Here is a 41,577-nt window from a genome sequence, read left to right on the forward strand (position 1 = left end):
CGGCGGCGTGGTCGGAGGCGCGTCAGGCCGCCTTCGTGGCCCGTCGGCCCTGCGCGAAGTCCGTCAGGGCCGCATCCTCGCCCTCCGGCAGGACGATCGCCGTGGTGGCGAACAGGTCGCCGCGGGTGCCGTCCTTCTTCGGCAGGCCCTTGCCGCGCAGGCGGAAGGTGCGGCCGGAACTCGTCATCGCCGGGATCTTCATCTCGACGGCGCCGGTGAGGGTCGGCACGCGGATCGTGCCGCCGAGCACGGCATCCTCGAGGGGAACGTCGACGGTGGTGCGCAGATCGGCACCCTCGACGGTGAAGCGCGGATGCGGCCGGATCCGGATCGTGAGGAGGGCATCGCCCGGCTCACCCCGCATGCCGCCGCTCTGGCCGAGGCCGCGCAACCGGATGGTCTGGCCGTCGATCACGCCGCGGGGAATCACCACGTCGACCTCCCGGCCGGTGGGCAAAGCGAGGCGCAGCTTCTCCTCGCTGGCGACCTGCTCCAGGGTCACCGCCAGTTCCGCGGCGACGTCGTCGCCCTTGGCCGCCTGGCGCTGGCCGCCCGGGCCGGCCCCGCCAGCGCGGAAGGCCTCGCCGAAGATGTGCGAGAAGATGTCCTCGCCCATACCTCCGCCCATACCGCCGCCCATGCTGCCGCCGCGTTGGGCGCGGGCCATGTTCTCGAAGTCGAAATTGCCACCGCGTCCGCCGCCGAAGCCGCCGAACCCTTCGAAACCGGTCGCGCGCGGCTTGCCCTCGGCGTCGATCTCGCCGCGGTCGAACTGCTTGCGCTTCTCGGCGTCGCCCAGGATTTCGTAGGCCGAATTCGCCTCGGCGAAACGGTCCTTGGCCTTCACGTCGTTCTTGTTGCGGTCGGGGTGGAAGTCCTTGGCGAGCTTGCGATAGGCCTTCTTGATCTCGGCCTCGCTCGCCCCCTTGGCCACGCCCAGCACGTCGTAGGGATTGCGCATGGATCTCTTGGCTGTGCGGTTGGCTCTGCGATGTCGCGTCGCCACCGGGATGTGGGATGGATGTTGCATCCCTGCAACGGTCCTGGCGGCGAAAGTCTGCGGGTTCGCGCCGAACGTCAAGCCGCCACCCTCGCCGCGGATGCAGGCGGGCCCTATCGTCGGACGCGGCGCGCAATGGCGCCTCCGGTGCGCTCGGGCCCGGGGCCGAGTTCACTGGAATCACCCGAGGCCGGAGAGCCGATGCACTACGCCTGCGACCACCTCCACCTGCGCAGCCGCGACGCCGTCTCGGCTGCATCCTTCTACGTCGAGACCTTCGGAGCGCGGGAGGTGAAGCGCGTCGGCGCGGATCCGGTTCAGCGTGTCGTGCTCGACCTCGGCGGTCTCGCCGTCTTCATCGAGCAGGCCCCGGCGGAGACCGCGCCCGCATCCGCCACGCCCTGCCTCGGGATCGAACATGTCGGGCTGCGCGTCGCCGATATCGAGGCCGCGATGCACGATCTCACCGCCCGGGGCGTGACGGTGCGGACCGGCATCACCGAGCGCGGTCCCGGCCTGCGAATCGCCTTCGTGGAGGGCCCCGACGGCGCGCTGATCGAGATCCTGGAGCGGAAGTCGGTCTGATGCCGCCGAGGGCCGGCCGCCGCGCCTCCCCGGCTGCGGCGCAGATACTGCGGCTGGTCGCCTCCGACGAGGCGGCAGCGCGTCCGGTCACGGATGCGGCCGGCGGCACGGCCGCGCTTTCCGGCCGGGTCGAGCGGGTGCTCGCGGCGATGCGGACCGCCTAGCCCGACCTGACCGCCGATCCAGGCAGCCCGGGGCCCACCTCCGCGTCGCCGGCCGACAGGATGCAGGCGCAGACCGGCATCCCGTACATCCTGCTCGACAGGAGCTCCGCGAAGGCGCCGGAGGCCGACCGGCAATGCGGCGCCGCGCCGGGCCGTCAGGCCGAGGCGGATGTCCCGACAGCCTCGACCGGCTGGATCCGGGCATGCCGATGGGCGCCGTAGACCGCGCCAAGCACCGCCTCGCAATGGAGCTGGACGCGGGCATGGCACTCGCAGGCGGCGGCCGAGACGGCGCGGCGGTCGAGGATGGTGATGCGCCCCCGGCCCACCCGGATGAGCCCCTGCTCCTGCAGCACCCGCAGGATCCGGGTGAGGTAGGTACGCTGGACGCCGAGCATCGAGGCCAGGACCTCGTGGGTGATCGGAAGGGTATCGACGCCCGTCCGATCCTGCAGCGACAACAGCCAGCGGAGGCAGCGCTGCTCGATCGGATGCAGGGCGTTGCAGGCCCCGATCTGGATCAGCTGGGCCAGGAAACAATCGGCGTAGCGCGCGAAGAGGTCGCGCAGGGTGTCCGACTGGCCTTCGGCCTGCCGCAGGCGCTCGGCTTCGAGGCGCAGGACCGGTCCGCCGACCTGCACGAGCCCGCTGACCGCCGGCGGCAACCGACCCTGGCCGATAAAGCCGCCGACCGCCCCGTCATGGCCGACGCTCGCGGTCTCAGCCATCCGGCCGTCCCGTGTGGCGACCACCAGCGCCACGACGGCCTGCTCGCGGGGGAAGAGCACGTAGCTCGCCGCGGAGCCCGCAACGAGCACCGTGTCTCCCTTGACGAAGGTCAGCGGCTCCAGATGGGGCGCGATCAGCGCATGATCCGAATCCGACAGCGCGTCGAGGAGCAGATTGCCGGTGGAGGCGGCAGTTTCGATCGGCATTGGGGGCGGAGAGGTGCGGGAGGAGAGTTTCCCGTCAGGATCCTCTCGAGGCTCACCCGCCGAAGAGCGGGCCCCTCTGCCATACCGCGCGCTCTGCGCCCCTGAACTAACCTAGGTTTCGCTGAACCCGTTCATCTACTTGTCCGTGCAGAGACCCTGTTCCGAAAGCCGCTTGTGTTCGCGCGGATCGCAGTCGGTCGTCAGGAACGAGGCCCAGTCCGACGGGGTCCCGTAGAAGGCGTTGCGGTCGACGTCACCGCGCACGCCCGGAACCCGGCCCGTGGAGGTGAACTGCCACAGCATCCACTTGCGGTTGACGAAGCGCTGCTCCGGCTCGGCCGCGGTGGAGCGCAGCCAGTGCGGGTAATCGGGGAGTTCGCCCTCCAGCACGTCCTTGTGGAAGGTGATGTCGGTGTAGATGATCGGGCGCTTGCCGGTGTAGCGCTCCATCTCCTCCAGCATCTCGGTGACCATCGCCAGGGCCTGGGCCTTGGGCAGCTTCTTCGGGCAGGTCTGCGAGTGGCCGTTCCACTCGACGTCGAGGACCGGCGGGAGGGCGCTGGGATCGTTCGGGACGTTCTTCTTGAACCAGTCCATCTGCTCCCGGGCGGAGCGGCACCAGAACACGAAATGGTAGGCCCCGCGCGGAACGCCGGCCCGCGCCGCGCCGTCCCAGTTGGTCCGGAAGCGCTCGTCGACGTGGTCGCCGCCCTCGGTGGCCTTGATGAAGGCGAACTGGGTGCCGGCGGCCCGGACCGAGGCCCAGTCGACATTGCCCTGCCACTTCGAGATGTCGATGCCCTGGATCGGGTGGAGCTTGGCCTTGGCCACCCCCGGATGCGGCTTGGCGTCGCCCTTCGTGGGATAGAAGTCGTTGTTCGACGCGCAGGCCGCGAGTCCGGCCAGGATCGCGGCGGCGGCGAACCGCCCGGCGAGGCGCCGGGCCGGCTTCAGGCGACTGGTCAGGCCCCGAACGAGGTCTTCGATCGGCGAACGCGAAAGCGTGTAGATCCGCGACATCAGTGTTTAGCCCGCCACCGAAGATGCGCCACAGACAGGCGTATTCGATGGCCCCGGCGCGGTTAACGGAGCTTTGCGATCATTGCGGCGGAATTCCGGGACGCGTTGCATCCCCGCGACATACGGCGCCCATCCCCGGCTGGTTCACAGGCCGGCATCCGGCTAAGTCGCGGTCCCGCAACGCGAGTCCGGACGGGCCACCGTGAGTAAGCAACTCTTTACCATAGGCTACGAAGGCCTCGATTCGGAGCGCCTGGTCGGTGTCCTGCGCGCGGCCGGGGTCGCGGTGCTGGCCGATGTCCGGGCGGTGGCGAATTCGCGCAAGCGCGGCTTCTCGAAGGGCGCGCTCGGAACGTCCCTGCGCGAGGCCGGCCTCGGCTACGCGCATCTGCGCAGCCTCGGGACGCCGAAATCCGGCCGGCAGGCGGCCCGGGCCGGGGACGCGGCGCTGATGCGGCGGATCTACTGCGAGGAGGTGCTGGACACCGCCGCCGGGATCGCGGCGCTCGACGACCTCGCGGCGCTGGCCGGGTCGGCGCCGATCTGCCTGCTCTGCTTCGAGCGGGATCCCGCCGGCTGCCACCGGCGCGTGCTGGCCGAACGCCTCGCGCCGCGGGGCTTCGTGGTCAGCGATCTCTACGGTTGAACGGGCTTCAGCGGCCCGACAGGGACGGCGCGCGCATGCCGAGCGCGCCCGCGAGGCGCCGGACCGGGCCGAACGCGGCGGTCAGCCCCAGCGGGGCGGTCTTGCGCGGCGCGCGCGGCCGGCGGCGATCGGCATCCGGGACCGGCTCGACGGGCAGGTACAGCGCGTCGAAGAAGGACATCTCCAGGAGCGTGGCGCCGTCATCGTCGGTGATCACCATGGCCGCCTCCATGAGCCGCGGATCGCCGCCGTGCTGGCGCATCAGGCCCTGCACGATCGTGCGCGCTGTGGCGCGGGCGGCCTCGACGTCCTCGACCCACTGGGCCGCCGAGGCCGGGAGCGAGGCGTTGCCGAGGCGGATGGTGAAATGGGCGCGGACCATGGAGCGCTCCTGGGAGGGAACCGGCGGGGCGCCGCCGGAGACGGGTGTCAGGCGGCCTGGGCGTCGTCGACGGGTTCGTCGCGGGATTCGGCGCCGGGCTCGGACCTCTCGGCCGCGGATTTCGGATCGAAGGCGTCCGCGAGCAGGCCGAGGCGCCGCGCCATGTCGCGCACCTCGTTGAGCGCGATCGACTTCTGGCCTTCCTTCACCGCCCGGGTGATGTCGCTGACCTGCGTGGTGGCGATCCGCTTCAGTTCGTCGGCGAGCTGCTGGCTGGTCATCATCGCATCCGGACCCGGATTGTCGGTCTGAGCCGGGACCGTGGGGCGCCGGCGCTTACCAAGGCGTTTCGCCCGGCCGCGGCGCCTGTGGACAAGATGGGGATCTTCGGCCCGGCTCAGTCCTGCAGATGCCGCGCCGCGATGATCGAGGCGGCGGTGCGGTTCTCCACGCCGAGCTTGGCGTAGATGCCCTCGAGGTGCTTGGTCACGGTCCGGTGGCTGAGCCCCAGGATCTCGCCGATGTCGCGGCTCGACTTGCCCCGGGACAGCCAGAGGAGCACCTCCGCCTCGCGTCCGGTGACCGGCAGGCGCGCCCGCAGCCGCTCGACGCCCGCCGCAAGCGCGTCGCGCGACAGGCGCAGGAGGATCTCGTCCGGGGTGCGGCCGATGAAGCTCAGGGCAAAGGCGGCGCCGTCGCGGTCGGTCAGGGTCAGCGGCTGTGCGGCGCCGGACAGGCAGCCACGGAGCCAGTCGCGGGCCCGGGCGGGCAGTTCGCGCGCGCCGGACGCATCATCGCCGAGCCCGGCCAGCAGCCGCCCGGCCTGGGGCGTCGACCACAGCACGGAGCCGTCCTCCGCGACGGCGAACAGGGTGCGCCCGGCCGTGTCGAGGGCCGCCCGGGCGCTCTGCGCGGCGCGGGCGCTGGCCAGGTGGACGCGAATCCGGGCCAGGATCTCGTCGGGGGCGATGGGCTTGGTGACGTAGTCGATGCCGCCGGCCGACAGGCCCTTCACGATGTGTTCGGTCTCGCTGAGCCCGGTCATGAAGATCACCGGCACGCCGGCGAGCTGCGGCTTGGCCTTGAGCCGCCGGCAGGTCTCGAATCCGTCGAGGCCGGGCATCACCGCGTCGAGCAGGATCACGTCGGGGGTGATCTCGTCCACCAGGGCGAGGGCGAGGTCGCCGCCGACCGCGACCAGCACGGTGGCGCCGGAGCGCTCGATCGCCTCGGTGAGGAAGCTCAGCGTGTCGGGTGAATCGTCGACCACCAGGACGATGTCCCGGTGCGGCTGGACAATCGGCGCCTCAGCCATGGCGGGCGAGCCCCTGCAGGACCGCGAGATAGCGGCGCAGATCGTATCCTTCGACGAGCCCCCGCATCCGGGCGACGAAAGCGGGCGGCACGGACGCGTCCTCCTCCATCTGGGTCAGCTTGGCCTCGATGGCCCGGATATGCCCGATCCGGCCGAGGCGCAGGAGTTCGCCGATGTGCTCGGGCCCGGGCCCCGGCGGGTCGGCGGTCGCCCGGACCGGCTCGGCCCGAGCCGGCGGCGGGCTCTCGGTCCATTCGAGGTGCAGCAGCTTGCCGATCCGCTCCATCACGTCGCGCAGATCGAAGGGCTTGGCGAAGATCGCGTCGTGGGGGGCGTCGTCGCCGCGGATCGGGCTGATCTCGTGGACATTGGCCGACATCATGGCGATCGGACCGGTATGTCCGGCCTGCCGCAGCGCCGCGGCCGCCGCCCAGCCGCTCATCCCTGGCATCGCGATGTCGAGCAGGATCAGGTCGACGCCACCCTGCGCGACCATCGCGAGGCACTCAGGCCCCGAGCCGGCCTCCAGGACGGAGATGCCCTGCGGCTCGAGGATCGCCCGCATCAGGGCCCGGTGGGCGCTGTCGTCGTCGGCCACCAGAACGGCGCGGCGCGCGCCCGCATAGGCGCGGTCCGGCGCCGCCGGCGGCGCGGGCAGGACGATCGGCGCGGGCTGCGCCACGGAGGCCAGCATCAGCCGCAGCCGCGCCTGCGTCCCCCCGCCGGGAGCGGCCGCGACGGTGATCTCGCCGCCGAGGAGCTGCGCCAGCAGGTTGGCGATGGTGAGCCCCAGCCCCGTCCCCGGCGTGCTGCGGGCGGCCGGGGTCGAGCCGCGCTCGAAGGGCTCGAAGATCCGCGCGAGATCCGCCTCCGGGATGCCGGGACCGGTGTCGCGGATCGTGAAGACCGCGATCTGGCTCCGGTAGCTCAGGTCCAGCGAGACGGTGCCGGCTTCCGTGAACTTGATGGCGTTCGACAGCAGGTTGAGCAGCACCTGGCGCAGGCGCTTCTCGTCGGTGGCGACCACCGCGGGCAGGATCTCGGGGCGTGAGAACCGGAATTCCAGTCCGGCCTCCCGGGCCTGGAGCCGCACCATGTCCACCAGCTGGTCGAGGAAGTCGGTCAGCCGCACCTCGTCGCGGTGGATCTGGAGGCGCCCCGCCTCCATGCGCGAGATGTCGAGGAGCCCGTCGATCAGGCCGGACAGGTGCTGGGCGCTGCGCCGGATCACCCGGATCGCGTTGAGGCGGTGCGCGGGGATCGCGGGATCGGCTTCGAGGAGCTGCGCATAGCCCAAAACGGTGGAGAGCGGCGTGCGCAATTCGTGGCTGATGCCCACCACGTAGCGGCTCTTGGCCTGGTTGGCGGCCTCGGCCCGCTCCTTGGCCTCCTGCAGCTTGGCGTCCGTGATCTTATGGGCCGCGATCTCGGCCTCGTAGAGCGCCGTCTGGCGCATCGTCTCGGCCTGGGCCACGCGGCGGCTCTCCTGGGCGAGGACGAACAGCCACGCCACCACGCCGAGGATCACCACCAGCGTGAAGAACACGCTGGTCAGCGCGGTGCGTAAAAAGTCGCGGTGCTCCGGATGCCCGATCGTCGCGCCGGCATGCACGATCCCGAGAATCAGGCCGATCACCGCGCAGAGCGTCAGCATCACCGCGAGGTAGCGGCCGAGCGGCGCACCGATCCAGGCGGCGGTACGGCCCGGCAGGAGCCGGGCGACGGCGGCCTGCGCCTGCACCTCAAGCCGGCCGTGGGGCTTGCACAGATCGCCGCACCGGGCGTCCAGCGAGCAGCAGAGCGAGCAGATCGGGGCGTCATAGGCCGGACAATGGGCCATGTCCTCGCCCTCGAAAGGCAACTCGCAGACCCGGCAGACCACCTCGGCCGCGCCCCAATCCTGCTTCGGAACCCGGGCGAGGTACCAGCGCCCGGCCGTGGCCCAGGCGATTGCCGGGGCCGCGCAGAACGCGATGGCGAGGGTGAGCAGCGGCGCGAAGGGCTGCACGATCGGTCCGAGCCAGCCGAGATAGGCCGCGCCCCCGGCCGCGAGGGCCAGCGCCATCGCGCCGGTCCCGACCGGGTTCACGGCGTAGAGATGGGCGCGCTTGAACTCGATGCCCGGCGGCGAGAGGCCGAGCGGCTTGTTGACCGCGAGGTCTGCGGCGAGGGCCCCGACCCAGGCCGAGACCACCGCGGCGTAGAGCGGCAGGGTGCTCTCGATGGTCTTGTCGATCCCGAGCTCCATCAGGAGCACCGCGATGGCGACGTTGAACACCAGCCAGACCACCCGCCCCGGATGGCTGTGGGTCAGCCGCGAGAAGAAGTTCGACCACGCGATCGAGCCGGCATAGGCGTTGGTGAGGTTGATCTTCAGCTGCGACACGAGGACGAACAGCCCTGTGAGCAGCAAAGCCGCCCGGCTCCCCTCCCCCGTCAGATAGCCGAAGGCGACCGCATACATGCGGGTCGGCTCGGCGGCGTGATCGGGCGGGACGCCGTGGCCCAGCGCCAGGACCGCGAGGGCGGCGCCGAGCAGGATCTTCAGCATCCCGGGCAGGATCCAGCCGGCGCCCCCCGACAGGACCGCCAGCCACCAGCGGCGATCCCGCGGCCCTGACGGCTCCGGCACGAACCGCAGGAAGTCGACCTGCTCGCCGACCTGGGCCAGCAGCGCCAGCAGGACGCCGGTGGCCAGCCCGAACCGGGCGAGGTCGAAGCCGGCACCGCCGCCGTCGAGACCCGGAAAGCGCGCCAGCGCGCGCAGCGGCCCCGCACCCTGCGCCGCCACGAACAACAGCGGCAGCAGGCTCAAGGCGATCCAGAGCGGCTGCGTCCAGATCTGGAACCGGCTGATCAGCCGAATCCCGTAGACCACCAGGGGAATCACCGCACCGGCGCAGAGCAGGTAACCGATGCCGAGCGGCAGCCCGAAGCAGAGTTGCAGCGCCAGCGCCATGATCGCCGCCTCGATGGCGAAGAACAGGAACGTGAAGCTCGCGTAGATGAGGGACGTGACGGTCGAGCCGAGATAGCCGAAGCCGGCGCCGCGGGTCAGGAGGTCCATGTCGACCCCGTACCGGGCGGCATAGACCGTGATCGGGGCCGCGGTGGCGAAGATGATCAGGCCGACGACCAGGACGGCCGCCACGGTGTTGGGGAAGCCCGCCGTCAGCGTCAGGGTCCCGCCGATCGCCTCCAGGGCGAGGAACGAGATCGACCCGAGGGCGGTTTGCGCCACCTCGAGGCTGGACCAGCGGCGCGCCTTCTTGGCCGTGAAGCGGAGGGCGTAATCCTCCAGCGTCTCGTCGGCGACGAAGCGGTTGTAGTCCCGCCGGATGGGGATGATGCGCTGCGGGCCGCTCATCGGGCCCCGATCCGGGCAACCGGCTCGCGCGTCGCGGGCACACGCGCGCGCGAAACACCAAGCACCCGGGCGGTGCTCACCATGTTCGCGCTGCCGGTCACCAGAACCTCAAAGTATTCCGCCGCGATGGTGCACCGCATGCAAGAGCACGGCCATACGCAAAATCGCGTATAGGCCGCAGCGCAACCCAGGACCTAGCCTGCACGCGTCGATCCGGGCCGCCTCTCAAGGCCCGGACGCGAACAGGGTCAGGCACATGGCAGACGACACCGACACTGGCGCCGATCGCGGCTTGCGCTCCCCGCTGCGGCGCAGGCTGCTCATGGGATTGGCCGGCGCCCCGGCGCTGGCGCTGATGCCGCGGGCAGCCTGGGCCGCACCGGCGACCTCGGCCGTGAACACGACGGGCCTCGCGGTGACCGACAGCGAGGTGACGGTCGGCATCCTGCACTCGATCACCGGCACGATGGCGATCTCCGAGACGGGCGCCCAGGAAGCCGAGAAGCTCGCGATCCAGCAGATCAACGACGCCGGCGGCGTGCTCGGCCGCAAGATCAAGATCATCCAGGAGGACGGCGCCTCCGACTGGCCGACCTTTGCCGAGAAGGCCAAGAAGCTCCTCGTGAACGACCATTGCGCCGCCGTGATGGGCTGCTGGACCTCGGCGTCCCGCAAGGCGGTGCTGCCGGTGTTCGAGCAGTATAACGGCCTCCTGTACTACCCGACCTTCTACGAGGGCCTGGAGCAGTCGAAGAACGTCTTCTACACCGGCCAGGAGGCCACGCAGCAGATCCTCGCCGGCCTCGACTGGGTCCACAAGGAGAAGGGCGGCGACAGCTTCTACTTCATCGGCTCCGACTACATCTGGCCGCGCACCTCCAACAAGATCGCCCGCAAGCACGTGGAAAACGTGCTCAAGGGCAAGGTCGTCGGCGAGGAGTATTTCCCGCTCGGACACACCCAGTTCAACTCGGTCATCAACAAGATCAAGCTGACCAAGCCGAAGGTGATCTTCGCCGACGTGGTCGGCGGCTCGAACGTGGCGTTCTACAAGCAGCTCAAGGCGGCCGGCATCGACCTGTCGAAGCAGGTTCTGATGACGATCTCGGTCACCGAGGACGAGATCGACGGCATCGGCGGCGAGAACATCGCCGGGGCCTATGCCTGCATGAAGTACTTCCAGTCGATCGACAACGAGAACAACAAGGCCTTCGTCGCGGCCTTCAAGAAGATGTGGGGTGAGAAGACCGTCATCGGCGACGTGACGCAGGCGGCCTATCTCGGCCCGTTCCTGTGGAAGATGGCCTGCGAGAAGGCCGGCTCGTTCGACGTCGACAAGGTGGTGGCGGCCTCGCCGGGCCTGGAATTCAAGGGCGCGCCGGAAGGCTACGTGAAGATCGACGAGAACCATCACCTCTGGTCGAAGACCCGGGTCGGCAAGGCCAAGACCGACGGCCAGTTCGAGATCGTCTACACCAGCCCCGAGCTGATCAAGCCCGATCCGTTCCCGAAGGGATATCAGTAGTCACCTCGTTCGGAGGGGCAAATTCGCCCCTCCCCAGCGTCATCGCGAGCGCAGCGAAGCGACCCAGGGCAGCGGGACTTTCCGGGACGTAGTGCGACCCTGGATTGCTTCGCTCCGCTCGCAAAGACGGTTCCGCCTGTCCCAGGGGCCGTGACGATCCTGCACGAACCACATTCGCTTTGCGGAAGACCGAAACCATGCTCGGCGACTATTCCCTCGGCGACCTCGGCGCGATCTTCGCCATGCAGGGCTTTGCCGGCCTGATCCTGTTCTCCGTCTACCTGCTGATGGCGCTGGGCCTCGCGATCATCTTCGGCCAGATGGGCGTGATCAACATGGCCCACGGGGAGTTCATGATCCTCGGCGCCTACGTCACCTATCTCTGCTCGACCTTCTTCCAGACCTACCTGCCGGCGCTCTTCCCGATCTACTTCTTCATCGCGATGGGCCTGGCGTTCCTCGCCTCCGGGGCCTTGGGGATGCTGGTGGAATGGGGCCTGATCCGGTTCCTCTACAAGCGCCCGCTCGACACCCTGCTCGCCACCTGGGGCCTGTCGCTGATCCTCCAGCAGGCCTACCGGTCGATCTTCGGTGCCCGCGAGGTCGGCGTCGAGCTGCCGTCCTGGCTGATCGGCTCGGTGCAGGTCACCGACACGATCGAAATCCCGATCAACGGCCTGTTCGTCATGGCCGTCACGATCCTGATCACGGTCTGCGTCGCGCTGCTGATCTTCCGCTCGCGCTTCGGCCAGCAGGTCCGCGCCGTGATGTCGAACCGCGCCATGGCAGGTGCGGTGGGCATCGATACCGAGAAGGTCGACCGCTACACGTTCGGCCTCGGCTGCGGCATCGCCGGGGTCGCCGGTTCGGCCTTCACGATGATCGGCTCGACCGGGCCGACCTCGGGCCAGCTCTACATCGTCGACACGTTCCTGATCGTCGTGTTCGGCGGCGCCGCGAGCCTCTTGGGCACCATCGCGTCGGCCTTCTCGATCTCCCAGACCCAGTCGACCCTGGAATTCTTCCTCTCCGGCTCGATGGCCAAGGTGATCACCCTGCTCGCGGTGGTCGGCATCCTGATGCTGAGGCCCCAGGGCCTCTTCACCCTCAAGGTCCGGCGCTGAGGATTTTCTCCCGATGACGAACCCGGTCCAGACCCTCACCAAATCCGTCACCGTCAACGACAACCCGTTCATGAAGCCGGTGGAGTGGCTGAGCTTGGCTCTCCTCGCCGGGGTGATCCTGGTCGTCCTGCCGCTGATGCTCGACGGATTCCGCCTCAACCTCGTCGGCAAGTACCTCACCTACGCGTTCGTCGCCCTCGGGCTGGTGATCTGCTGGGGCTATGCGGGCATCCTGTCCCTCGGACAGGGCGTTTTTTTCGGATTGGGCGGCTACTGCATGGCGATGTACTTGAAGCTGGAGGCTTCAAGCATCGAGAATACGAAGATCCAGTCGACGCCCGGCATTCCGGACTTCATGGACTGGAACCAGATCACCGCCCTCCCCTGGTTCTGGCAGCCGTTCAAGAGCCTGCCGCTGACGCTGATCCTGGCGGTCGCCATCCCGGTCCTGTTCGCGATGCTGATCTCCTTCGCGATGTTCAAGCGCCGGGTCGGCGGCACCTACTTCGCGATCATCACCCAGGCGATCGCCGCGATCCTGACCATCCTGATCGTCGGCCAGCAGGGCTATACCGGCGGCATCAACGGCATCACCGACCTGCGCACCCTCCACGGCTGGGACATCCGCACCGACCACGCGAAGGTGATCCTGTACTTCGTCAACGGCGGCCTGCTGATCGCCTGCATCCTGGCGGCGCAGTACGTGAAGAAGTCGAAGCTCGGCCGCATCCTCGTCGCCATGCGCGACAAGGAGGACCGGGTCCGCTTCTCCGGCTACTCGGTGGCGGGGTTCAAGGTCTTCGCCTTCTGCTTCGCCGCCGGTTTGGCCGCGATCGGCGGCGCGATGTTCACGCTCCAGGTCGGGTTCATGTCGCCCTCCTTCGTGGGCATCGTCCCGTCGATCGAGATGGTGATCTATGCCGCGGTCGGCGGGCGCCTGTCCCTGTTCGGCGCCGTCTGGGGCACGCTGCTCGTCAACTGGGCCAAGACCAGCTTCTCCGAGAGCTTCCCGGACCTCTGGCTGTTCGGCCTCGGCGCCCTGTTCATCGCGGTGGTGCTGGCCTTCCCGAACGGCCTCGCGGGGATCTGGCGGGAGCACATCGAACCGCGCCTCACCCGCCGGGTGAAGGGGCTGCGCGCCCCGCCGCCTGCGATCGTCCCGCCCCACGGCACCCCGGCCGAGTGAGCAAGCCATGAACGCCGCGATCCTCTCCTCCCCCGTGGTCGGCGCCGAGGCGGCCCCGCCCGACTACCTCCTCGCCGTCGAGGCGCTCACGGTCTCGTTCGACGGGTTCAAGGCGGTGAACGACGTGTCGTTCTACGTCGATCCGGACGAGATCCGGGTGATCATCGGTCCGAACGGCGCCGGCAAGACCACGGTCCTCGACCTGATCTGCGGCCGCACCCGGGCCAGCGCCGGCTCGATCAAGTACAAGGGCCAGGAGCTGACCCGGCTCTCCGAGAGCGCGATCGTGCAGGCCGGCGTCGGCCGCAAGTTCCAGACGCCGTCGATCTACGACGACCTGACGGTGTTCGAGAACCTGGAGATCTCGTTCCCCCGCGGCCGCTCGGTCTTCGGCGCGCTGACATTCAAGCGGGACGCCGAGGTCCGCGACCGCATCCACGCCATCGCCGAGACGATCTTCCTGAAGGACCAGCTCAAGGAGCGGGCCGAGTTCCTGAGCCACGGCCAGAAGCAGTGGCTGGAGATCGGCATGCTGCTGATCCAGGATCCGGAGCTGCTGATGCTCGACGAGCCGGTGGCCGGGATGAGCGTCGGCGAGCGGATCAAGACCGCCGAGCTGCTCAACCAGATCATCAAGGGCCGCTCGGTGCTGGTGATCGAGCACGACATGAAGTTCGTCGAGGACATCGCCCACCGGGTGACGGTCCTGCACCAGGGCAAGGTGCTGTCTGAGGGTTCGATGGAGCGGGTCAAGAACGACCCGAAGGTCATCGAAGTTTATTTGGGACATTGACGATGGTCTCGCTCCAGACCGCGCACGCGGCCACCGTCCAGGCCCCCCCGCTCGCCGCGATCCCGTCCGCGACGCCGGCGCTCGCCGTCGAGGACCTGCACGCCGCCTACGGCCAGAGCGAGGTCCTGCACGGGCTGACCTTCTCGGTGGCGCCCGGCGAAATCGTCGCCGTGATGGGCCGCAACGGCATGGGCAAGACCACGCTGATGAAGACCCTGATGGGGCTCGTTCCCGTCAAGGCCGGCTCGATCCAGGTCGAGGGCGCGGACATCGCCGGGCTCAAGAGCCACGCCCGGGTCGCCAGGGGCCTCGCCTACGTGCCGCAGGGCCGGATGATCTTCTCGACCATGACGGTGCAGGAGAACATCGAGACTGGCCTGACGGTCACGGGTGCCCGCAAGGTGCCGCAGGACCTCTACGACATGTTCCCGGTCCTGCTGGAGATGAAGGGACGACGCGGCGGCAACCTCTCGGGCGGGCAGCAGCAGCAGCTCGCCATCGCCCGGGCGCTGGCGAGCCGGCCGAAGGTCCTGCTCCTCGACGAGCCGACCGAGGGCATCCAGCCCTCGATCATCCGCGAGATGGGCCGGACGCTGAAGAAGATCCGCGACCAGCGCGGCCTCTCGATCGTGGTGTCCGAGCAGGTCCTGAGCTTCGCCCTCGACGTCGCCGACCGGGTGATCGTGCTGGAGAACGGCGCCATCGTCCACGAGGCCCCGCGCGACGGCATCGACGAGGCGGCCGTCGCCCGGTTCCTCTCGGTCTAGGGGCGCAGCATGGCCGATCACGAGATCTTCGAACTCGGCGACTTCGTGCTCCAGTGCGGCAAGACGCTGCGCGCGGCCAAGCTCGCCTTCAAGACCTTCGGAACGCTGAGCCCCGCCAAGGACAACGCCATCGTCTACCCGACCTGGTACTCGGGCCAGCACACCGAGAACGAGTGGCTGATCGGCCCCGGCAAGGCGCTCGACCCGGACAAGTACTTCATCATCATCCCGAACATGTTCGGCAACGGGCTCTCGTCCTCGCCGAGCAACACGCCGGCGCCCTGGAACGGGCCGCGCTTCCCCAACGTCACCGCCTACGACAACGTCCGCGCCCAGCACCGCCTCGTCACCGAGCATTTCGGCATCGAGAAACTGGTCCTCGTCACCGGCTGGTCGATGGGCGCGCTCCAGACCTACCACTGGGCGTCGATGTACCCCGACATGGTGCCGAGGATCCTGCCGTTTCAGGGCTCGGCCAAGTGCTCCCGGCACAATTACGTCTTCCTGGAGGGCGCCAAGGCGGCGCTGCAGGCCGACGCCGCCTGGGCGGAGGGCTGGTACACGAGCCCGCCGACGCGGGGCCTGCGCGCCTTCGGCCGGGTCTACGCGGGCTGGGGCCTGTCGCAGACCTTCTACCGGCTCGAGGCCGACATCACCCACATGGGCTACGCCTCGCTGGAGGACTTCCTGATCGGGTTCTGGGAAGGCCTGTTCTACGAACGCGACGCCAACAACCTGCTTGCCATGCTGTGGACCTGGCAGCACGGCGACATCAGCGCGAACGACACCTTCAAGGGCGACTTCAAGGCCGCGCTCGGCGCCATCCGGGCGAAGGCGATCCTGATGCCCGCCTCGACCGACCTGTATTTTCCGCCCGAGGACAACGCCATCGAGGCGGCCGCCATGCCGAACGCGGAACTGCGCGTGATCGACACGTGGTGGGGCCACTTCGCGGGCGGGCCGGGCACAAGCCCGGACGACATCAAGGTCCTCGACGACGCGCTGAAAGAGCTGCTCGCGAGCGGGTGAGAGACGCGCAGCGGCGCGCGGACGGGGCCTGTGCCCCGGTTGAGTCAGGGAGCTGGAGACACGAGATGCCCGAGACGCTGATCAAGGTCGATCTCACGCAATCGGCCTACGACAACGACATGGTGCACAATCGCTGGCACCCCGACATCCCGATGGTGGCCTATGTGAAGCCGGGTGCGGACTTCATCGTCGAGACCTACGACTGGACCGGCGGCTTCATCAAGAACAACGATTCCGCCGACGACGTGCGCGACATCGACCTGTCGATCGTGCACTTCCTCTCGGGTCCGATCGGCGTCGAGGGCGCCGAGCCCGGCGACCTGCTCGTGGTCGACCTCCTCGACATCGGCGCCAAGCCCGAGAGCCAGTGGGGCTTCAACGGCTTCTTCTCCAAGAAGAACGGCGGCGGCTTCCTGACCGAGCATTTCCCGCAGGCCCAGAAGTCGATCTGGGACTTCGAGGGGATGTTCACCAAGTCCCGCCACGTCCCGGGCGTGCGCTTCCCCGGCCTGATCCATCCCGGCCTGATCGGCTGCCTGCCCGATCCGAAGATGCTGGAGACCTGGAACACCCGCGAGAAGGCGCTCTACGACACCGATCCGGAGCGCGTGCCGGCGCTCGCCACCCTCCCCTTCGGGCCGACCGCCCATATGGGCCGCCTGAAGGGCGACGCGAAGGATGCGGCCGCCGCCACGGGCGCCCGCACGGTCCCGCCCCGTGAGCACGGCGGCAATTGCGACATCAAGGATCTGTCGCGCGGCTCGAAGATCTACTTCCCGGTCTACGTGCCCGGCGCCGGCCTCTCCATGGGCGACCTGCATTTCAGCCAGGGCGACGGCGAGATCACCTTCTGCGGCGCCATCGAGATGGCCGGCTGGGTGCATCTCAAGGTCGAGCTGATCAAGGACGGCATGGCCAAGTACGGGATCAAGAACCCGATCTTCAAGCCGTCGCCGATCACGCCGCAATACGACGACCACCTGATCTTCGAGGGCATCTCGGTCGACGAGAGCGGCGGCCAGCACTACCTCGACGTCCATATCGCCTACCGGCAGGCCTGCCTGAACGCGATCGAGTACCTGAAGAAGTTCGGCTACTCGGGCGCGCAGGCCTACTCGATCCTCGGCACGGCGCCCGTCCAGGGCCACATCTCGGGCGTCGTCGACATCCCGAATGCCTGCGCGACGCTCTGGATCCCGACCAAGATCTTCGAGTTCGACATCAACCCCGGCGCCGACGGACCGACCAAGTTCCTCGACGGCTCGATCCAGATGCCGCTCTCGCCGGATCTCTAACCCTCCGGTCGTCCGGTGGGCACTTCGATCCCGCCGGACGCGACCTGCCCCCTCTCCCGTGCGGGAGAGGGTTGGGGTGAGGGACCCGGTCTTTCCGGACAGGTCGCATCCCTCACCCTGTCCCTCTCCCGCACGAGAGAGGGGACCCGCGCAACACCTGACAACACCGCAATTCGGCCCCTCTTCTGGGAGCACCCCATGCCCGTCTACGACTACGCCTGCGAGGCCTGCGGGCCCTTCACGGTGATGCGGCCGATGGCGGAGTTCCGCGAGCCGCATGCCTGCCCGGATTGCGGGGGCACGAGCCAGCGCGCCTTCCTCACCGCGCCGCGCATCGCCGGCATGGATGCGGGCCTCAGGACCGCTCACGCCACCAACGAGCGCAGCCGCCACGCTCCCAAGCGCTCGGGCAGTCACGGGGCGGGCTGCGGCTGCTGCTCACCCAAGAAGACGGGTGCGGCCCCGGCCGCCGCCAAGAGCTTCCCGAAGGCGCGGCCCTGGATGATCAGCCACTGAGGCGGCTTCCCGGGCTTCGCACGCTCTTCCCCTCCCCCTTGTGGGGAGGGGCCAGGGGTGGGGGTGGTTCAGGATCGAGCGTCCCGGTGCCTTCTGCGCCACCCCCACCTCCAACTCCTCCCCACAAGGGGGAGGAGAGCACGTCAGCGCTGAAGACTCACAGGTCGGAGGACATCACGCCATGATGCACGGAGACATCTCGTCCAGCCAGGACAGCGTCGGCGTCGCCGTCGTGAACTACAAGATGCCGCGCCTGCACACCCGCGCGGAGGTGCTGGAGAACGCCAAGGCGATCGGCAAGATGATCGTCGGGATGAAGACCGGCCTGCCCGGCCTCGACCTCGTGATCTTCCCCGAATACTCGACCCACGGCATCATGTACGACGCCGCCGAGATGTACGAGACCGCTTCGACGGTCCCGGGGGCCGAGACGGAGGTCTTCGCCGCCGCCTGCCGGGAGGCCAAGGTCTGGGGCGTGTTCTCCCTCACCGGCGAGCGCCACGAGGAGCACCCGCACAAGGCGCCCTACAACACCCTGATTCTGATGAACGACCAGGGCGAGATCGTCCAGAAGTACCGCAAGATCATGCCCTGGACGCCGATCGAGGGCTGGTATCCGGGCGACCGCACCTACGTGTCGGACGGGCCGAAGGGGCTGAAGATCAGCCTGATCATCTGCGACGACGGCAATTATCCCGAGATCTGGCGCGACTGCGCCATGCGGGGCGCCGAGCTGATCATCCGCTGCCAGGGCTACATGTACCCGGCGAAAGAACAGCAGGTCGTCATCTCGAAGGCGATGGCCTTCGCCAACAATGTCTACGTGGCAGTGTCGAACGCGGCGGGCTTCGACGGCGTCTACACCTATTTCGGCCACTCGGCGATCATCGGCTTCGACGGAAGGACGCTCGGCGAGTGCGGCGAGGAGGAGATGGGCATCCAGTACGCCGCCCTGTCGAAGTTCCTGATCCGGGATTTCCGCGCCCACGGCCAGTCGGAGAACCACCTCTTCAAGCTCCTGCACCGCGGCTACACGGGCATGATCAACTCGAAGGAGAACCGGCACGGGATGTCGGAATGCCCCTACGACTTCTACCGCCGCTGGATCGAGGATCCCGACGGAACCCGCGACGCCGTCCGGGCCATTACCCGTCAGAGCGTCGGCACGGAGGAATGCCCGATCGAGGGCATCCCCTTCGTGGGCAAGGGCGAGGGTGCCCCCGACCCGGCGCGCTGATCGCCGGCCAGGCGCCGTGGGGGGCGGCCCTTGGCCTGACATTGGACCAGGAGAACCATGGACACGACTCCCCTCGACCCCACCGCGTTCCGGGCCCCCGCCGTGCTGCTCTCGGGCCCGGTCGATTACGACATGTACAAGGACTTCCGACGCCAGCTCGGCGCGGCGGGCGACCGCGAGATCGTGGTGATTGAGCTGACGACGCTCGGCGGCGATCCGGAGGTCGCCCGGATGATGGGCGAGGATATCCGCTTCAACAGCGCGATGGACCCGAACCGGCGGTTCGTCTTCCTCGGCAAGGCCGCGATCTATTCGGCCGGCACGACCTTCATGAGCTTCTTCGCCCGGCCGAACCGCTTTCTCACCTGCGGCACGCGGCTGATGATCCACGAGCGCAAGATGAACAAGCAGCTCCAGGTCGAAGGCCCGCTCACCACCTGCATCGCCTCCGTGAATGCGACGCTCAACGAGATCCTGTGCTCGATCGAGATCCAGAACGAGGGCTTCGCCAACCTGATCCAGGGCTCGGACGTGACCCTCGACGAGGTGCTCGAGAAGGCGCCGTCGAACTGGTACCTCGAGGCCGAGGAGGCGAAGCGGCGCGGCCTGATCGAGGCTGTCATCTGAACCGCGTCCTCGCGAGCGGAGCGAAGCAAGGACGGCGGGGCGTCGAGCCTCACGGCTCCGGGTAATCGGCACCCAGGCTGGTCTCGCGCCACACCTCGATCTCGGCGAGGCGCTGCTTCAGACGGGTCGTGACCGCCTCGTAGCCCCAGGCACCGAGGACGAGATGGCGGGGCGGGCTCTCCATCTCGGTCACCCGGATCATCGCCTCGCCGGCCCGGACCGGATCGCCGGCTTGCGTGCCGCTCTTCTCCGCCGTGGCCTTCAGGCGTGCGCCGGCGGTCTCGGCGTAGTCGGCAATCGCGTTCGGCGTCTGGATCAGGGAGCGCCCGGCCCAGTCGGTGCGGAACGGGCCCGGTGCGATGCAGGTCACGCGGATCCCGAGCGGCCCGGCTTCCGCGGCGAGGGAGTCCGAGAACCCTTCGACGGCGTGCTTGGTCGCCGCGTAGTAGCCCGAAGCCGGGAAGCCGACGAAGCCCGCCACCGAGGTGACGTTGAGGATGTGGCCGGCGCGCTGCGCCCGCATGACCGGCAGCACCGCCCGGGTCAGAGCGAACAGGCCGAAGACGTTGGCGTCGAACTGGGCGCGGATCTTGTCCGCCTCGCCCTCTTCGATGGAGGATTGGTAGCCGTAGCCGGCATTGTTCACCAGCACGTCGATCCGGCCGAATCTGTCCTGCGCGGCGCGTACGGACTCGGCGATCTGATCGGCCTCGGTGACGTCGAGGGACAGGGCCAGAACCCGGTCATCGGCGCCCTGCGCAAGGTCGGCGACCTTGGCGCGGTCGCGGGCCGTCACGACCGCCCGCCAGCCGCGCCCGATGACGAGCTTGGCGAGTTCCCGGCCGAAGCCCGTGGAGCAGCCGGTGATGAACCAGACCGGATTGCTGTTCTGCGTCATGATCGATCCTGAACGCGCGTGGTGGGGTCAGGGCGTCTCGGACGGCTCCGTCGGGCGATCGACCGAGAGCAGGTAGGCGATCAGCACCGTCTGCTCCTCGCGCGAGACACCCGAGCCGGCATCCGCCCAGAAGGCGTGCCCCTTGCCGGTAACGCGGGGCGGTGCGCGCCGTATCCGGGGCCGCGTTGGCGGCGACCACCATCGCCCGCAGGTCGCGGTCCACCAGGGCGCGCAGGCTGTTGGCCGAATCGGGCGCAATGCCCCGGTCGAGCGTGGCGAAGGTCGCGGGCGGCGACAGGCGCGCCTCCATCTTGGCGCCCGCCCGCGCCCGGGTCGGCTCGGTGCCGATCTCGGCCTCCGGGATGCGGGGATCGAGGGCCGGGCCTTGAACGGCCGGATACGGCCAGGGTTCATCCCGGCAGCCGGGACGGGTGTCGCGTCCCGGCCGGCGCGGGCCCTCAGATCTGAATCTGCCCGCCATCGGCGAACAGCTCGACGCCGTTGACGAAGCTCGCCGCGTCGGAAGCGAGGAACAGCACCGCCTGGGCGATCTCCTCGGGCCGGCCGACGCGGCCGGCCGGGATCCGGCCGGCGAGGACATCCTTGGTCGCCGGCCTCACCGACATCGTCGGCGCGCACACCCGCGGACTCCTCGCCCGCTACCCGAAGGTGAGGCTGCAGCTGGTGGTGACCGATCGTCCCGTCGACCTGATCGAGGAGCGGATCGACGTGGCGCTGCGGGTCCGGCGGGCCCCGACCAGCGACGCGTCGCTGACCATGCGCACGCTCGGATCCTCGCGCCGGATCCTGGTCGCCGCGCCGCAGGTCGCGCGCAGCCTCACTCCCGACATCGCCGCGCTCGGCGCGGTCCCGGGATGACGCGGCGAAGCGGCGGCGGCGGGCGCCCTAATACCCCCGCGCCGCGTCGACCCCGTCCGGCACCTGGCCGGTGCGCCGGAAGGCCCGCAGGTTCTCCGCCACCGTGGCGGCCGCCGAATCCATGTCGGTCGGCCCCGAGATGTGCGGCAGAACCGTCACGCCGGGATGGGACCACAGCGGGGAATCCCCCGGCAGGGGCTCGACCTCGAAGACGTCGAGCACCGCGTGCGTGAGGTGTCCGGAATCGAGGGCGGCGATCAGGTCCGCGGTCACGACGATCGGCCCGCGTGCGAAATTGATCAGCGCAGCGCCCGGCTTCAGGGCCGCGAGCGTTTCGGCATTCACCAGCCCCCGCGTCTCCGGCGTCAGCGGCACGAGGCAGACGAGGATGTCGCACCGGCCGAGCATCGCCGGCAGCGTGTCCGCTCCGGAGACCGCGTCGATTCCGGGCAGGACCTTCGGGCTGCGGCTCCAGCCGACGACGCGGAAACCCGCCCCGGTGAGCCGGTCGGCCGCCGCGGCCCCGAGGGCGCCGAGTCCGAGCAGGCCCACAATCATGTCGGACGGCTTGCGATAGGCCTGGGGACGCCAGACCCGATCCCGCTGCTGGCGGGCATAGGCCGGCATGTCGCGCTGGAGATAATAGGTCCAGGCCAGCACGGCCTCGGCCATGGTGCGGGCCATCTCACGGTCGACCAGGCGGACGATCGGCAGCGGCCGGTCGAAGGCGCCGACGAGCTTCTCGACCCCGGCCCAGAGGCTCTGCACCCAGACGAGCCCCGGCAGCGCCGCGACCTCGGCCGGGTCGGGATTGGCCACGACGGCGACGCGCGCCGCCGCCCGGGCCGCATCGTCCATCACCCGGAACGGGATCACCTGTTCCTCGGGCATGGCCGCCGACAGGATCCGCAGATACTCCGCCTCCTGATCCGGCCCCTTGCACCCGACCAGGGCGATTGCCTCCGCCATCCGCGTCCTCCGCACCGTCCCGATGAACTCGTCCACACACGGACGAAGCAGGCGCTGTGCCCGATGGGATCCGGATCGTCGAGATGGGTCGGGCTCAGACGGGTCAGCGTGCCTCGATCAAGGCCGGGTAGACCAGACGGACGTTGCGGCGCTCCTCGGGGATCGCGGTCTCGGGCCGCTGGCGGATGCTGCCGGTCATCGTCACCACTGCGGGCTCCGTCGGCCGCAGGCGCCAGCGCTCGGCCGCCTGGAGCGCGATGCGGGGCTTGGGACGCTCCAGATGCCGGTCCGCCCCCTCGGTCGGGACGGTGGCGAGCCCGACCAGCGTCATGGCGGCCAGCAGAGCGAACCGGGGCCAGGACCGGCGGGAACGGGCGGGACAGGAGGGCATGGGAAGGGCACCGCGTGGACCTCCCCGTTCTGCGCTGCGCGCGTGAAGACGAAATCGAACCGAATCGATTTCCAACCAGTTCCCAACACCTGCCTACAGTCGCGGTAAATGTGCGCTGTCCAGGCACGGTAAACGCTTGAATCGGGAGGACATGCGGGCATGGCGAGCAAGGTCGAGGGGGGATCCGGGACGCCGGAACGCGCGGAGATCGGCCGCGTGATCGACACCGACATCGCCGCGCGTCTGGACCGGCTGCCGTGGGGCCGCTTCCATGTCCTCGTGATCGTGGCGCTCGGCATCACCTGGGTGCTCGACGGGCTCGAGGTCACGCTCGCCGGCTCGCTGGTGGGGGCGCTGCGCCAGCCGCCGATGTCCTTCTCCGAGCTCGATGTGGGGCTGGCGGCCTCCTGCTACCTCGTGGGCGCCGTCACCGGCGCCGTCGGCTTCGGCTGGCTCACGGACCGGATCGGCCGCAAGAAGCTGTTCTTCATCACGCTCGCCCTCTACCTCGTCGCCACCGCGGCCACCGGCCTGTCGTGGAACATCTGGAGCTTCTGCGTCTGCCGCTTCCTGACGGGCGCGGGGATCGGCGGCGAGTACACGGCGATCAACTCGACCATCCAGGAGCTGGTCCCGGCCCGGGTCCGCGGCTGGACCAACCTCATCATCAACGGCTCGTTCTGGATCGGCGCGGCCCTCGGCTCGTTCATGTCGATCGTGCTGCTGAAGCCCGAGGTGATCGATCCGGCCTGGGGCTGGCGCGTCGCCTTCTTCACCGGCGGCGCGATCGGCCTCGTGATCCTGCTGCTGCGCACCTGGATCCCCGAGAGCCCGCGCTGGCTCGCGACCCACGGCTACGCGGCGGAAGCCGACCGGGTCGTCACCGGCATCGAGAAGCGCTTCACCGACGAGGGCGTGACCCTGCCGCCGGTGGACGAGAGCAAGCGCATGAAGGTCCGCACCCGCGACCACACCCCGCTCTCCGAAGTGTTCAAGGCGCTGTTCGTGACGAGCCGCAAGGAGACGATGGTCGGCCTCGCGCTGATGATCGCGCAGGCCTTCTTCTACAACGCCCTGTTCTTCACTTACGCGCTGGTGCTGGAGCGCTTCTACGACGTGCCCGGCAACCATGTCGGCTGGTACCTGCTGCCCTTCGCGCTCGGCTCGTTCCTCGGCCCGCTGCTGCTCGGGCGGCTGTTCGACACGATCGGCCGGCGCAAGATGATCGCCTTCACCTACGGCATCTCGGCACTGCTGCTGGCCGGCGTGGGCCTGCTGTTCCGCCTCGACGTGCTCGGGCCGGTCGGCCAGACCGGGGCCTGGATGGTGGTGTTCTTCTTCGCCTCGGCGGCGGCGAGTTCGGCCTATCTCACGGTCTCGGAGACCTTCCCGCTGGAGATCCGGGCGCTGGCCATCGCGGCCTTCTACGCGGTCGGCACCGGCATCGGCGGCGTCTCGGGCCCGCTCCTGTTCGGCAGCCTGGTCGAGACCGGCTCCCGCGACTGGGTGCTGTTCGGCTACGGCCTCGGCGCGGCGCTGATGCTCATCGCGGCGATCGCCGGCGGGATCTGGGGCACGGCCGCGGAGGGCAAGTCCCTGGAAGAGGTGTCGAAGCCCCTGGCGGCGGCCTGAACGCCGTCGTCCATGCGGGCGGAGCGGGCGATGCAGCCTCGCTCCGCCCGCCGATGCCGCGCGGCCCTGGATTGCTTCGCTGCGCGCGAGGACGGCTCAGGCCGTCACCCTGCTTTCCGCCACACCTGCCCGTGGTAGACGAACTTCGCGCCCTCGTTCGCCAGCGCCGCCAGCCCCCGGAAGGCGGGATCGTGGACGGTGATCACGCTGGTCGGGATCTTGCGCATCATGGCGGCGAAGGGCGCCTTCTTCTCGAAAGCGGCCCGGAAGCCGCTTTCCTCGAGCACCTTGAGGATCCGGGGCGCGATGCCGCCGCCGATATAGACGCCGCTCGTCGCCAGGAAGGTCAGCGCGAGATCGCCGCAGACTCGGCCGAGCACCCGGCCGAACAGCTCGAGCGTCTCGGCCGCGTGCGGATCAGTGGCCCTGAGCCCCGCCTCGGTGACCGCGGCCGGCTCGATCTTCTCGTGCGGCTGCCCGGTCCGGACATGCGCCACGGCCGCGTGCAGCCGCGACAGGCCCGGTCCCGACAGCACCGTCTCCACGGTGATGCGGTCCTCGACCCGCTCCAGGGCGTGCCAGATCTTCTCCTCGAAGGCGTCGGCCGGACCGATATCGGTGTGGCCCACCTCGGTGGACACGATGGCGAGGTGCGCCGCGTAGGGCACCAGCGCCGCCGCGCCGAAGCCGGTCCCGGGGCCCAGCACCACCCGGGCGCCGCCGGGCACGGGCGGACAGGGTCCGACCGGCGTGAGGTCGTGCGGCTCGATATCGGCGGCGCCGGCCGCCACCGGCACGTAATCGTTGACGACCACCGCGGAAGAGAGACCGAAATCCTCGGCGATGCGCTGTCCCGCGATCTTCCAATGCGCGTTCGTCAGCTGGATCTCCGGCCCGTCGACCCGGCCGGCAATCGCCAGGATGGCCGAGCGCGGCGCCGGGCCGCCCCCCTTCGCGAGCGACGCCTTGATGGCGCTCGACGGATCGGGATGGTCGGCGGTGGTCTCGTGCGCGAGCAGGCGGGGCTGATCGCCAGTCTTCTCGATGAGGCCGAACCGGGCGTTCGTGCCGCCGATGTCGCCGACCAGAACCGGAAACTCGAACATCGCAACACGCCTCTGCTGTCTGGCCCGCCGCCGTCGGGATAGCCACCCGCCGCGGCTCCGGCGATACATCGGCCGCGCGCCCCGGCGCGAGCAAGTCCTATTCGGTACCGACCGCCTCTCAATGCGGTGCGATCGTCCCGTCACCCGCCCGGCCGATCACACCCAGATGCGTGTCGCCGAAACCGCTCGCATATTTGAGCCCGTAGCCGAGCGCGCGATCAAGGCCGATATGGGCGAGCCAGATCAGCGCCAATCCCGCGAGGTCGGGACGGTCGAATCCGGCCGCCAGCGACAGGCCGATCAGCGGCAGGGCCAGCGTATGCATCAGGTTGTAGAGCACGGCGCCGGCCACCGGACCGGCCGCATAGCCCAGCAAGCTCAGGTCGGGGGCGAACAGCAGCGCCGCGAAGAGCCACCACGATTGCCCGAGCCAGCCATAGGCCCATAGGGCCGCAGCCAGGATGCAGGCGCCCTCCAGACGCAGCAGCATGCGCGGCCAGCCCTCGACGGAACGACCCGACATCGCAGTCTCCCTTGATCTGCGCGCGCGGCCGGATGGCGCCCGGCCGAACGGAGAGGCCGCTCAGGCCGGCGGCAGCGCGTCGGGGTCGATCGCGCCCCCAGCGGCCCAGTCGCGCAGCAGATCGCGGACGGCCGCCGGATCGGAGAGGCGGCGACGGGCGACGGTCTCGCCGCCGCCGACACGCACCGCGACGCCGCCATCCTCGTTGACCGACGCGAAGGCGATCTCGTCGGTCCGGTCGTCGCCGAAGAAGACGGGTGTCCGTCCGGCATAGGGCGCCTGCGCCATGAAGGCCCGGATCGCGTGGGCCTTGGTGGCCTGCGCCGGAACGATTTCGCCGACCGCCTTTCCGAGCTGCAGGCGGTAACCGGCGCCGAGCGCCTCCGCCGCGCCCTTCACCAGCGCCTCCGCCCGGGCGGCATCGTCCGGGCTCGCGAGGCGCCAATGCACCGCCACCGAGGCGCCCTTGTCCTCGATCAGAACCTGCGCCAGCGCGGCGGTCTCGGCCTGGAGGCGCGCCACCTGCCCGCGCAGATCCGGATGGTCCTCCGCACGGCCGCCCGTGATCGCGCCGCCGACCCGGCACTCGACGCCGTGCAGACCGGCGGCGTCGAGGCGGGACGGCGCCAGGAAGTCGTCGATGACCGTGACCGGCCGCCCCGTCACGATCGCGAGGGCCCCGTCGAGGCGGTCCCGGAGCCGCTCCAGGGTTTCCACCAGCCCGGGCTCGACCTGCACGGCGTCCGGCCGCGGCGCGATCTCGGCGAGCGTGCCGTCGAAGTCGAGGAAAAGGGCGATGTCCATCGCGGGCGATCCCGGGCTCGAGTGTCGGGGACGGGCTAGCACGGGCGCGCCGGACGACAAACGCCGGCCGAGCCGCCCTATCTGGATTCGCGCAGCCACGGCGCGAGGTTTGTCCATGAGAGGATCACCGTTCTGGCCCGTTCCGGATCCGGTCGGGCCCGGCGAGGAGAGCGTCTGGGATTATCCACGACCGCCGCGGCTGGAGCCGGTGACCGAGCGATTGCGGGTGCATCTCGGGGGCGTCGCGATCGCGACGACCGGGGCGGGGTACCGCGTGCTCGAGACCTCGCACCCGCCGACCTACTACCTGCCGCCGGATGCCATCGCGGACGGGGCGCTCGTGAACCCGCGGCGCGGCGGGATCTGCGAGTGGAAGGGACAGGCGCTCCTGTTCGACGTGCGTGGCGGCGATCGTCTCGCGCCCGGCGCCGCCTGGGCCTATCCGGACCCGACCCCGGATTTCCGCGCGATCGCCGGCTACGTCGCGTTCTACGCCGGCCCGATGGATGCCTGCTTCGTCGGCGCGGCCCAGGTGACGCCGCAGCCCGGGAATTTCTACGGCGGCTGGATCACGCCCGGCATCGTCGGGCCGTTCAAGGGCGGGCCCGGGACGATGGGCTGGTGATTTTCTCCCCCGCCCCTTCTACGTTCCGGGACCCAGGCGACCAGGAGACCGCATGAGCGCGCTGACCGAGACCGATCCGACCGGCGCCGGGTTCAGCCCGGAGGGTCTCGCACGGATCGCGCCGTGGATGGACCGCCTCGTCGCCGAGGGCCGGCTGGCCGGCCTGTCGGTCACAGTGGCGCGGCGCGGCCGCATCGCGTTCGCGCGCGCCTGCGGGCAGGCCGACCTCGCCCGGGGGACGCCCTTCACCCTCGATACGGTGACGCGGATCTACTCGATGACGAAGCCGCTCACCTCGGTGGCGGTGATGCAGCTCTACGAGCAGGGCCTGTTCCAGCTCGACGATCCGGTCTCCCGGGTCCTGCCCGAGTTCGCCGAGATGCGGGTGGCGGTGGGCGGCAACCGGGCGAAGCTCGAGACCGAGCCGGCGCGCCGGGCGATCACCGTTCGGGATCTGCTGACCCACACGGCCGGGCTGACCTACGGCTTCATGGAGGCGACCCTTGTCGATGCGCAGTACCGCGAGCAGGGCATCGACTTCCTGGCGCGCGAGGGCACGCTCGCCGACATGACCGCCCGGGTGGCGAAGCTGCCGCTCCTCGCCCAGCCCGGCAGCGCCTGGAACTACAGCGTCGCCACCGACGTGCTCGGCCAGTACGTGGCCGCCTTGAGCGGCCGCCCGTTCGCCGACCACCTCCGCGAGGCGGTGATCGGGCCCCTCGGCATGGTCGATACCGACTTCTCGGTGCGCCCGGAGCTGATGCCGCGCTTCTGCGCGGCCTATGCGTATGATCGCGCGCGGCAGCTGCGCCTGTTCGACGATTCCGTGGACACGGCTTTCGCGCAGCCGCCCGCCATCGCGTCCGGCGGCGGCGGACTCGTCTCCACGGCCGCCGATTACCAGCGCTTCTGCCGGATGATCCTCAACCGGGGCACCCTCGACGGCAGGCGCCTTCTGAGCCGCAAGACGGTCGACTTGATGCTGGCGAACCACCTGCCGGGCGATCTCGCGGCGATGGGCACGCCGCGCTTCGCCGAGACCTCCTACACGGGCATCGGCTTCGGCCTGGGCTTCTCGGTGATGCTCGATCCGGCCCGCGCCCAGATCCTCGGGACCGCCGGCGAGGTCGCCTGGGGCGGCCTCGCCTCGACGGCGTTCTGGATCGATCCCGCCGAGGATCTCTCGGTGGTGCTCATGACGCAGCTCGTGCCGTCCTCGGCTCTGCCGATCCGGCGCGAACTGCGCGTTCTGACCTACGCGGCCCTGGCCGATTGAGGATCGGCGCCGCTCACTCCTTGGCGGGGGCGTCGGCTGCGGCCGGCTTCTGCGCCGGCTTGGCGCCGGCCTTGGCGGTCGGCTTGGGGGCGGCACCCGCATATTCGGGATCGCTGCGGGGACCGTTCGGACCGTTGGTCGGGCCGGGAAGCTGCCCGGGGGCGACATCGGTGACCTTGTTCCAGGTCTGCGACTTGCACAGGAACGCGATCAGGCAGCCGCGCACCGTGAGTTCACCGGGCGTATCCGTCCAGATGGTGACGTCGTAGGACTTGCCGTCCTCGGAATTGTAGATCTTGCCCTCGTAATGGGCATCGGCGTTCGGCTTCAGGCCCAGAATGAGCTGGTGGCCGAGCGACGGCCGGGTCTGCTTCTTGGGATCGGGGTTCTTGAAGTCGATCCGCGGCTCGCCCTTGTCGTTCAGCGGGACCTTCAGCCACACCACGTAGCCGCACAGCCGGTCACCGGCCGTCCCGCACTTCTCGAGGCGCACGCGGGCGCGGCCGTCCTCGGTCAGATAGGTACCGCTGGGATCGGTCGGCGTCGCGGCCTGCGCCACGCCCGTCAGTGCCGAGAGCGCCAGGATCGCGAGCGGCGCAACCCGGCGACCGATCGATGAAAACCGCATACCGAACTCCCATCCTCGCGAGTCGTGATGGAGCCTTGAACGGCCGCCCTCGCGTAAACCGCTTCCGCGCACGGAAAGATCACTCCCTCCGCGTCATCGCGCCCGCGCCGCACCGAGAACCGGACGGCGTGCGCGTCATGCCCGCCCTCTCCCGCGCGAAGTTGTCCGCATCATGACAACTCAGCCGGGGTTTTGGATGGTGATCGACCCGGCGATACTGGGACTGACGGTCAGATCCGCGTCGGCGGCAGGCTGCGGCCGGGTCCGAGAGCGCGCTGCATCAGTGTCACGTCGAGCCAGCGCCCGTGCTTGTAGCCGACAGCCGCGAGGGTGCCGACCGGCGTGAAACCGAGGCTCCGGTGCAGCGCGATCGAGGCGGGAGAGCCGCTCTCGGCGATGATGGCCACGAGCGACCGGCAATCAATCTGCTCGCTCGCGGCGATCAGCGCCGTCAGCAGGGACCGCCCGAGCCCGCCGCCGCGGGCCGAACGGGCGACGTAGATCGAATCCTCGAGAGTCGAGCGGTAGGCGGCGCGCTGGTGATAGGGGCCGGCATAGGCATAGCCCGCGACCGCGCCGCCACGGTCGGCGACGAGATACGGAAAGCCGCCTGCGCGCAGGACGTCGTAGCGGCGCGTCATCTCGGCCAGGGACGGCGGCTCCGTCTCGAAGCTGGCCGTGCCGGAAACGACGGCGTCGCCGTAGATCGCCGCGATGGCGGGGAGATCGGCCTCGTTGGCCGGGCGTATCACGTCTGTCACGGCCGCAGGTTAGGCGAAGCCGCGTCGTTCCGGCAACGGGCCCCCGCGTGCGGCGGACCGTGAAACGGCGGCGGGACCGGCGTCGGGCGCGGATCCCGGACGATCGAAACGGAGTCGATTACTCGGCGGCCGTCATTTCGGCGGTGAAGTGGCCGCACCAATCCTTCGACGCGACGACCGGCCAGAGGCCCTTGGACTCGGGCGCCGGCTGGCTGACCGGGGGATTGAAGCGGCAGAGGCCCTCATCACCCTGCGCCTGGGCGCCGTTGAGCTTGTGATCGTCGAAGAAGCGGCAGCTCTCGCAAGCGGCGTTCGCGGTACCGGCCATCGGGGTTCTCCATCGGCTGTCTTGGGGTGGTGGGGCTGTCGCAACGGCGGCCCCTCCACACTTCTTAATTAGAATAGGTCCAATGAAGGTTCAACGGCAAGCTTGCGCGGAGCTTGCGCCGCGGCCGGCCCGGGCCGGTGGAGAATGGATGGCTGGAGGATGCGTCGGACGCGATGAGGCGCCGGTACAGGGGGTCTGGTGGATGCGCCAACCGCCGTCACGCGGTCGCAGCGGGAGCGATGGGCACTCCGCGTCCGGCCCCGACCTCTGCAACGGGTGATGCCCGAACGCGACGAAGCCGGATTCCCTGCGGAAATCCGGCTTCGGTGGCGCAAGCGGCGATCCCACGATCACCGTCAGGTCATGACGCGATGCCGTCGAAGGAGACGGCCGCGGATGGGTTCAGCCCTGCTTGGGCTTCTTGTTGGCGTTGTGGTGTCCGATGGCGCAGCCCGCGGCGGCGCCCATCTTTCCATGACCGGCGACGTGCCCGGCGACGCCGCCGACCACGGCACCCTTGAGACAGCCCTTCGCCTCCGCCGGCGCGCCGGTGAGCAGGCCCGCGATGGCCAGGGCGGAAACGAGTGCGATCCGAGTCGTCATCGAGATTTCTCCTGTCGTTCCTGCAGCAACGGCCGCGCGGCCCGACCCGTTCCGCCGAACGGCCGGAACCGGAGAGCGCCTCAAGCCGCGTCCCGTGATGCGTGCCGTCAGCGTGCGAGCCCGGCCACCAGTCGCACGAGGTCCGCTTGGCGTGTCGCTCCGGTCTTGGCGAAAATCGCCTTCAGCTGCGTGCGCGCGGTCGCCGCCGTGATCGCGAACCGCGACGCGGCCTCCGCCAGCGAGGTCCCGCCGGACAGGGCCTGGGCAAGGCGCGCTTCCGCGGGCGTCAGCCGATATGCCGCCTGGAGGATCGCGGAGGTCGGCGCCGGCGGGGTCCCGGGAACGCTCCCGAGGAGCAGCGTGCTCGCACCCGCGAACAAGCCGCGGCTCGGCCCGACCAGCGGCACGACATGGATCACGATCGGCGGACCGCCCCGTCGCGCAACCACGATGGCGGAGATCGGCGGGCGACCGAAGGGCCGTGCCAGGGCTTCCAGCTGCCGGGCCGCCTCCGGATCCTCCGCGGTGAGGCGGCTGCCCGCGAGCTTCAGGTCGCGACCGAGGAGGCTACCGAAAGCGTCGTTCCAGCGGAGTGCCCGCCCCTCCGCATCGAGGATCAGGGCGGCACGATCGATCAGCTCGAAAGCCTGGGTCAGGCCCGCCAGGCGGGCCCGCTCGACCATCGCGGTCAGCAGAGCCGCGCGCTGCAGAAGCGGCGACAGGGTCGCGAGGCGCCGCTGCTCATGCGGCTCATACGGCCCCTGCTCGACGGTCCGCTGCAGAGAGAGGCACCAGAGCCGTCCCTTCACGGCAAAGCCGATGCCGGCAAACCAGCGCAGGCCGCGGGACGCGAGCAGATCCTGGTAGAAGGGCAGGCGCGCGATCTCTTCTTGCGTCGTGAAATCCTGATCCACCGCGATCCCGCGCGTCCGCATGAACGGGATGCCGCGGAGACGATGGTCCTCGCGGTGCCAGCCCTCGTCGAAGTAGCGGCGCGAGGCATCGGCGAGCGAGGCGGTGCAGAGGGATTCGAGGCTGGTCCGGTCGGATCGCAGGAGCAGGGCTCCCTCGCTGCCGGACGCTCGGACGGTGCGCTCGGCCAGATCGGGCCAGCGCGCCGGATCGATCACCGCCTCCTCGAGGTCTTCCCGGAAGCCAGCCTCAAGGTCGTCGTGCAGGCGGGCGAAGAGATCCGGCCTCACGCCCGACATGTGATGCGCCTCCGACGGAATGGAGATTGCCGCCCGGCACTGCACGGCCAAACTCTCGACTGCAGTCCGCGCGGCTCCAGACCTTCGAACTATAAATCACATTTATAAATCCGAGCAAGCAACGGATTTTCTACAGATTTCGGTCGACGGCACGCATGTCGGGCCTGCCGTGGCCCGGTCCGGTCCGACGCGTCCGCGGCGCGAGCGCCGGATCGGCGATGAAACCATAGGTGGCCCGGAGGGTGCGTCCACGGACCGGCCGGAGGCACGAACCCGACCGACATGGTTTCCAGGCGCGCGCAGACCGTGAACAGCGAGGTCGCGATACGGCGCCCCGGCAGCGCACGCGACGGGCTCGCGGCGCTGAAGGGGGGATCATCCCCTATCGGGATGCGTGCATTCCGTCCCGATCGCGGAGACCGGGCGGCCTTTCACCGGCCGGGGCTATTCCGCCATCCTGAGACCACCGATCGCGCGATCGGTCAGCACCTCGTCGGCGATCGGCTCCTGGATCAAGGTCCAGTAGCCGAGGGCCGCGATGAGCGCGATGACCGCACCGGTGATGAACGCCATCGAGAAATGCCCCGTGCCGCCGACGATGAAGCCCGTCACGGTCGGTGCCAGGGCGCCCCCGATATAGCCGCCGAAATTCTGCATCGCGCCGAGGGAGGCGGTGCAATTGGCCGGTGCCGCCACGGAGGCCATCGCCCAGGCCGACGACGAACTCAGGTAGACCAGGAACAGCGAGGCCGAGATGCAGGCGATGGCGAGCGTGTCGCTCGGCGTCAGGGCGGCCACCACCGTGAAGGCCGCGGTCGCCACCAGCGAACCGACCATCGGGATCTTGCGGCTGCGGATCGGGTCGACGCCCCGGCGCACCAGCATGTCCACTACCCGGCCGCCCAGGATCCCGCCCATCACGCCGAAGGCGAAGGGGATCGAGCCGACGAGGCCGGTCTTCTGGAGGGTGAAGTGCCGCTCGATTTCCAGGTAGCTCGGCAGCCACGCGGTGTAGAGCCAGGTCATGTAGATGCAGCCGAAATAGCCGACGATCATCCCCCAGCTCGTGCGGAAGCCGAACAGCCGGCGCCACGCGCTCCAGGTGACCGGGCGGCTGGCATTCGGGGCATCGCCCTCTTGGAGGAAGGCGCGCTCCCCCGGGGTCAGATCGGTCTCGCGCGGATTGCGGAAGACCAGATAGACGACAGTGGCGAGCACCAGCCCCGCCCCGCCCATGATCACGAACATCGCCCGCCAGCCGAAGCTCACCATCAGGAAGGTGAGCAGCGGCAGGGCCAGGAAGGTGCCGAGCGACGAGGCGCAGTTCCAGATCCCCGTGGCGGTGCCGCGCTGGCGGATGTTGAACCAGTCGCGGGAGACCCGGGCGCAGGTCGGGAAATGCGGCGCCTCGCCGATCCCGAGCACGATCCGCGCGCTCACGAACTGCCAGAACGACGTCACGGCGCCCCCCAACATCTGGCCGAGCGACCAGCAGGTCAGGCCCAGCGTCAGCGTCAGGCGCGGGCCGAGCCGGTCCGCCAGGGCGCCGGCGGGCAGTTGCGCGAAGGCATAGGCCCAGAGAAAGGCCGAGAGCAGCAATCCCATGTCGGGGATCGAGAGGCCGAGATCCTCGCGGATCAGCGGGTTGGCCACCGCCAGGGTGGCCCGGTCGACATAGTTGACGACGCCCGCCGTCACGAGCAGGGCGAGCGAGATCGTCTGGATGCGGCGCACGCGCGGCGTTGCGGTCAAGGCCATCGTGTCCTCCCGAATGACGGGCCCCTTGGGGGTCTCCGTGGCCAACCGGTGCTTCGCGACTCGTGGCGGCCCGGCACCATACTGCACCGATCGCCGCCGGACGGAAGGGCCATCGCCCCTCGCCTCCCGCCGCTGGGCGTCGTAGACCGGCCGCTCCGCCACCCTTCGAGTTCGGACCGTTGCGCCTGATCCAGATCACCCACCACGACCTCGACGGCTACGGAGCCTCCACGGTCGCCGCCGCCTGCGCGACGGTCGAGCGCGTCGTCCACGTGCCCCGCTACAGCGATGTCGGCCCGGTCCTAGAGGACGAGATCAAGCGCCTCGGCCGCGCGGCGGAGCGCGAGGTCCTGCTGATGACCGACCTCGGCCTGGAGGAGCAGACCATCGCGGGCCTGAAGAAATTCGCCGCGATGAACCGGCGCCGCGAAGACGGGCAGAAGCACCGTCTCGTGGTCCTCGACCACCACACCTCGTCCCTCGACCAGCTGCGGCGCCTGGGCCTTGAGCCGGCCCCAGACGCGGCGCGGCCGGCCCTCCACCGGGTCGACCTGGGCGATCCCGAGATCGCGGTGCTGATCGAGGACGACATCTGCGCGACGCGGATGACCTTCGACCACCGGGCCCTGTTCGCCACAAGCGAGCCCGAAACCGACCTGTCGAGTCTCCTGAGCGCGGTCGATGCCGTCGATCTCTGGCGCAAGGAGAGCCCGGCCTTCCGGGGCGGGCTCGCCCTGGACGAGCTGTTCTGGGAGGTCGTGTCGAGCTACGTGCCGGTCGGCCATCCCTGGCACGACCGATTCGTGTCCGACATCCTCCTCGCGGCCGCCGCTGCCCTGCGGGACGGCGCGAGCCCGGCCGAGCTGGAGCGCCGCGCCTCGGTGATCCGCACCGGCGTGGTGGACACCCTGCTGCGCGACGCGCCGGACGACGATCCGGCCTTGACCACACGCATGCGCCTCGCCCGGGCGCTCGCCCGCTCGGATTCCCTGTTCCGCCCGCTGAAGGACGGCACGCTCCTGTCCTTCGCCCTCGATTCGGGCACGTTCCAGCGGGTCTCCGACCTGATCATGGATGCGGGCCGGGCCAAGCGCGTGGTCAACGTCCAGCGGATGGGGAACCTGTCGTTCCGGTCCAACGACGGCACGGCGCTCGACGGCGCCCGCCTGTTCCGCGGCGGCGGCCACCGCGACGCGGCCGGCGGCCGGCTTCAGAGCGGCTCGGCCTTCTCGATGACGGATGCGATCGCACAAGTTGAGCCGGTGCTGAACCCGGAGAAGCCGGCGGGGTCGGACAGCCCCTTCGCGGCGCTCAAGAACTGGAAGGGGTGAGGCGCGGCGGCCTCCGCCCCGCCAGCGCGCGCGGCGCAGAGGGGGAGCCCGGCCTAGAGCCGGAAATCCTCGCCGAGATAGAGCCGCCGCGCATCCGGGTTCGCCACGATCTCCTCGGGCGTGCCCTCGGTGAGGATGCGGCCGGAATGGGCGATATAGGCGCGGTCGATCAGGCCCAGCGTCTCGCGCACGTTGTGGTCGGTGATCAGCACGCCGATGCCGCGCTGCTTCAGGTGCTTCACCAGATCCTGGATGTCGCCCACCGCGATCGGGTCGATGCCCGCGAAAGGCTCGTCCAGGAGCATGAAGGTCGGCGAGGAGGCGAGCGCCCGGGCGATCTCGCAGCGTCGTCGCTCGCCGCCCGAGAGTGCGATCGAGGGCGCCTTGCGCAGGCGCGCGATGTCGAATTCCTCCAGCAGCGAGTCGAGCTTGCGCGCGCGCGCCTTGCGGTCGGGCTCGACCACCTCCAGCACCGCGCGGATGTTGTCCTCGACGGTGAGCCCGCGGAAGATCGACGCCTCCTGCGGCAGGTAGCCGATCCCGAGCCGCGCCCGCTGGTACATGGGCAGGTGCGTGATCGGCAGGCCGTCCAGGGTGATGTGGCCGCGATCGGCCGCCACCAGCCCGGTGATCATGTAGAAGATCGTGGTCTTGCCGGCGCCGTTCGGACCCAGCAGGCCCACGGCCTCGCCGGTGCGCACGGTGAGCCCGGCCTCGTGGACGACCGTGCGGGCGCCGTAGCTCTTGCGCAGGCCGCGCACGCTGAGGATGCCGAGGCCACCCTCCTCGGCCGCGGACCAGCCGTCAGCCTCGGCGGCGTCGGGCTGCCGCACGCGCCGGCCGAACAGCCGGCCGAGCCAGCTGGTGCGGCCCGCCGGGTCCTGCGGGCCAGCCTGGAACGCCACGGCGCCGCTCAATCGACCTGCGCCTTCGGCTTCGGCGGCTGGGTGCAGCCTTTCGCCTTGCCGTCCTTGGCGTCGGACTTCTCGCCGGGTACGAACAGGGCCGAGACGCGCCCGCCCGCGACCGGGTCCATGTTCGCCCGTCCCGTGTTCATGTCGTAGACGAGCCGCTGGCCGCGGGTGACGTTCTGGCACTGGCTCAGGACGACGTTGCCGGTCAGCACGATGCGCTTGGCATCCTGGTCGAACACCGCGTGGTCGCCGGTGGCGACCTGGTCCTTCTGCACCACCGTCACCGGGCCGGCGCAATCGACCTTCTGGATGCCGTTCTCGGCGGGATTCCGCGGCGCCGCGTCGGCGCCCTCGTCCCTCGCGTCGCTCCGGGCCTCGGTCTTGGCCCCCTTGCCGGGAGCATCCTTGCCGCGCTTGTAGGTGACCGTCATGGTCGAGCAGCGGATCGTGCTGTCGCCCTGCACGGCCACGACGTTGCCGGCGAAGACCGCCTTGTTCTCCCGGTCGAACACGTCGAGCCGGTCGGCGTCGATCTTGATCGGATCCTTGCCGCCGCCGCCGATATTGCCGAAGGGCGAGTCCTTCCGCGCCGGCTTCTCGGCGAGCGCCGGGCCGGCGAGAACCAGCCCGGTCGCGAGGGCGGCGCAGAGGAGACGGGCGGCTCTCATCGCGCACCGCCCGCAGCTTCGGCGTCCGAGGTCAGGATGCGGGCCTGCGGCTTCTCCGCCTGATCCTCGTTGACGATCACGACATGGACCTTGCCCACGAAGGAGATCCGCTTGCCGTTCTCGACCACGTCGAGGGTCTCGGCGTTCACCGTGGCCCGCGGGCTCGAGACCGTGACGGGCTCCTGCGAGCTGATGGAGCCGGTCTTGAACGCCACGGCGGCCGAGCGCAGGCGCGCCTCCTCGCCCTTGTCGGTCCAGATCCGGATGTCGTCCTTTAGGTCGAGCGCCTCGCGGGCCGTATCGAACAGGCCCGACGCTGCCGAGAGACGGGCGACGCCGCCCTGATCGTCGGTGGCGATGTGGCCGCGCATCTGCTGCAGCTCGATCTGGCTCGGCTTGCGGACGTCCTGCAGGGCGGCGTCGGCGGTCACCTCGTAGCCGCGCGTACCCTGGCGGAACCCCGCGAGCCGCGGGTTCTCCATCCGGACCTTCGAGCCCGCCAGCGTCACCGGGCCGACCGACACGCCCGGCAGCTGGGCCGCGAAAGGATTGAACAGGTAGCCCAGCAGCAGCGCCACCGAGCCCCCGGCGACCACCGGAATCAGGCGGCGCAGGGTGCGCACGCGTCCGCTGTGGCGATACGCCCGGGCGTGGGCCCGGGTCCGCGCCGCCGCGACCGCCTGTCCGTTGCCGGCTTCAGCCTCGACCGGGTTCATGCAGCGTCCGTGAGGCGCGCCTGGCGCGCGCGAGAGGGTTCGGCTCAGACGCCTGCGGCCCCCACCGCGCCCGCGCCATCGGCCGGGCAATGATCCCGACCAATGGCGAAGTTATGGCTCGACCATTTCCGAATGATCAACCGAACCCGCAATCGTCGGGCGCGAATGTGTGTGGAGACACACGCCGCACGCAGCTTCCCGGCGGCGCGCGGCGGGTGTCTGCGTAGTGCTACGCGGCCCGCGCGGCCGCCAGGGCCGCCGCAACGGTCCGGGCGAAGGCGGCCGGATCGCGGGGGCTGTCCCCGTCCTGGATGCGGGCGAGGTCGAGCAGCGTGCCGGCGGCCTGCGGAACCTCTGATTCGGGCGCGGCGGCGAGCGCCCGAATCAGCGCGTGGCGGGGATTGATCTCCAGCACCGGCTGGCCGGCGCCGGCGCGCCCGGCCCGGCGCATCAGCCGCTGCATCTGCAGGTCGGGCCCGCCGGTCCCGGCCGAGAGAACGACCGCCGAATCAACCAGCCGGTCGGTGGTGCGCACGTCCGAGACCTCGCCGCCCAGAGCCGCCTTCACGGCGGCCACGAACGCATCCAGGCCCTCGGGCGCCTCCGGCTGCTCGCCCTCCAGAGCGAACTTCGACAGGTCGAGGCCGCCCTTCGTGATCGAGCGGAGCGGCTTCTCCTCGAAGGTACCGAGCTGGTCCGGCCAGAAGGCGTCGACGTGATCGGAGAGCAGCAGCACTTCGAGGCCGCGGGCCTTGAAACCCTCGAGCTGCGGCGACGATTTCAGCGCCTCGGCATCGTCGGCGACGAGGTAGTAGATCGCCTCCTGGCCGTCCTTCATCCGGGACACGTAGTCGGCCAACGAGGTCCAGCCCTCCACGGCCGAGGAGCGGAAGCGCAGCAGCGGCGCGATCTCGCCCCGGCGCTCGAAATCCTCGTAGATCCCCTCCTTCAGGACGGGACCGAAATTCTCCCAGAAGGGCTGGTAGCCTTCGGCGTCCTTGGCGCGGGTGGCGAGTTCGGACACGACGCGGCCGGTCACGGCCCGGCGGATCCGCGCGAGCGCCGGCGTCGACTGCAGCATCTCGCGGGAGACGTTGAGCGGCAGGTCCTCGGTGTCGACCACACCCTGAACGAAGCGCAGCCAGGGCGGGAGCAGCTCCGCCTCGTCGGTGATGAACATCCGCCGCACGTGGAGCCGGACCTTGCTCTGCCGCTCATTGTCGAGCGCCTGGAACGGCTTGGAGCCCGGCACGAACAGCAGCGCGGAGAACTCCAGCTGCCCCTCGGCGCGCCAGTGCAGCGTCGCCCAGGGCTTGTCGAAGTTCATGCCGACGGAGTGATAGAATTCCTCGTATTGCTCCTCGGTGACCTCGGACTTCGCCTTTCGCCAGAGCGCCGTGCCCTGATTGGCCGACTCGTCCTTGCCGTCGCGCACGACGGCGATCGGAACGGTGATGAAGTCGGCCCATTTCCGCACGAGATGGTCCAGGCGGTAGGGCTCCAGATACTCGTCGGCATCCGCCTTGAGGTGCAGCACGATGTCGGTGCCGGGCTCAGACCGTGTCGCGGGCTCCAGCGTGTAGCTGCCCTGCCCCTCAGACGCCCAGGTCCAGGCCTCGTCGCTGCCGGCCCGGCGCGACGTGACGGTGACGCGGTCGGCGACCATGAAGGCCGAGTAGAAGCCGACGCCGAACTGGCCGATCAGGCTCGGCCGATCCTCGGCCTTGGCGGATTCCAGAGTCTGCGAGAAGGCCCGCGTGCCGGAGCGCGCAATGGTGCCGAGGTTGGCGGCGAGATCCTCCTTGCTCATGCCGATGCCGGCATCCGAGACGGTGAGCGTCCGCGCCTCCTTGTCGGGCGCGATGCGGACCTTGGCGTCCGGCGGCAGGGCGCTTGCCGCCGAGGTCAGGGCCTCGAACCGCCGCCGGTCCATGGCGTCGGCGGCGTTGGCCACGAGTTCGCGCAGGAAGATCTCGCGGTCGGAATAGAGCGCGTGCACGACGAGGTCGAGGAGCCGGCCTACCTCCGCCCCGAACTCGTGCCGCTCGATCGTCTCGCTCACGGGTGATGCCTCCGCTGTGGGGAAAAACGCGGTGGCGATATGCTTGCGAACGCGGCCGTTTTCAATGTGCTGGCGGGCATGGCAGCGCCATTACGGCGGCCGGCCGCCCGCGTGGGATGCCCCTCAGAAGGTGCCGCTTCGCGGCCCCTGTCCGGGAACGGAGTGCGGGTTGATCGTCCACGAGCCCTTCCCGGGCGCATGCGGCGCCAGCAGAGTGCGGCCCGGGACCCAGAACAGGACTCGTCGCGAAGCGGCGCAGCGGAACAGGGCGGCGCGGTGCCCGTCACGGAGCTCAAATCTCGATCTCGGTCCCCACCTCGACGATCTGGCGGGTCGGCAGGCAGAAATGGGCTCCGGTGCGCTCGGCGTTGCGCTTCATGAAAGCGAACAGGCCTTCCCGCCAGAGGGCCATACCGGGATGGGTCGGCGACGGGATCACCACCTCGTGGCCGACGAAGTAGGTCATGTCCTCGAGGTATTCCGGCGGCAGCAGGCCACTGGCCACGGCGCATTGCAGCCCCTCCGGGATCGAGGCGGTCTGCATGAACCCGTAGCGCAGGACCACGCGCTCCATGCCCGGCGTGTATTTCGAGATCGCCTTGCGGATGCCCTGCGCGACCAGGGTCACCTGCGCCCGCTCGGTCGCGGGAATCACCGGCTCCTCCTCGTAGACCACGGTGATCAGCAGGATCCGCTCGTGCAGGCAGCGGCTGCGCTCCAGCAGGCGGCCGAGCGCCATCGGGATACCCTCGGTGGCGGCGGTGAGGAAGGCCGCGGTACCGGGCAGCGTCACCGGCGGGTGCGAGGCGAGGCTGCCGAGGAAGGCCGCCTCGGACATGCGCATGGTCTGGCGGACGGATTCGAGAACTTGGTTGCCCTTCATCCAGGTCAGCATCAGGAAGGCGACCGCGGCCGCGAGAAGCAGCGGAAACCAGCCGCCCTCGAAGAGCTTCACGCTGTTGGCAGCGAAGAACACGGCATCGATGGCGAGGAAGAAGCCGTTCACCGCCAAGACCAGGATCGGGTTGTAGCCCCAACGCAGGGCGATCAACGCGGCGAGCAGCGTGGTGATGCCCATCAGGGCCGAGACCGCGATGCCGTAGGCGCCGGCGAGCGCGTCGGACGAGCCGAACACCACGACGGCGGTGAGCGTCGCGGCCGCGAGCAGCCAGTTCACGCCGGGCACGTAGATCTGGCCGCGCTCGTCCTGATCGGTGTGGACTACCCGCATCATCGGCATGAAGCCGAGCTGTATCGATTGCTGGGTCAGCGAGTACACGCCCGAGATCACCGCCTGCGAAGCGATGACGGTGGCCATCGTGGCGAGCGCCACCAGCGGGTAATGGGCCCAATCGGGTGCGAGCCTGTAGAACGGGTTCTCGATCGCGCTCGGCTCGGCGATGATCAGCGCGCCCTGGCCGCAATAGTGGATCAGCAGCGCGGGCAGGACGAGGCCGAACCACGCGAACCGGATCGCCGGGGCGCCGAAATGGCCCAGATCGGCATACATCGCCTCGCCGCCGGTCACCGCCAGGAAGGCCGCGCCCAGCATCAGGAAGCTCACGTGCCAGCCGGCATGGAGCAGGAAATCCACCGCCCGCCAGGGATTGGCCGCCGCCACGATCTCCGGCGCGCGCAGGATGGCGGGAAGCGCCAGCAGGATGAGGACCGCGAACCAGACGAGCATGACGGGTCCGAACACCCGGCCGATGGCAGCCACGCCCTTGTGCTGGACCAGGAACAGGCCGACCAGGATCACCAGCGTGATCGGCACGACGAACGGCCCGAGCGCCGGCGCGTCGACCTTCAGGCCCTCGATCGCCGACAGCACCGAGATCGCCGGCGTGATCGCCCCGTCGCCGTACAGCAGCGCCGCCCCCACCAGCCCGACCACCAGCAGCAGCGCCTTCCACGTGCCCGGCCGGGCATGCCGCGCGCCGAGCAGCGCCAGCATGGCGACGATGCCGCCCTCCCCGCGATT

Annotated in this window: 41 protein-coding genes and 2 pseudogenes; 18 read left to right on the plus strand and 25 right to left on the minus strand. The window is 69.8% G+C overall.

From position 1 onward, the window contains the following. Positions 1-22 precede the first annotated feature (22 nt). Positions 23-961, minus strand: a complete 939-nt coding sequence (locus tag BLT59_RS22455) for a DnaJ C-terminal domain-containing protein (protein ID WP_091785739.1) — start codon at positions 959-961, stop codon at positions 23-25. 240 nt (positions 962-1,201) lie between these two features. Between BLT59_RS22455 and BLT59_RS22460 the strand changes: the two genes are divergently transcribed. Both BLT59_RS22460 and BLT59_RS31435 read left to right on the plus strand, forming a co-directional pair. Next, positions 1,202-1,585, plus strand: a complete 384-nt coding sequence (locus BLT59_RS22460; RefSeq protein ID WP_091785741.1) for a VOC family protein — start codon at positions 1,202-1,204, stop codon at positions 1,583-1,585. Further along, positions 1,585-1,749, plus strand: a complete 165-nt coding sequence (locus tag BLT59_RS31435) for a hypothetical protein (protein WP_175544096.1) — start codon at positions 1,585-1,587, stop codon at positions 1,747-1,749. Before BLT59_RS22460 ends, BLT59_RS31435 begins: the two co-directional genes overlap by 1 nt. A 155-nt stretch (positions 1,750-1,904) precedes the next feature. Here BLT59_RS31435 and BLT59_RS22465 read toward each other — a convergent pair whose 3' ends face one another. Both BLT59_RS22465 and BLT59_RS22470 read right to left on the minus strand, forming a co-directional pair. Further along, positions 1,905-2,684, minus strand: a complete 780-nt coding sequence (locus BLT59_RS22465) for a Crp/Fnr family transcriptional regulator (RefSeq protein ID WP_091785744.1) — start codon at positions 2,682-2,684, stop codon at positions 1,905-1,907. A 135-nt stretch (positions 2,685-2,819) separates the two neighbouring features. Further along, a complete protein-coding gene (locus BLT59_RS22470; protein ID WP_091785748.1) occupies positions 2,820-3,704 on the minus strand; it encodes a glycoside hydrolase family 25 protein in 885 nt (294 codons plus the stop codon). Between the two features lie 202 nt (positions 3,705-3,906). On the opposite strand from BLT59_RS22470, the gene BLT59_RS22475 reads away from it, so the two are divergent. Next, the gene (locus BLT59_RS22475) at positions 3,907-4,350 is read left to right on the plus strand and encodes a DUF488 domain-containing protein (RefSeq protein WP_091785751.1); all 444 of its coding nucleotides are present in this window, start codon (positions 3,907-3,909) and stop codon (positions 4,348-4,350) included. Positions 4,351-4,357: 7 nt separating this feature from the next. Here the strand turns inward: BLT59_RS22475 and BLT59_RS22480 are convergent, their stop codons facing one another. The 4 genes from BLT59_RS22480 to BLT59_RS22495 all read right to left on the minus strand — a co-directional run bounded on the left by BLT59_RS22480 (position 4,358) and on the right by BLT59_RS22495 (position 9,414). Continuing rightward, on the minus strand, positions 4,358-4,732 hold the full coding sequence (locus BLT59_RS22480; protein ID WP_091785754.1) for a DUF6894 family protein: 375 nt from the start codon (positions 4,730-4,732) through the stop codon (positions 4,358-4,360). A 47-nt stretch (positions 4,733-4,779) separates the two neighbouring features. After that, on the minus strand, positions 4,780-5,016 hold the full coding sequence (locus BLT59_RS22485) for a hypothetical protein (RefSeq protein WP_091785757.1): 237 nt from the start codon (positions 5,014-5,016) through the stop codon (positions 4,780-4,782). A 113-nt stretch (positions 5,017-5,129) separates the two neighbouring features. Continuing rightward, entirely contained in the window at positions 5,130-6,047 is a 918-nt protein-coding gene (locus BLT59_RS22490) for a response regulator transcription factor (RefSeq protein ID WP_175544097.1), read from the minus strand. Further along, positions 6,040-9,414 carry a hybrid sensor histidine kinase/response regulator gene (locus tag BLT59_RS22495; RefSeq protein ID WP_091785761.1) on the minus strand — a complete coding sequence of 1,125 codons (3,375 nt, stop codon included), beginning with the start codon at positions 9,412-9,414 and terminating at the stop codon, positions 6,040-6,042. Before BLT59_RS22495 ends, BLT59_RS22490 begins: the two co-directional genes overlap by 8 nt. Positions 9,415-9,670: 256 nt before the next feature. Between BLT59_RS22495 and urtA the strand changes: the two genes are divergently transcribed. From urtA to BLT59_RS22545, 10 genes are all read left to right on the plus strand, one after another. Beyond that, the gene (urtA, locus tag BLT59_RS22500; protein WP_091785764.1) at positions 9,671-10,939 is read left to right on the plus strand and encodes an urea ABC transporter substrate-binding protein; all 1,269 of its coding nucleotides are present in this window, start codon (positions 9,671-9,673) and stop codon (positions 10,937-10,939) included. Between the two features lie 197 nt (positions 10,940-11,136). Then, a complete protein-coding gene (urtB, locus tag BLT59_RS22505; RefSeq protein ID WP_091785858.1) occupies positions 11,137-12,063 on the plus strand; it encodes an urea ABC transporter permease subunit UrtB in 927 nt (308 codons plus the stop codon). A 13-nt stretch (positions 12,064-12,076) separates the two neighbouring features. Further along, complete coding sequence (gene urtC, locus BLT59_RS22510; RefSeq protein ID WP_091785767.1) at positions 12,077-13,249, plus strand: urea ABC transporter permease subunit UrtC; 1,173 nt, start codon at positions 12,077-12,079, stop codon at positions 13,247-13,249. Positions 13,250-13,256: 7 nt separating this feature from the next. Next, positions 13,257-14,042, plus strand: coding sequence for an urea ABC transporter ATP-binding protein UrtD (gene urtD, locus BLT59_RS22515; RefSeq protein WP_091785770.1), 786 nt, complete (start codon positions 13,257-13,259; stop codon positions 14,040-14,042). 2 nt (positions 14,043-14,044) lie between these two features. After that, positions 14,045-14,809 (plus strand): urea ABC transporter ATP-binding subunit UrtE, encoded by a 765-nt coding sequence (gene urtE, locus BLT59_RS22520; protein WP_244514110.1) that lies wholly within the window; start codon positions 14,045-14,047, stop codon positions 14,807-14,809. Positions 14,810-14,818: 9 nt separating this feature from the next. Continuing rightward, complete coding sequence (locus BLT59_RS22525; protein ID WP_091785773.1) at positions 14,819-15,838, plus strand: alpha/beta fold hydrolase; 1,020 nt, start codon at positions 14,819-14,821, stop codon at positions 15,836-15,838. A gap of 65 nt (positions 15,839-15,903) precedes the next feature. Continuing rightward, positions 15,904-17,133, plus strand: coding sequence for a formamidase (gene fmdA, locus BLT59_RS22530; RefSeq protein WP_091785775.1), 1,230 nt, complete (start codon positions 15,904-15,906; stop codon positions 17,131-17,133). A 198-nt stretch (positions 17,134-17,331) separates the two neighbouring features. After that, complete coding sequence (locus BLT59_RS22535; protein WP_091785778.1) at positions 17,332-17,649, plus strand: FmdB family zinc ribbon protein; 318 nt, start codon at positions 17,332-17,334, stop codon at positions 17,647-17,649. 181 nt (positions 17,650-17,830) lie between these two features. Next, the gene (locus BLT59_RS22540) at positions 17,831-18,886 is read left to right on the plus strand and encodes an aliphatic amidase (protein WP_091785781.1); all 1,056 of its coding nucleotides are present in this window, start codon (positions 17,831-17,833) and stop codon (positions 18,884-18,886) included. A gap of 57 nt (positions 18,887-18,943) precedes the next feature. Next, complete coding sequence (locus BLT59_RS22545) at positions 18,944-19,513, plus strand: ClpP family protease (RefSeq protein WP_091785785.1); 570 nt, start codon at positions 18,944-18,946, stop codon at positions 19,511-19,513. Positions 19,514-19,562: 49 nt separating this feature from the next. Here the strand turns inward: BLT59_RS22545 and BLT59_RS22550 are convergent, their stop codons facing one another. Next, a complete protein-coding gene (locus BLT59_RS22550; RefSeq protein ID WP_091785789.1) occupies positions 19,563-20,411 on the minus strand; it encodes an oxidoreductase in 849 nt (282 codons plus the stop codon). A 458-nt stretch (positions 20,412-20,869) separates the two neighbouring features. Then, positions 20,870-21,022: pseudogene (locus BLT59_RS22560) on the minus strand (SDR family oxidoreductase); the annotation flags it as partial. 31 nt (positions 21,023-21,053) lie between these two features. Between BLT59_RS22560 and BLT59_RS22565 the strand changes: the two are divergent. Continuing rightward, a pseudogene (locus BLT59_RS22565) lies at positions 21,054-21,272 on the plus strand (LysR substrate-binding domain-containing protein); the annotation flags it as partial. Between the two features lie 45 nt (positions 21,273-21,317). Here BLT59_RS22565 and BLT59_RS22570 read toward each other — a convergent pair. After that, entirely contained in the window at positions 21,318-22,259 is a 942-nt protein-coding gene (locus BLT59_RS22570) for a 2-hydroxyacid dehydrogenase (protein WP_091785864.1), read from the minus strand. A 103-nt stretch (positions 22,260-22,362) separates the two neighbouring features. Next, a complete protein-coding gene (locus tag BLT59_RS22575) occupies positions 22,363-22,650 on the minus strand; it encodes a hypothetical protein (protein ID WP_244514111.1) in 288 nt (95 codons plus the stop codon). A gap of 159 nt (positions 22,651-22,809) precedes the next feature. Between BLT59_RS22575 and BLT59_RS22580 the strand changes: the two genes are divergently transcribed. Further along, positions 22,810-24,282 (plus strand): MFS transporter, encoded by a 1,473-nt coding sequence (locus BLT59_RS22580; protein ID WP_091785792.1) that lies wholly within the window; start codon positions 22,810-22,812, stop codon positions 24,280-24,282. A gap of 104 nt (positions 24,283-24,386) precedes the next feature. Here the strand turns inward: BLT59_RS22580 and BLT59_RS22585 are convergent, their stop codons facing one another. The 3 genes from BLT59_RS22585 to otsB form a co-directional block, all read right to left on the minus strand. Next, the gene (locus BLT59_RS22585; RefSeq protein ID WP_091785794.1) at positions 24,387-25,388 is read right to left on the minus strand and encodes a glucokinase; all 1,002 of its coding nucleotides are present in this window, start codon (positions 25,386-25,388) and stop codon (positions 24,387-24,389) included. Between the two features lie 118 nt (positions 25,389-25,506). Continuing rightward, entirely contained in the window at positions 25,507-25,911 is a 405-nt protein-coding gene (locus BLT59_RS22590) for a DUF4260 domain-containing protein (protein ID WP_091785797.1), read from the minus strand. Positions 25,912-25,971: 60 nt separating this feature from the next. Next, positions 25,972-26,715, minus strand: a complete 744-nt coding sequence (otsB, locus tag BLT59_RS22595) for a trehalose-phosphatase (protein WP_091785800.1) — start codon at positions 26,713-26,715, stop codon at positions 25,972-25,974. Positions 26,716-26,830: 115 nt separating this feature from the next. Here otsB and BLT59_RS22600 point away from each other — a divergent pair, with 115 nt between their 5' ends. Together BLT59_RS22600 and BLT59_RS22605 are read left to right on the plus strand one after the other, a co-directional pair. Further along, entirely contained in the window at positions 26,831-27,340 is a 510-nt protein-coding gene (locus BLT59_RS22600) for a DUF427 domain-containing protein (RefSeq protein ID WP_091785805.1), read from the plus strand. Between the two features lie 52 nt (positions 27,341-27,392). Beyond that, positions 27,393-28,616, plus strand: a complete 1,224-nt coding sequence (locus BLT59_RS22605) for a serine hydrolase domain-containing protein (RefSeq protein WP_091785808.1) — start codon at positions 27,393-27,395, stop codon at positions 28,614-28,616. 13 nt (positions 28,617-28,629) lie between these two features. On the opposite strand, the gene BLT59_RS22610 is transcribed toward BLT59_RS22605, so the two are convergent. The 6 genes from BLT59_RS22610 to BLT59_RS22635 form a co-directional block, all read right to left on the minus strand. After that, on the minus strand, positions 28,630-29,244 hold the full coding sequence (locus BLT59_RS22610) for a DUF2147 domain-containing protein (protein ID WP_091785811.1): 615 nt from the start codon (positions 29,242-29,244) through the stop codon (positions 28,630-28,632). Between the two features lie 230 nt (positions 29,245-29,474). Next, entirely contained in the window at positions 29,475-30,005 is a 531-nt protein-coding gene (locus tag BLT59_RS22615) for a GNAT family N-acetyltransferase (protein ID WP_091785814.1), read from the minus strand. Between the two features lie 118 nt (positions 30,006-30,123). Then, positions 30,124-30,333: a hypothetical protein gene (locus tag BLT59_RS22620; protein ID WP_091785817.1), complete on the minus strand. Its 210-nt coding sequence runs from the start codon at positions 30,331-30,333 to the stop codon at positions 30,124-30,126. A 402-nt stretch (positions 30,334-30,735) separates the two neighbouring features. Continuing rightward, on the minus strand, positions 30,736-30,936 hold the full coding sequence (locus BLT59_RS22625) for a hypothetical protein (RefSeq protein ID WP_091785821.1): 201 nt from the start codon (positions 30,934-30,936) through the stop codon (positions 30,736-30,738). A 107-nt stretch (positions 30,937-31,043) separates the two neighbouring features. Beyond that, positions 31,044-32,147, minus strand: a complete 1,104-nt coding sequence (locus BLT59_RS22630; RefSeq protein WP_091785826.1) for a helix-turn-helix transcriptional regulator — start codon at positions 32,145-32,147, stop codon at positions 31,044-31,046. A 444-nt stretch (positions 32,148-32,591) separates the two neighbouring features. Then, the gene (locus tag BLT59_RS22635; protein WP_091785829.1) at positions 32,592-33,905 is read right to left on the minus strand and encodes an MFS transporter; all 1,314 of its coding nucleotides are present in this window, start codon (positions 33,903-33,905) and stop codon (positions 32,592-32,594) included. Between the two features lie 179 nt (positions 33,906-34,084). Between BLT59_RS22635 and BLT59_RS22640 the strand changes: the two genes are divergently transcribed. Further along, positions 34,085-35,236, plus strand: a complete 1,152-nt coding sequence (locus BLT59_RS22640) for a dimethylmenaquinone methyltransferase (protein ID WP_091785832.1) — start codon at positions 34,085-34,087, stop codon at positions 35,234-35,236. 53 nt (positions 35,237-35,289) lie between these two features. Here the strand turns inward: BLT59_RS22640 and lptB are convergent, their stop codons facing one another. The 5 genes from lptB to BLT59_RS22665 all read right to left on the minus strand — a co-directional run. After that, positions 35,290-36,084 (minus strand): LPS export ABC transporter ATP-binding protein, encoded by a 795-nt coding sequence (gene lptB / locus BLT59_RS22645; RefSeq protein ID WP_244514113.1) that lies wholly within the window; start codon positions 36,082-36,084, stop codon positions 35,290-35,292. Positions 36,085-36,149: 65 nt separating this feature from the next. Continuing rightward, a complete protein-coding gene (locus BLT59_RS22650; RefSeq protein ID WP_091785836.1) occupies positions 36,150-36,818 on the minus strand; it encodes an LptA/OstA family protein in 669 nt (222 codons plus the stop codon). Beyond that, entirely contained in the window at positions 36,815-37,534 is a 720-nt protein-coding gene (gene lptC, locus BLT59_RS22655; RefSeq protein WP_091785839.1) for an LPS export ABC transporter periplasmic protein LptC, read from the minus strand. The genes BLT59_RS22650 and lptC overlap by 4 nt, the downstream gene beginning before the upstream one ends. A gap of 229 nt (positions 37,535-37,763) precedes the next feature. Then, positions 37,764-39,596 carry a molecular chaperone HtpG gene (gene htpG / locus BLT59_RS22660; protein ID WP_091785841.1) on the minus strand — a complete coding sequence of 611 codons (1,833 nt, stop codon included), beginning with the start codon at positions 39,594-39,596 and terminating at the stop codon, positions 37,764-37,766. A gap of 292 nt (positions 39,597-39,888) precedes the next feature. Beyond that, positions 39,889-41,577: potassium transporter Kup (locus BLT59_RS22665; RefSeq protein ID WP_091785870.1), on the minus strand; the 1,689-nt coding region annotated here is incomplete at its 5' end.

This window comes from Methylobacterium sp. UNC378MF, from assembly GCF_900103195.1.
GTDB lineage: Bacteria > Pseudomonadota > Alphaproteobacteria > Rhizobiales > Beijerinckiaceae > Methylobacterium.

Bases quoted from the DNA above. Each gene is read 5' to 3' on its own strand.
- BLT59_RS22455 (WP_091785739.1), bottom strand. From the start codon at position 961: ATGCGCAATCCCTACGACGTGCTGGGCGTGGCCAAGGGGGCGAGCGAG.
- BLT59_RS22460 (WP_091785741.1), top strand. From the start codon at position 1,202: ATGCACTACGCCTGCGACCACCTCCACCTGCGCAGCCGCGACGCCGTC.
- BLT59_RS31435 (WP_175544096.1), top strand. From the start codon at position 1,585: ATGCCGCCGAGGGCCGGCCGCCGCGCCTCCCCGGCTGCGGCGCAGATA.
- BLT59_RS22465 (WP_091785744.1), bottom strand. From the start codon at position 2,684: ATGCCGATCGAAACTGCCGCCTCCACCGGCAATCTGCTCCTCGACGCG.
- BLT59_RS22470 (WP_091785748.1), bottom strand. From the start codon at position 3,704: ATGTCGCGGATCTACACGCTTTCGCGTTCGCCGATCGAAGACCTCGTT.
- BLT59_RS22480 (WP_091785754.1), bottom strand. From the start codon at position 4,732: ATGGTCCGCGCCCATTTCACCATCCGCCTCGGCAACGCCTCGCTCCCG.
- BLT59_RS22485 (WP_091785757.1), bottom strand. From the start codon at position 5,016: ATGATGACCAGCCAGCAGCTCGCCGACGAACTGAAGCGGATCGCCACC.
- BLT59_RS22490 (WP_175544097.1), bottom strand. From the start codon at position 6,047: ATGGCTGAGGCGCCGATTGTCCAGCCGCACCGGGACATCGTCCTGGTG.
- BLT59_RS22495 (WP_091785761.1), bottom strand. From the start codon at position 9,414: ATGAGCGGCCCGCAGCGCATCATCCCCATCCGGCGGGACTACAACCGC.
- urtA (WP_091785764.1), top strand. From the start codon at position 9,671: ATGGCAGACGACACCGACACTGGCGCCGATCGCGGCTTGCGCTCCCCG.
- urtB (WP_091785858.1), top strand. From the start codon at position 11,137: ATGCTCGGCGACTATTCCCTCGGCGACCTCGGCGCGATCTTCGCCATG.
- urtC (WP_091785767.1), top strand. From the start codon at position 12,077: ATGACGAACCCGGTCCAGACCCTCACCAAATCCGTCACCGTCAACGAC.
- urtD (WP_091785770.1), top strand. From the start codon at position 13,257: ATGAACGCCGCGATCCTCTCCTCCCCCGTGGTCGGCGCCGAGGCGGCC.
- urtE (WP_244514110.1), top strand. From the start codon at position 14,045: ATGGTCTCGCTCCAGACCGCGCACGCGGCCACCGTCCAGGCCCCCCCG.
- BLT59_RS22525 (WP_091785773.1), top strand. From the start codon at position 14,819: ATGGCCGATCACGAGATCTTCGAACTCGGCGACTTCGTGCTCCAGTGC.
- fmdA (WP_091785775.1), top strand. From the start codon at position 15,904: ATGCCCGAGACGCTGATCAAGGTCGATCTCACGCAATCGGCCTACGAC.
- BLT59_RS22535 (WP_091785778.1), top strand. From the start codon at position 17,332: ATGCCCGTCTACGACTACGCCTGCGAGGCCTGCGGGCCCTTCACGGTG.
- BLT59_RS22540 (WP_091785781.1), top strand. From the start codon at position 17,831: ATGATGCACGGAGACATCTCGTCCAGCCAGGACAGCGTCGGCGTCGCC.
- BLT59_RS22545 (WP_091785785.1), top strand. From the start codon at position 18,944: ATGGACACGACTCCCCTCGACCCCACCGCGTTCCGGGCCCCCGCCGTG.
- BLT59_RS22550 (WP_091785789.1), bottom strand. From the start codon at position 20,411: ATGACGCAGAACAGCAATCCGGTCTGGTTCATCACCGGCTGCTCCACG.
- BLT59_RS22570 (WP_091785864.1), bottom strand. From the start codon at position 22,259: ATGGCGGAGGCAATCGCCCTGGTCGGGTGCAAGGGGCCGGATCAGGAG.
- BLT59_RS22575 (WP_244514111.1), bottom strand. From the start codon at position 22,650: ATGCCCTCCTGTCCCGCCCGTTCCCGCCGGTCCTGGCCCCGGTTCGCT.
- BLT59_RS22580 (WP_091785792.1), top strand. From the start codon at position 22,810: ATGGCGAGCAAGGTCGAGGGGGGATCCGGGACGCCGGAACGCGCGGAG.
- BLT59_RS22585 (WP_091785794.1), bottom strand. From the start codon at position 25,388: ATGTTCGAGTTTCCGGTTCTGGTCGGCGACATCGGCGGCACGAACGCC.
- BLT59_RS22590 (WP_091785797.1), bottom strand. From the start codon at position 25,911: ATGTCGGGTCGTTCCGTCGAGGGCTGGCCGCGCATGCTGCTGCGTCTG.
- otsB (WP_091785800.1), bottom strand. From the start codon at position 26,715: ATGGACATCGCCCTTTTCCTCGACTTCGACGGCACGCTCGCCGAGATC.
- BLT59_RS22600 (WP_091785805.1), top strand. From the start codon at position 26,831: ATGAGAGGATCACCGTTCTGGCCCGTTCCGGATCCGGTCGGGCCCGGC.
- BLT59_RS22605 (WP_091785808.1), top strand. From the start codon at position 27,393: ATGAGCGCGCTGACCGAGACCGATCCGACCGGCGCCGGGTTCAGCCCG.
- BLT59_RS22610 (WP_091785811.1), bottom strand. From the start codon at position 29,244: ATGCGGTTTTCATCGATCGGTCGCCGGGTTGCGCCGCTCGCGATCCTG.
- BLT59_RS22620 (WP_091785817.1), bottom strand. From the start codon at position 30,333: ATGGCCGGTACCGCGAACGCCGCTTGCGAGAGCTGCCGCTTCTTCGAC.
- BLT59_RS22625 (WP_091785821.1), bottom strand. From the start codon at position 30,936: ATGACGACTCGGATCGCACTCGTTTCCGCCCTGGCCATCGCGGGCCTG.
- BLT59_RS22630 (WP_091785826.1), bottom strand. From the start codon at position 32,147: ATGTCGGGCGTGAGGCCGGATCTCTTCGCCCGCCTGCACGACGACCTT.
- BLT59_RS22635 (WP_091785829.1), bottom strand. From the start codon at position 33,905: ATGGCCTTGACCGCAACGCCGCGCGTGCGCCGCATCCAGACGATCTCG.
- BLT59_RS22650 (WP_091785836.1), bottom strand. From the start codon at position 36,818: ATGAGAGCCGCCCGTCTCCTCTGCGCCGCCCTCGCGACCGGGCTGGTT.
- lptC (WP_091785839.1), bottom strand. From the start codon at position 37,534: ATGAACCCGGTCGAGGCTGAAGCCGGCAACGGACAGGCGGTCGCGGCG.